Origin of the sequence: Brevibacillus sp. FSL L8-0520, from assembly GCF_037963895.1 — a bacterium.
Classification (GTDB): Bacteria; Bacillota; Bacilli; order Brevibacillales; family Brevibacillaceae; genus Brevibacillus; species Brevibacillus borstelensis.
In genome coordinates this window covers 3,722,501-3,779,222 of the sequence record NZ_CP150171.1, presented here as the reverse complement: position 1 = coordinate 3,779,222, position 56,722 = coordinate 3,722,501, and the positions used below count along the sequence as shown (strand labels likewise).

Annotated in this window: 55 protein-coding genes and 1 riboswitch (2 of these 56 cut by a window edge); of the genes, 33 read left to right on the top strand and 22 right to left on the bottom strand. The window is 53.0% G+C overall.

The window, feature by feature from the left end; all coding sequences use genetic code 11:
* Positions 1 to 938: the 5' portion of an aminopeptidase gene (locus NSQ24_RS18935; RefSeq protein ID WP_003389162.1), read on the bottom strand. Its footprint begins 175 nt before the window's first position; only the first 938 of its 1,113 coding nucleotides appear in the window; the start codon lies at positions 936 to 938; its stop codon lies off the left edge, out of view.
* Between the two features lie 224 nt (positions 939 to 1,162).
* Positions 1,163 to 1,258, bottom strand: coding sequence for a YjcZ family sporulation protein (locus tag NSQ24_RS18930; RefSeq protein WP_024982869.1), 96 nt, complete (start codon positions 1,256 to 1,258; stop codon positions 1,163 to 1,165).
* Between the two features lie 173 nt (positions 1,259 to 1,431).
* On the opposite strand from NSQ24_RS18930, the gene NSQ24_RS18925 reads away from it, so the two are divergent.
* The 3 genes from NSQ24_RS18925 to ytxJ all read left to right on the top strand — a co-directional run bounded on the left by NSQ24_RS18925 (position 1,432) and on the right by ytxJ (position 2,874).
* Positions 1,432 to 1,668 (top strand): hypothetical protein, encoded by a 237-nt coding sequence (locus NSQ24_RS18925; RefSeq protein ID WP_003389164.1) that lies wholly within the window; start codon positions 1,432 to 1,434, stop codon positions 1,666 to 1,668.
* 289 nt (positions 1,669 to 1,957) lie between these two features.
* On the top strand, positions 1,958 to 2,356 hold the full coding sequence (locus tag NSQ24_RS18920) for a hypothetical protein (protein WP_024982868.1): 399 nt from the start codon (positions 1,958 to 1,960) through the stop codon (positions 2,354 to 2,356).
* Positions 2,357 to 2,547: 191 nt separating this feature from the next.
* The gene (gene ytxJ / locus NSQ24_RS18915) at positions 2,548 to 2,874 is read left to right on the top strand and encodes a bacillithiol system redox-active protein YtxJ (protein WP_003389166.1); all 327 of its coding nucleotides are present in this window, start codon (positions 2,548 to 2,550) and stop codon (positions 2,872 to 2,874) included.
* A gap of 66 nt (positions 2,875 to 2,940) precedes the next feature.
* On the opposite strand, the gene NSQ24_RS18910 is transcribed toward ytxJ, so the two are convergent.
* Positions 2,941 to 5,121, bottom strand: a complete 2,181-nt coding sequence (locus NSQ24_RS18910) for a cell division protein FtsA (RefSeq protein WP_024982867.1) — start codon at positions 5,119 to 5,121, stop codon at positions 2,941 to 2,943.
* Positions 5,122 to 5,382: 261 nt separating this feature from the next.
* On the opposite strand from NSQ24_RS18910, the gene NSQ24_RS18905 reads away from it, so the two are divergent.
* From NSQ24_RS18905 to NSQ24_RS18885, 5 genes are all read left to right on the top strand, one after another.
* The gene (locus tag NSQ24_RS18905) at positions 5,383 to 6,480 is read left to right on the top strand and encodes a bifunctional 3-deoxy-7-phosphoheptulonate synthase/chorismate mutase (RefSeq protein WP_003389168.1); all 1,098 of its coding nucleotides are present in this window, start codon (positions 5,383 to 5,385) and stop codon (positions 6,478 to 6,480) included.
* A 154-nt stretch (positions 6,481 to 6,634) separates the two neighbouring features.
* Positions 6,635 to 6,874 (top strand): DUF3951 domain-containing protein, encoded by a 240-nt coding sequence (locus tag NSQ24_RS18900; protein ID WP_003389169.1) that lies wholly within the window; start codon positions 6,635 to 6,637, stop codon positions 6,872 to 6,874.
* A gap of 85 nt (positions 6,875 to 6,959) precedes the next feature.
* Positions 6,960 to 7,268 (top strand): metal-sensitive transcriptional regulator, encoded by a 309-nt coding sequence (locus tag NSQ24_RS18895; protein ID WP_003389170.1) that lies wholly within the window; start codon positions 6,960 to 6,962, stop codon positions 7,266 to 7,268.
* 114 nt (positions 7,269 to 7,382) lie between these two features.
* The gene (ccpA, locus tag NSQ24_RS18890) at positions 7,383 to 8,402 is read left to right on the top strand and encodes a catabolite control protein A (RefSeq protein WP_024982866.1); all 1,020 of its coding nucleotides are present in this window, start codon (positions 7,383 to 7,385) and stop codon (positions 8,400 to 8,402) included.
* A 32-nt stretch (positions 8,403 to 8,434) separates the two neighbouring features.
* Positions 8,435 to 9,364 carry a 5'-methylthioadenosine/adenosylhomocysteine nucleosidase gene (locus NSQ24_RS18885; protein WP_003389172.1) on the top strand — a complete coding sequence of 310 codons (930 nt, stop codon included), beginning with the start codon at positions 8,435 to 8,437 and terminating at the stop codon, positions 9,362 to 9,364.
* Between the two features lie 93 nt (positions 9,365 to 9,457).
* Here the strand turns inward: NSQ24_RS18885 and NSQ24_RS18880 are convergent, their stop codons facing one another.
* The 4 genes from NSQ24_RS18880 to NSQ24_RS18865 form a co-directional block, all read right to left on the bottom strand.
* Positions 9,458 to 10,615: an acetoin utilization protein AcuC gene (locus NSQ24_RS18880; RefSeq protein ID WP_003389174.1), complete on the bottom strand. Its 1,158-nt coding sequence runs from the start codon at positions 10,613 to 10,615 to the stop codon at positions 9,458 to 9,460.
* Positions 10,612 to 11,256 carry a CBS and ACT domain-containing protein gene (locus NSQ24_RS18875; protein ID WP_003389175.1) on the bottom strand — a complete coding sequence of 215 codons (645 nt, stop codon included), beginning with the start codon at positions 11,254 to 11,256 and terminating at the stop codon, positions 10,612 to 10,614. The genes NSQ24_RS18880 and NSQ24_RS18875 overlap by 4 nt, the downstream gene beginning before the upstream one ends.
* Positions 11,257 to 11,326: 70 nt before the next feature.
* Positions 11,327 to 11,959: a hypothetical protein gene (locus NSQ24_RS18870; protein ID WP_003389176.1), complete on the bottom strand. Its 633-nt coding sequence runs from the start codon at positions 11,957 to 11,959 to the stop codon at positions 11,327 to 11,329.
* Positions 11,960 to 12,045: 86 nt separating this feature from the next.
* Positions 12,046 to 15,159 carry a penicillin-binding protein 1A gene (locus NSQ24_RS18865; protein ID WP_003389177.1) on the bottom strand — a complete coding sequence of 1,038 codons (3,114 nt, stop codon included), beginning with the start codon at positions 15,157 to 15,159 and terminating at the stop codon, positions 12,046 to 12,048.
* Positions 15,160 to 15,614: 455 nt separating this feature from the next.
* Here NSQ24_RS18865 and tyrS point away from each other — a divergent pair, with 455 nt between their 5' ends.
* A complete protein-coding gene (tyrS, locus tag NSQ24_RS18860; protein WP_003389179.1) occupies positions 15,615 to 16,895 on the top strand; it encodes a tyrosine--tRNA ligase in 1,281 nt (426 codons plus the stop codon).
* A 161-nt stretch (positions 16,896 to 17,056) separates the two neighbouring features.
* Positions 17,057 to 17,524, top strand: coding sequence for a DinB family protein (locus NSQ24_RS18855; protein WP_003389180.1), 468 nt, complete (start codon positions 17,057 to 17,059; stop codon positions 17,522 to 17,524).
* A 91-nt stretch (positions 17,525 to 17,615) separates the two neighbouring features.
* Here NSQ24_RS18855 and rpsD read toward each other — a convergent pair whose 3' ends face one another.
* Both rpsD and NSQ24_RS18845 read right to left on the bottom strand, forming a co-directional pair.
* Complete coding sequence (gene rpsD, locus NSQ24_RS18850) at positions 17,616 to 18,215, bottom strand: 30S ribosomal protein S4 (protein WP_003389184.1); 600 nt, start codon at positions 18,213 to 18,215, stop codon at positions 17,616 to 17,618.
* A gap of 325 nt (positions 18,216 to 18,540) precedes the next feature.
* A complete protein-coding gene (locus NSQ24_RS18845; protein WP_031933112.1) occupies positions 18,541 to 20,847 on the bottom strand; it encodes an S-layer homology domain-containing protein in 2,307 nt (768 codons plus the stop codon).
* 222 nt (positions 20,848 to 21,069) lie between these two features.
* On the opposite strand from NSQ24_RS18845, the gene NSQ24_RS18840 reads away from it, so the two are divergent.
* From NSQ24_RS18840 to NSQ24_RS18810, 7 genes are all read left to right on the top strand, one after another.
* Entirely contained in the window at positions 21,070 to 21,651 is a 582-nt protein-coding gene (locus NSQ24_RS18840) for a histidine phosphatase family protein (protein ID WP_003389186.1), read from the top strand.
* A gap of 26 nt (positions 21,652 to 21,677) precedes the next feature.
* Positions 21,678 to 23,948, top strand: coding sequence for a diguanylate cyclase (locus NSQ24_RS18835; RefSeq protein ID WP_227277971.1), 2,271 nt, complete (start codon positions 21,678 to 21,680; stop codon positions 23,946 to 23,948).
* Positions 23,949 to 24,002: 54 nt separating this feature from the next.
* On the top strand, positions 24,003 to 24,998 hold the full coding sequence (locus tag NSQ24_RS18830) for an MBL fold metallo-hydrolase (protein ID WP_031933111.1): 996 nt from the start codon (positions 24,003 to 24,005) through the stop codon (positions 24,996 to 24,998).
* Between the two features lie 115 nt (positions 24,999 to 25,113).
* Positions 25,114 to 26,025 carry a hypothetical protein gene (locus NSQ24_RS18825; RefSeq protein WP_031933110.1) on the top strand — a complete coding sequence of 304 codons (912 nt, stop codon included), beginning with the start codon at positions 25,114 to 25,116 and terminating at the stop codon, positions 26,023 to 26,025.
* Between the two features lie 512 nt (positions 26,026 to 26,537).
* Positions 26,538 to 27,155, top strand: a complete 618-nt coding sequence (refZ, locus tag NSQ24_RS18820; protein ID WP_024982858.1) for a forespore capture DNA-binding protein RefZ — start codon at positions 26,538 to 26,540, stop codon at positions 27,153 to 27,155.
* 49 nt (positions 27,156 to 27,204) lie between these two features.
* Positions 27,205 to 29,700 (top strand): septation ring formation regulator EzrA, encoded by a 2,496-nt coding sequence (locus tag NSQ24_RS18815; RefSeq protein WP_339166365.1) that lies wholly within the window; start codon positions 27,205 to 27,207, stop codon positions 29,698 to 29,700.
* Between the two features lie 6 nt (positions 29,701 to 29,706).
* Entirely contained in the window at positions 29,707 to 29,904 is a 198-nt protein-coding gene (locus tag NSQ24_RS18810) for a hypothetical protein (protein ID WP_003389193.1), read from the top strand.
* Between the two features lie 290 nt (positions 29,905 to 30,194).
* On the opposite strand, the gene NSQ24_RS18805 is transcribed toward NSQ24_RS18810, so the two are convergent.
* Positions 30,195 to 31,481 (bottom strand): NAD(P)/FAD-dependent oxidoreductase, encoded by a 1,287-nt coding sequence (locus tag NSQ24_RS18805; RefSeq protein WP_003389195.1) that lies wholly within the window; start codon positions 31,479 to 31,481, stop codon positions 30,195 to 30,197.
* Positions 31,482 to 31,547: 66 nt separating this feature from the next.
* Positions 31,548 to 32,393 carry a GNAT family N-acetyltransferase gene (locus tag NSQ24_RS18800; protein ID WP_003389196.1) on the bottom strand — a complete coding sequence of 282 codons (846 nt, stop codon included), beginning with the start codon at positions 32,391 to 32,393 and terminating at the stop codon, positions 31,548 to 31,550.
* Between the two features lie 168 nt (positions 32,394 to 32,561).
* Between NSQ24_RS18800 and NSQ24_RS18795 the strand changes: the two genes are divergently transcribed.
* Complete coding sequence (locus NSQ24_RS18795; protein ID WP_003389197.1) at positions 32,562 to 33,641, top strand: M42 family metallopeptidase; 1,080 nt, start codon at positions 32,562 to 32,564, stop codon at positions 33,639 to 33,641.
* 18 nt (positions 33,642 to 33,659) lie between these two features.
* Positions 33,660 to 34,166 carry a hypothetical protein gene (locus NSQ24_RS18790; RefSeq protein ID WP_003389198.1) on the top strand — a complete coding sequence of 169 codons (507 nt, stop codon included), beginning with the start codon at positions 33,660 to 33,662 and terminating at the stop codon, positions 34,164 to 34,166.
* 116 nt (positions 34,167 to 34,282) lie between these two features.
* On the opposite strand, the gene NSQ24_RS18785 is transcribed toward NSQ24_RS18790, so the two are convergent.
* The 3 genes from NSQ24_RS18785 to NSQ24_RS18775 form a co-directional block, all read right to left on the bottom strand.
* On the bottom strand, positions 34,283 to 35,695 hold the full coding sequence (locus tag NSQ24_RS18785) for an HD domain-containing phosphohydrolase (protein ID WP_003389199.1): 1,413 nt from the start codon (positions 35,693 to 35,695) through the stop codon (positions 34,283 to 34,285).
* Positions 35,696 to 35,805: 110 nt separating this feature from the next.
* On the bottom strand, positions 35,806 to 35,943 hold the full coding sequence (locus NSQ24_RS18780; protein WP_170208328.1) for a hypothetical protein: 138 nt from the start codon (positions 35,941 to 35,943) through the stop codon (positions 35,806 to 35,808).
* Between the two features lie 176 nt (positions 35,944 to 36,119).
* On the bottom strand, positions 36,120 to 37,379 hold the full coding sequence (locus tag NSQ24_RS18775; protein WP_339166362.1) for an MFS transporter: 1,260 nt from the start codon (positions 37,377 to 37,379) through the stop codon (positions 36,120 to 36,122).
* 311 nt (positions 37,380 to 37,690) lie between these two features.
* Between NSQ24_RS18775 and NSQ24_RS18770 the strand changes: the two genes are divergently transcribed.
* From NSQ24_RS18770 to NSQ24_RS18755, 4 genes are all read left to right on the top strand, one after another.
* On the top strand, positions 37,691 to 37,921 hold the full coding sequence (locus tag NSQ24_RS18770; RefSeq protein ID WP_035979042.1) for a hypothetical protein: 231 nt from the start codon (positions 37,691 to 37,693) through the stop codon (positions 37,919 to 37,921).
* Positions 37,922 to 38,095: 174 nt separating this feature from the next.
* Positions 38,096 to 38,407, top strand: a complete 312-nt coding sequence (locus NSQ24_RS18765; protein WP_003389202.1) for a YtrH family sporulation protein — start codon at positions 38,096 to 38,098, stop codon at positions 38,405 to 38,407.
* Complete coding sequence (locus NSQ24_RS18760; protein WP_031933106.1) at positions 38,404 to 38,883, top strand: hypothetical protein; 480 nt, start codon at positions 38,404 to 38,406, stop codon at positions 38,881 to 38,883. The genes NSQ24_RS18765 and NSQ24_RS18760 overlap by 4 nt, the downstream gene beginning before the upstream one ends.
* Positions 38,884 to 39,007: 124 nt before the next feature.
* Complete coding sequence (locus NSQ24_RS18755) at positions 39,008 to 39,784, top strand: sporulation protein (RefSeq protein WP_003389205.1); 777 nt, start codon at positions 39,008 to 39,010, stop codon at positions 39,782 to 39,784.
* Positions 39,785 to 39,984: 200 nt separating this feature from the next.
* Here NSQ24_RS18755 and yjcZ read toward each other — a convergent pair whose 3' ends face one another.
* Entirely contained in the window at positions 39,985 to 40,083 is a 99-nt protein-coding gene (gene yjcZ / locus NSQ24_RS18750; protein ID WP_141334129.1) for a sporulation protein YjcZ, read from the bottom strand.
* A 197-nt stretch (positions 40,084 to 40,280) separates the two neighbouring features.
* Positions 40,281 to 40,386, top strand: a riboswitch (glycine riboswitch).
* A 160-nt stretch (positions 40,387 to 40,546) separates the two neighbouring features.
* Here yjcZ and glyA point away from each other — a divergent pair.
* Both glyA and codY read left to right on the top strand, forming a co-directional pair.
* Positions 40,547 to 41,788: a serine hydroxymethyltransferase gene (gene glyA, locus NSQ24_RS18745; protein ID WP_031933104.1), complete on the top strand. Its 1,242-nt coding sequence runs from the start codon at positions 40,547 to 40,549 to the stop codon at positions 41,786 to 41,788.
* A gap of 255 nt (positions 41,789 to 42,043) precedes the next feature.
* On the top strand, positions 42,044 to 42,826 hold the full coding sequence (codY, locus tag NSQ24_RS18740) for a GTP-sensing pleiotropic transcriptional regulator CodY (protein WP_031933103.1): 783 nt from the start codon (positions 42,044 to 42,046) through the stop codon (positions 42,824 to 42,826).
* Positions 42,827 to 43,034: 208 nt separating this feature from the next.
* Here the strand turns inward: codY and NSQ24_RS18735 are convergent, their stop codons facing one another.
* Both NSQ24_RS18735 and NSQ24_RS18730 read right to left on the bottom strand, forming a co-directional pair.
* The gene (locus NSQ24_RS18735; protein WP_003389210.1) at positions 43,035 to 44,360 is read right to left on the bottom strand and encodes an MFS transporter; all 1,326 of its coding nucleotides are present in this window, start codon (positions 44,358 to 44,360) and stop codon (positions 43,035 to 43,037) included.
* Positions 44,332 to 45,051 (bottom strand): helix-turn-helix domain-containing protein, encoded by a 720-nt coding sequence (locus NSQ24_RS18730; protein WP_035989775.1) that lies wholly within the window; start codon positions 45,049 to 45,051, stop codon positions 44,332 to 44,334. Before NSQ24_RS18730 ends, NSQ24_RS18735 begins: the two co-directional genes overlap by 29 nt.
* A gap of 168 nt (positions 45,052 to 45,219) precedes the next feature.
* Between NSQ24_RS18730 and NSQ24_RS18725 the strand changes: the two genes are divergently transcribed.
* Positions 45,220 to 46,431: an MFS transporter gene (locus NSQ24_RS18725; protein ID WP_024982845.1), complete on the top strand. Its 1,212-nt coding sequence runs from the start codon at positions 45,220 to 45,222 to the stop codon at positions 46,429 to 46,431.
* Positions 46,432 to 46,547: 116 nt separating this feature from the next.
* Positions 46,548 to 47,909 (top strand): MFS transporter, encoded by a 1,362-nt coding sequence (locus NSQ24_RS18720; protein WP_327925900.1) that lies wholly within the window; start codon positions 46,548 to 46,550, stop codon positions 47,907 to 47,909.
* On the opposite strand, the gene NSQ24_RS18715 is transcribed toward NSQ24_RS18720, so the two are convergent.
* Positions 47,829 to 48,608 carry an SDR family NAD(P)-dependent oxidoreductase gene (locus NSQ24_RS18715; protein WP_003389217.1) on the bottom strand — a complete coding sequence of 260 codons (780 nt, stop codon included), beginning with the start codon at positions 48,606 to 48,608 and terminating at the stop codon, positions 47,829 to 47,831. The two genes, NSQ24_RS18720 and NSQ24_RS18715, sit on opposite strands and share 81 nt — an antisense overlap.
* A 107-nt stretch (positions 48,609 to 48,715) precedes the next feature.
* Here NSQ24_RS18715 and NSQ24_RS18710 point away from each other — a divergent pair, with 107 nt between their 5' ends.
* The gene (locus NSQ24_RS18710) at positions 48,716 to 48,940 is read left to right on the top strand and encodes a DUF1540 domain-containing protein (protein WP_003389218.1); all 225 of its coding nucleotides are present in this window, start codon (positions 48,716 to 48,718) and stop codon (positions 48,938 to 48,940) included.
* Positions 48,941 to 49,054: 114 nt separating this feature from the next.
* On the opposite strand, the gene NSQ24_RS18705 is transcribed toward NSQ24_RS18710, so the two are convergent.
* On the bottom strand, positions 49,055 to 49,654 hold the full coding sequence (locus NSQ24_RS18705; protein WP_024982842.1) for a nucleotidase: 600 nt from the start codon (positions 49,652 to 49,654) through the stop codon (positions 49,055 to 49,057).
* Between the two features lie 91 nt (positions 49,655 to 49,745).
* Here NSQ24_RS18705 and NSQ24_RS18700 point away from each other — a divergent pair, with 91 nt between their 5' ends.
* Entirely contained in the window at positions 49,746 to 50,324 is a 579-nt protein-coding gene (locus NSQ24_RS18700; protein WP_024982841.1) for a DUF456 domain-containing protein, read from the top strand.
* A gap of 79 nt (positions 50,325 to 50,403) precedes the next feature.
* Here NSQ24_RS18700 and NSQ24_RS18695 read toward each other — a convergent pair whose 3' ends face one another.
* Positions 50,404 to 50,934 (bottom strand): inosine/xanthosine triphosphatase, encoded by a 531-nt coding sequence (locus NSQ24_RS18695; protein ID WP_122957933.1) that lies wholly within the window; start codon positions 50,932 to 50,934, stop codon positions 50,404 to 50,406.
* Between the two features lie 111 nt (positions 50,935 to 51,045).
* Here NSQ24_RS18695 and dapF point away from each other — a divergent pair, with 111 nt between their 5' ends.
* Complete coding sequence (gene dapF, locus NSQ24_RS18690) at positions 51,046 to 51,918, top strand: diaminopimelate epimerase (RefSeq protein WP_003389222.1); 873 nt, start codon at positions 51,046 to 51,048, stop codon at positions 51,916 to 51,918.
* A 148-nt stretch (positions 51,919 to 52,066) separates the two neighbouring features.
* Here dapF and NSQ24_RS18685 read toward each other — a convergent pair whose 3' ends face one another.
* Together NSQ24_RS18685 and NSQ24_RS18680 are read right to left on the bottom strand one after the other, a co-directional pair.
* Entirely contained in the window at positions 52,067 to 53,296 is a 1,230-nt protein-coding gene (locus NSQ24_RS18685) for a LysM peptidoglycan-binding domain-containing protein (protein ID WP_081924427.1), read from the bottom strand.
* A 198-nt stretch (positions 53,297 to 53,494) separates the two neighbouring features.
* Positions 53,495 to 53,635, bottom strand: coding sequence for a hypothetical protein (locus NSQ24_RS18680; RefSeq protein WP_003389224.1), 141 nt, complete (start codon positions 53,633 to 53,635; stop codon positions 53,495 to 53,497).
* A 345-nt stretch (positions 53,636 to 53,980) separates the two neighbouring features.
* Between NSQ24_RS18680 and NSQ24_RS18675 the strand changes: the two genes are divergently transcribed.
* The 3 genes in view from NSQ24_RS18675 to NSQ24_RS18665 are tightly spaced (at most 57 nt apart) and all read left to right on the top strand, a layout consistent with a single transcriptional unit that may run on beyond the window.
* Positions 53,981 to 55,129, top strand: a complete 1,149-nt coding sequence (locus NSQ24_RS18675) for a cysteine desulfurase family protein (RefSeq protein ID WP_003389225.1) — start codon at positions 53,981 to 53,983, stop codon at positions 55,127 to 55,129.
* A gap of 19 nt (positions 55,130 to 55,148) precedes the next feature.
* Positions 55,149 to 56,348, top strand: a complete 1,200-nt coding sequence (gene thiI / locus NSQ24_RS18670; protein WP_327925902.1) for a tRNA uracil 4-sulfurtransferase ThiI — start codon at positions 55,149 to 55,151, stop codon at positions 56,346 to 56,348.
* A 57-nt stretch (positions 56,349 to 56,405) separates the two neighbouring features.
* Positions 56,406 to 56,722, top strand: the 5' end (the start) of a protein-coding gene (locus NSQ24_RS18665) for a fumarylacetoacetate hydrolase family protein (RefSeq protein ID WP_003389228.1). Its footprint extends 460 nt past the window's final position; only the first 317 of its 777 coding nucleotides appear in the window; it begins with the start codon at positions 56,406 to 56,408; its stop codon lies beyond the right edge, outside the window.

Here is a 56,722-nt window from a genome sequence, read left to right as displayed (position 1 = left end):
TGACCCGGCGTAAAGTGGAAGCTGCCGTCGATTTTTTCGTCAAACAGGATGTCCTTCATCGGATTTTGGATATAAGGATTGACGCCAATGGCAAATTCCCCGATGAAACGGGCGCCCTCGTCTGTGTCGAATACTTCGTTGATCTTTTTCGTATCGTTGGCGGTCGCTTCGACGATTTTGCCATCCTTGAAGGTCAGCTTGATATTGTCGTATGTAAAGCCTTGGTAAGGAGACGGCGTATTGTAGGAGATGACGCCGTTGACAGAGTCGCGAACAGGTGCGGTAAACACTTCCCCGTCCGGAATATTGGCTTCCCCGGCGCATTTGATCGCAGGAATGCCTTTGATGGAAAAGCTCAGATCGGTGCCAGGACCTACGATGCGGACCTTGTCGGTTTTCTCCATCAGTTCGACGAGGCTGTCCATCGCCTTATCCATTTTTCCGTAATCCAGCGTGCAGACATCGAAATAGAAATCTTCAAAGGCTGCCGTGCTCATGTTGGCCAACTGGGCCATCGAAGCGTTCGGGTAGCGGAGGACGACCCATTTTGTTTCAGGAACACGCACATCCAGTACCGGGCGCGTGTGCAGTCTGGAACTCAACTGGATCTTGTCGCCGGGAACATCAGCGTATTCATTGATGTTGTCGCCGCCGCGAATGCCGATGTAGACGTCCATCTTCTTCATGAAGGACACGTCAGCCTCGCGCATGATTTCCAGTTGCTTTTCATTGGTGTGAAGAAGCAGTTCACGCTGAATCGTAGGATCGATCAGCTGTACGAAAGGATTGCCTCCTGCTGCATACACTTCCCTGATGACGGCGCGAGTCAGTTCGGAAACAGAACCGACGGCATAGATGAGAACGTTTTCACCGCTTTGTACGCGGGTCGAGTAATTGACCAGAACATTGGCCAGCTTTTCCAAACGGGGATCTTTCATGGGTGAGTGTACCTCGCTTTCAGTAGCGTTCATACAGTATTGTAACATGAGAAAATCTGGCTTTGCCAGAAACCGCTATGCAAGCGATAAAAAATTTTTTTCTAACTCGTGAAGAAAAGAAAAAAGCTACCCGTCGACAGGGCAGCATGCGTATGAAACGCGCTATTCAGGATCCGGTCCTAATATATATGCAATCATTGGCCCTTATGTTCCACTAGTGCTGATTAATTGTCACAAGAGCAGCCGACAATTACCAACAGGATAAACAGGATCAACACCAGAGTGAAGTCGTCAAGGTTGCCGTTAAAGATGCTACTCATTAAACATCCTCCTTTGTTTGTTAAGCGTCAGTGCTTACATCCATAACATATGGGTTTTCGCACAATGCCGTAACAAGGGCAAACGCCCATTTTTCCGAAGTATATTATTCTGAAAACATGGAAAAGCTAGAGGATACGAAAGTACGACGCGAAACGAAAGGATGGCATTTGTCATGCGCAAAGCCTTGTCCGGCATGGACCATTATTTTTTGGAACCCGTTTTGATCAACGTGGGAGAAGACTTCAAATCGATTGTGTGGAAAGCGCAATACGATATGGATTTTAATACGGAGTGTCTGTTCTGTTTTTCCGAAAAGATTACCGGGTACCGGGTCGAAGATGAAGCAGGACGCTCCGGAAAAGTCGCAGTCTGTCCCCATTGCGAAAAAGTGAACGCCATTTACGCTTGAGTAATCCAGGTAACTTTTCCCGCTGCCGCTAAGAAAAAAGGGGGAAAGGTTTAGCCGGGGGGACCATGCTCGCAGAAGGGCATGGCGAAATGGCGGCAACAACAGGTTTCATCGAAGATCCGGGAGCATCAGCCCCTGATCGGGCAAAAGCGATGTCTCTTACAGGGGCATCGCTTTTGCTTGTGTCTGCCACTCTATCCACCATGTACCACCCCTGTTTTAGCAGGATTGAACCCTGTTAAATCGAATACGTAAGGGAGCATACATAAGGCAGGATAGAGGTGAACACATGCACAAGAAATGCAGCCGCTGTGGGAGAGACATGGAGATCATGCTGCGAAATGTCGTGTACCGGAAAAGGGTCAAAATCTTGAATGTACCGGTGCAAGTCTGTCAGAATGATCACTGCTCCCATTCCCAGGTCGTCGACGTAGTCAAGGAAGACCTGAAAGAATTGATGGAGAACCTGGGCCAGTATCCGGAGCGGCAGAACATCGAATTTGAAGACGTGTCAGAACTCTCTCATTTGCTGGTATTGATTGCGAACCAAGAAGAGGATGCTACGGTTCGGCAGGCTTTGGAAGAGCGGGTAAATGAACTGTTGGACCTGTTTTTGCTTGCGCAATCGCTTGGGGATCAGGAGTGGATGCGAGAGCTCCGGCAGCGTTTGACCAAAATCATGATTTGACTGTGGAGAGTTGTCCTGTTTGCTAGGACGGCTCTTTTTGTTATCGCTTCAAAATGCGGAAAGAATGCTTTTCGATACGGAAAGAATGCATCGCGATTGTGGGCTGGCGGGTGCACCGGAAGCATGGACTTCCGCATTTCTTTTCCGTATACTATGAACCACATAGGAGTGATGAGAGGAGCGATACGCCAATGTCAGTAAATCAGCTTCATTCCCTGGAGGAATTGGACCAGTTTGTGTCGGAAACAGGCAAGCGCCTGCTGTTCAAGCATAGTACGGTCTGCCCGATCAGCACGACTGCCTACGAGGAATTTCAAGCATTTTTGCGTGAACAGGACGTGCCGTCAGCGGTTATTCTCGTGCGGGAGGATCGTCCCGTATCCAATGCCGTTGCCGAGCGTTTCGCGATTACGCACGAGTCCCCGCAGATTTTTCTGCTGGAGGACGGCCAGGTCAAATGGCACACATCGCACTGGAAAATCACCAAAGCTGCGATAGCCGAAGCGATTAACGGGTAAACCAAAAACGGGTTGGCATATGGCGCCAGCCCGTTTTTCTATTCGGTCAAACGTTTCTCTCAAAAGCTATTCCCAGTACAATTCCAGTTTGTCGCCCGCCTGCAGCTCGCTATGAAAAGAAGCGGGCTCTCCGTTTATCAGCATGACGAGCCTGGTGAGGCCATCCGTCGCCGGTTTTTCCAGCGAGACGTCAACATAGCGGAAGACATCGCTGAATACGGGCGCGGCAGGCTGTGTCGCCTTTACGGTAATGATCGCACCGTCCTCTACCCGTTCGTGCTGCTCGGCAGGGCGGCCATTCATCGTAATCGACAGGGAAGAAAGCGCGATCGATACGGGAGTGCCGTTGAAGTGGACGGTCATCGACTCCTGCACCCATTCCTCCGGCGGAATGACGTCGCGGATCGCCGGCAGCTCGAGCGGCTCCTCCCGGAAGATCAGCTCATCTCCAGGTCTGACAAAGTCGCTGAGAGAAGCTGCCTTGCCGTTTATCTCCACGACTGTCTGTCGGGATGACAAGGAATACTCACGGCCGTTTACGCTGAATTGAACGGTTTCGGCGGCCGCGTCGGCAGATGCCGCAGAAAGCATGCCGGATTCGCGCAAAACCTCTTCTACCGTTCGCGGCAAACGGATGACAACCTCGCTCCGGTCAGCCAGCTCGGCGTCTAGCGGATGGGGCTGGCCATTCACCAGCGCGATTGGGCCCAAGGAAAGCGGCTGGCTGTTTACGGTCAGCTCCAGCGTATCCAGCTTGTCCATCAAATCGATCACTTGAGCCTTGGCGTCTTCTCCGTCTGATCCCGCCTCTGCCACGATCCGGTCGCCTTCCATGATCGGTGCGTCCAGACCGCTAGCCTCTCCGTTTTTCATGATGACAGGAGCGGTTCCATGCCCGCCGGGGATCATCTTCATCCGGCCGTTGACGGTCAGGGTGATCGCCATTCCCGGACGGCCATGCAGACGGCGAATATCCAGACCGGCAGCGATCAAAGCGTCACCGACGGTCATTTTCCGCAGATCGAAGATGCGGATGGGACTGTCGTTGACGGTGACGGTTACGTACTTCACCGGATGCCGCTGTGCAGCGACCGCAATCCCTACTGGCGTTACGAATTCCGGTCCGTTCAGCAGCGGATGCTCGCCGACAAATTGGCGGATGGCATCCGCTCCTCTGACCGCGACTCGCGCTGCCGGCAGCCCGAGTGCCTCTGCGACCCGTTCCGTCAGCTTGGGTGTCAGGCTGCCGCCGCCGATCAGCATCACGGCTTGCGGAGGCTTGCCGTTGAGCTCGAGGATCTTCATCGCGATTTTTCCGGCGAGATGGTTGATCTCCTTGTCGATTGCTTTTACGATCTCTTCGCTCGGCAGCGTCTGTTCAAGTCCGAGAATATCCGTGAACGTAATCATCTCGGAGCCGGTGAGGGCGCGCTTTACTTCCTCGGCCATCGGGAAGTCGAGCAGGAATGCGTTCATGAGAGCATCGGTAATTTCGTCACCGGCGACGGGCACCATCCCGTACGCGGTAATCGCTCCCTCCTCGGTCAAGGCGACGTCAGATGTGCCGGCGCCGATGTCGACAAGCGCGATGTTCAGCCTGCGCATCGTGACCGGGATGAGGACGTTGATGGCAGCGATCGGCTCCAGCGTGAGCGCCTGCATGTCCAGTCCGCAGCGGTTCAAGGCAGCCAGCAGAGAATCCACGACGACACGTGGCAAAAACGTCGCAATCACGTCTGCACTGGCTGTTTCACCGCGCTGGTCGATCAGGTTGCCGATCAATTCTCCATCCAGAAAGTAATTGACCACGCTGTACCCGACACAGTAATAGCGAGTCACGTCCTGTTCATTCAGCTCCTGGGCCAACTGTGCCTGTGCCTCCTGTACGGCGGAAAACTCCAATGTCAGGACATCGTCACGGGCAATGGCTGCGTGACGCGACAGATGAATGTCCATCCTCACGCGCTTTGTCCGAAGCGAGCGGCCCGCCGCAGCGACAGCTACCCGCTTGAGCGGCCCGTGCTTTATTTCCAACTCTTCTTTTATTTTTCCGATGACTTTGGAAACGGCGATCACATCGTGTATTTGACCGTCCAGCATCGAGCGTTCGTCGTGCTCGCGGACGGTGCAGTCAATCACGCGAAATTGTTCTCCACAGGGTTCCACGATCAGCCCTACTACGCTGCGGGTTCCGATATCCAAAGCAAAAATCAGCTCTTCTGACGATGATTGTTCATGGTCTGACAATGGGATGTCACTCCTCTTACCGGTGGAAATTCCGGGAAATGAATGTGTATGTTATTCGACTCGAAACGGGGAGAATCCTGTCGAATCAAGGAATCTTCTTATTCCTACAAGAAAATTTTGAAAACGCTATAAAATACTTTACAATTTACTTTCGCGCTTTTTGGCGCTAAACTGCTGACAAAGGGGTTTCGATCCATTATAATAAGCCTAATTTATTTCAAAAAGCCTACAAACTAGAAGAGAAAAGGAGAGTGGAGACGAATGGCACATGATCCAATCGAAACCATGCGCAAACAGATAGACGAGATCAACCTGGAGATTCTCGCCTTAATCAACAAACGGGCAGCTCTTGTCCAAGACTTGGGGAAGGAAAAGCTGAAGCAGGGGATCAATCGTTTTGATCCGGAGCGCGAGCGCGAAATGTTGAACCTGCTGGTGGAAAACAACAACGGACCTTTTACCGACAATACCATCCGTCACCTCTTCAAACAGATTTTCCAGGCTTCCCTCGACTTGCAAAAGGACGACAACAAGAAAGTCCTGCTTGTGAGCCGCAAGAAGCAGCCGGAGGACACCGTACTTACCATCAAAGGAGTAGAGTTTGGCGGAGGCGAACCGCTTCTGATCGCCGGACCGTGTTCGGTCGAAAGCTATGAGCAAGTCCGGGCAGTGGCGGAAAACCACGTCAAACGGGGACTTCGCGTATTGCGCGGCGGCGCGTTCAAGCCTCGCACATCGCCTTACGACTTCCAAGGCCTGGGTGAAGAAGGCCTGCAGATTCTCAAACGCATCGGCGACGAATTCAACCTCGTCACCATCAGCGAGATCGTGACGCCTGCCGACCTGGAGATGGCAACCAAATACATCGACGTGATCCAGATCGGCGCCCGCAACATGCAAAACTTCGAGCTGCTGAAAGCTGTGGGACGCCTCAATCATCCGGTTTTGCTGAAGCGCGGCTTGTCTGCGACGATCGAGGAATTTATCTACGCTGCCGAGTACATCTTGTCCGAAGGCAATACCCAAGTCATGCTCTGCGAACGCGGTATTCGCACGTACGAAAAAGCGACCCGCAACACGCTGGACATCTCCGCAGTGCCGCTTTTGAAGCAGGAGACGCATCTTCCTGTTTTCGTAGACGTCACTCACTCTACCGGCCGCCGCGATCTGCTCCTCCCTACGGCCAAGGCAGGTCTCGCTGTGGGAGCAGACGGTGTCATGCTGGAAGTCCATCCTGACCCGGATGTGGCCCTCTCCGACGCCAAGCAGCAGGTCAACATTCCGCAGTTCAACGAAATCGTGGATCAATTGCTTGCTTCGGGATTATATAAGGAAGCAAAGATTGCCGTAGAAAGATAAACCGCAAGCGGATAACTGAAACTGGATGCACCAAAAGAGCTTTCCCGATTGCGGGAAAGCTCTTTTTGAAAGCCGACACGCTCGAAAGCAGCTATAATGGAAACCTCCCCGCTAAAAAAGCGTATAACTAAGAGAAACAAAGGGGGGACGAGAAATGCTTGCAATGAATGCAGCCATGATTGTTTTTACGCTTTTGATTCTCGCATCTCTCGCTATAGCCGGCTACAAGGCATTTGTCCGCAAGCAAAGCATTTCTCACAGCTACACCCCGTTTGATTATATTGCCGGCCAGACGAACGTGGAGTTTCATGAGGAAAAGGAAGAGCAGGAAGAACACGCCGGTCAGGGAGACGGCTTCGATAAAAATGAACGTTCCAGGCGGTTCCGGGTGTAGCTGGGACATCCTTTCATTTGACGAAAAACCTCGCAACCAGTAAGCTAAAACATAACAGATGGACTTCGGGGGAAGGAGCATGTTTATGAGTGAGCAGGGCCATTGCTGTTCGTCAGAGCGGTCGACGCCGCGGGCAGACAAGATCAAGGCAAATATGATCTCCCGTCTGAACAGAGTTGAGGGACAGGTTCGCGGCATTCGCGGCATGGTGGAAAAGGATGTCTACTGCGACGATATCCTCAACCAGATCGCCGCCGTTCAATCTGCGCTGAATGCCGTCGGAAAAATACTGCTGGAAGGGCACATGAAAAGCTGTGTCATGGAGCGGATCCAACAAGGCGACAACGAAGTGATCGACGAGCTTTTGAAAACGATGAATAAATTGATGAAATGACGGGGAGCCGTGTCCGGAAAACAATTGCAACCGGACACTGCTTGTCGTATCATAGGTGCATACATTTATGAAAACACTATGAAAACCATAAAATGGGGAAAGTGAGGGTGTGTGATGCCGGTAACTATCTATGACGTGGCTCGGGAAGCAGGGGTCTCCATGGCGACAGTGTCCCGAGTCGTTAACGGAAATCCGAACGTAAAACCGCTGACAAGGAAAAAGGTCTTGGCTGCCATTGAGCGCCTCGGATACCGTCCCAATGCAGTCGCACGCGGTTTGGCGAGCAAGAAGACAACTACGGTCGGTGTCATCATTCCGGATATCTCCAGTTTGTTCTTTTCCGAATTGGCACGCGGGATCGAAGACATCGCGACGATGTACAAATACAATATTATTTTGTGCAACTCTGACCAGCGCCTGGAGAAAGAGCTTCAATTGATCAACACCCTGTTGGAAAAGCAGGTGGACGGGTTGTTGTTCATGGGAGCGGAGATTAAAGAGGATCACCTGCAAGCTCTGACTTCTTCCTCCGTCCCTACGGTGCTGGCAGCTACGAGAGACGCCGACAACACGCTGCCTTCGGTCACGATCGATCACTTCCAGGCTGCTTACGATGCCACCAAGGAATTGATCGACCACGGACATGAGCGGATCGCCATGATTACCGGGCCGATGAACGACCCGCTTGGCGGCTTGATGCGCTATCAGGGCTACAAGCGTGCGCTCGAAGATGCGGGTCTGCCGGTTGATGACGCATTGGTCACGCAAGGCAATCTGTTTTATGAGTCCGGCTTGCAGGCAACAGGCCAATTCCTCACACTGGAGAAACGGCCTACGGCTGTGTTTGCGGCCAACGATGAGATGGCCATCGGGGCAATTCACGCGGCGCAGGATGCCGGCCTGAACGTTCCCGAAGACCTCGAGGTGATCGGTCACGACAACATTCGATTGGTCGAAATGGTGCGTCCTCGCCTGACCTCGGTCGTACAGCCGATGTATGATATCGGTGCCGTTGCGATGCGACTGCTCACCAAATACATGAACAACGAACAAGTCGACGAGCATGTCGTTTTGCTGCCGCACCGGATTGAGTATCGGGAAAGCACCAGGCCGCGAGTGACAGCTACGAGCTAAGGCTGCATCACTGCAGCAAGAGGAGGACAGCAATGAGAATCGGAATAATCGGCGCCATGGATGAAGAAATCGCCTTGTACATGGAGAACATGACAGGGACGACTGCTTCTGAAAAGGCGGGGATCACATATTACGAAGGCGAATGGGAAGGCAGTACAATCGTCCTGTGCAAATCAGGCGTGGGAAAAGTAAACGCTGCTGTTACCACGCAAATCCTGATCGACCAGTACAAGGTGGACAGCGTCATTTTTACCGGGGTAGCGGGCGCGCTGCATCCGGAGCTGAACATCGGCGACATTGTCGTTTCGACAGACTGTATCCAGCATGATATCGATGTGACGCCGCTCGGGTTTGCGCCAGGGCAAATTCCGTTTACGGAGAAATCCGTCTGGGAGGCAGACCCGGGCTTGATCCATCTGGCAGTCAAAGCGGGCAAGGAGCTCGAAGCCGGTGTTCAAGTCACGACCGGCCGTATCCTCTCCGGCGACCAGTTCGTGGCCGACCGCGAAAAGGTACAGCAGCTCCATCAGCAGTTTGGTGCCCATTGCACCGAGATGGAGGGGGCTGCGGTCGGACAAGTATGCTCGATGAACGGCATTCCCTTTGTCGTCGTTCGGTCGATGTCGGATAAGGCAGATGGCTCTGCACACGTCAATTTTCCGGAGTTTACCAAGCTAGCATCCGAGCGCTCCTACTCTATGGTCCAGCGTATGCTGAGAGCGATGACACCCGCAGTCATCGTGTACTCGACGAAAAACTGCATCGACTGCGATATGGTGAAAAATTGGCTGACCGCGAAGGGACTTGCCTTTGAGGTGCGCGATGTCATGACCAGCCGGACGTTCCAGGAGGAAGTAGAACGTTTTGGCTTCATGGGAGTGCCGGTCACCGTGGTCGGGGACAAGGCAGTAAAAGGCTTCCAGCCAGCAGAGCTGGAAAAATTGGTGGACGGACGTTCATAATCGTTTCGACAGTGAAAAAACCGGTCTCTGAGAGGCCGGTTTTTTGTATATGCGAAGGTGAAATTCCTCATTATTCTTGCGATTTGGTCAAATTCAGTCTCCATCTGTGATCGGCGCGTACATTTTGGCTCTCTCCAGCGTCACCCGATTTTTCTCGGTGATTTCGGCTCGGCGGGGGATCGGCGGAAACGGGGTGTCGAACAGCCTGTCCGGAAGCTTTTCTTCACTCAGAGGCTGCCAGCGGGCAAGCCAATTAACCGGCAAAGGCCCGTCTGCAAGTGGTTGATCGCTCATCTCGCTCCACAACAAGGTCCAGGCCCTGGGAACGACCCGCCAGATATCATAGCCGCCGCCGCCGACTGCGATCCATTTTCCGTCGCAATACTCATGGGCGAGTTGATGGGCCAGACGCGGGATTTCCTGATAAATCCTCATGGAGCAGGAAAGGTGCGTAAGCGGATCGTAAGCATGGGCGTCACAGCCGTTTTGTGTCAGAATGACATCCGGTTGAAAGCCTCTGGCCAGCTTCGGAAGCAAATCCCGATAAACATCGAGGAACGAATCGTCCTCTGTAAACGCATCCAAAGGGACGTTTACCGAATAGCCGTATCCGCTTCCATCTCCGCGTTCCGTCAGGTTGCCGGTACCGGGAAACAAGTACTTTCCCGTTTCGTGAATCGAGACGGTCAGGACGTTGGGATCGTCGTAAAAAGCCCATTGCACCCCGTCGCCATGATGGGCGTCCGTGTCGATATAGAGGACGCGCGCATTCCAATGCTTGCGCATATAAGCGATTGCCACGGAGCAGTCGTTGTAGATGCAAAACCCGGAAGCCCGGCCGCGGAAAGCGTGGTGCAGACCGCCAGCGGGATTGAACGCATGCTCGGCACGGCCGGTCATGACAGCGTCTACCGCTTGCAGCGTACCGCCGACGATCCGGGCGGAAGCTTCATGCATTTGCGGAAAACAGGGAACATCCTCCGTCCCCAGACCATAGCTGGCTGCTGCAGGCAGTTCTTTGTCGCTATGTCCCTGTTCGCGAACAAAATCGATGTAGCGCCGGTCGTGCACCAGCGCCAGTTCATCATCCGTGGCCATCCGCGGAGGCAGGATATCGGCGTCAGTCAGTAAGCCATAAGCGCTCATCAGATCATGGGTCAACAGAAGACGGCGCTGGTTGAAAGGGTGTTCATCATTGAAGTAATACTGGGTGTAGTCCGGAGAGTAGATCAGACGAGCGTTGCGGCTCAATGGCTGGTCCCTCCTTCCCCGGGCGCGATGACGGTGAAGCCATGGTCGCGCAGCTTTTGGACGATCGGGCGGGGGTCAATGGTTTGAGCGCGAAAGACGAGACTTTTCTTCGCCGGCTTGGACCCGGGGAAAACGACGATGCTGGATACATTGACCTGGGCTTCCCGGAACACCTGGCTTACTTCCGCAAGCATTCCCACGCGGTCGTCCACCTCCACCTCGATGTGCGAGCTCGGCTTGTTTACGCCAAAAAGCTCGATCAAGCTGTTGAACAAATCCGATTCCGTGATGATGCCAACCAAGCGGTTTCCTTCCACGACGGGAAGCGACCCAACTTTGGATTCGTAGATCTGCACGGCCGCATCCTCGATGAAATCCAGCGGATGGGCAGTGAGGACCTGGCGCTTCATAATCTCGGAAACGGGCTTGCCAAAAATGGTCTCGTCGTCTTTTTTCGGCAACAGAATGGAAGGGAGGGCTTCCCGCAGGTCGCGGTCGGAAAGAATGCCGACGAGACGTTCCTGTTCTACTACGGGCAGGTGTCGAATCTTATTTTCACGGAGCAGCTGCAAGGCTTCGCCGATCGTGGTCGTCGGACTTGCGGTGATGACCTGTCTACGCATAATGCTTTCGATACGCATGAAAGATTATCTCTCCATTCGTAATTGAGATCAAAGCTGACAGAATCTCGTAAAGCAGTGATGCCAGGAGCTAAAATAAGAAACGATTCTGAAACCGCATGGCGTCAAAGGCAGCCACGCTCTCCGGCGGGACGCGCTTGCCGATGCGGGCCATCAAACAGTTTGCCGGATGCGAGCAGATTTCCGGATCATCCGTAGCCATCCAGACCATTCCGGCGCTGCCCATCACTTTCTCCATCACTTTACGGTACTGCCACACATCTAGGCCGGTTCCTTTCAAATCCCAATGCCAGTAGTACTCCGTCGTAATGACGATATAATCCTCCAACGCGTCATCCGAGAAAGCCACCTCCAGCAGGGCTTTGGCCACGCCTCCCGCACGGATGCTCTGGCTCACTTCAATCGCTCCGAGCTCCAGCAGATCAGGGAGCCTGGCCTGGGACCACCTCTCCATCGGGTCCGGATAGAGAAAGGTAGCATAACCGAGCACGAGATCCCCGTCCCGGACGAGTACGATGCGACCTTCAGGCAGTGCCGCGATCTCCACCAGCGCTTTGTGCTGTTCTTCCGGTATCCGAAACGCCTTCAGGCCATCGTCAAATCGCATAGCCGCCAAACGATCCGCTGGAACGGGGCCCTCCACCAGCAGGCTTTTGCCGTTTATTGCGACATGCTTGGAGTAGTATCTCTTGATGTGTTCCATTCGGTCACCTCCCGTAGTAGGAAAACAGAGATGGCAAGCAAGCTACCATCTCTGTTGTGTGTTTCTCATCTCTAGCTGTATTCAGTTTAGTTCGCTGTTACGCTGTTGGATTGTGACGATTCTCCGTAACTATTTACGGCTGTGACATAGTATGAGCCGGCCACATCTCCGGATTTGTTGATATAGCTGGTACCCGTCACCGTGTCGATCAAAAGGAATCCGCTCGCAGGATCGGGACTGTAGTACACGTTGTAGGCAATGACCTGTTCACTGCTGCGGTTTGCCTTCCATTGCAGCTTCCAACCATCGGACGAGGTGGACATCGTCAAGGATTGGGGAGCAGAGGGCGGAGCATTGGAAGGCTGCTGGCCACCATTGCCTTCGTTCGTCTCGCCGGTTGGCGGTACCTGTACATCCGGCGGAATAGCATCAGGCTGTCCGATACCGTTTGGCGGCACGGGAACCTCCCATGTACCGGCAGAGGAGTCGGCAGAAGCGATCGCAGAAGGCGATGATTCTTGTCCGCTGATATCCACAGATGTGATGTAGTACCCGTTCAAGCCGCTGCCGCCTGCGTCTGTATAGGTAACGATTGCAGGATCCTTGACGGTAGCGATCTGCACGAAGCCCACTTGCGGATCGGCCCGATAGACCCGATAGCCGAGGAGATCAGCTTCTCCGCCGGATTGCCAGCTGAGAACCGTCTGATTGCCCGATTTGGAAGCCTTGACGTTGCTCGGCGGAGCGGGCGGACCACCCGTTTCCGTCCGGGGGTCTTCTTTCTCAGGCAGCCGCTGATCCCAATCCGGCGGCTTGGCTGAAGTCTTCCTGTTCTTGTCCGTGACCTCGAGCACTTGCTTGCCGTCTGGTGCCGGGTCTGGTGAACGGAAGAAAATTCCTTCTGTCACGAAATCGTCCGGCGTCCCTTCCTTGGCCAGATAGCGGACATTGTTGTATTCAACGATTCGTGCCCGTTGATGGGCATCGTCCACTTTTGTCGGGACAAACTGGCGATTAAACAGATCGGTTATCAGATGCCCGGCTTCTTTCGACAGCTCGCTCGGCAAAAGGCCCGACTTGCTGTCTATCGTAGCGCTGACGATCCCGGCCGGTTTTTTGAAAGTGGCATCCGGCGGCGACAGCTCGGGATACTTTTCGCCGATTTCTTTAATGATTTTGCCCCAGACGACCATCGGCACGTACTTGTCCTTGTCAGGCATCGGATACGGCTCATCGTAGCCGACCCATACGCCCAAGGAGACCTCAGGGGTATACCCGACAAACCAGAGGTCATTGGAATTGTTGGTCGTTCCCGTCTTGCCTGCTACATCTACCTTGCGCGGCACGTATTTGCGAATGTGGTTGCCCGTCCCGGCATTGACGACGGTGCGGAGCATATCAGTGATCAGGTATGCTGTTTGTTCACTGTACACCTGCACGGGCTGGCTTTCGTGACGATAGACGATTTTGCCCTGGCTGTCCTCGATCCGGTCGATGAGGTAGGCATCGACAAACGAACCGTGATTCGCAAAGGTAGCATAAGCATTGGTAATTTCTTCGACAGTCAAACCGTAGCTCAGACCGCCGATAACCCCAGTGGCTGCGTAATTGTCATTTTCCACCAGTGTGGTTACGCCCATTTTTTTTACGTACTCCAGAGCGGTCGGGATTCCGACTTTCAGGTAAGTCTTGATCGCCGGGATATTCCACGATTGGCGCAGCGCTTCTCTGGCGCTTACCACGCCCTGGTATTTGTTGTTCCAGTTCATGGGCATGTGCGATCCGTTGCGCCCGTCAGCGAGGACGAGCGGCGAGTCGTCGATCGGTGATCCAGGCTGCAGGATTCCCAGCTCAAAGGCGGGGGCATAGGCAGCCAAAGGCTTCATCGCCGACCCCGGTTGACGCGGAGCAGTCGCGTGATTGGTCTGCTCTACCTTGAAGTCGCGCCCCCCGATCATCCCCAGAATGGCGCCGGTTTTGTTGTGGATGAGCATTGCACCCACTTCTTCCAGCGCGTTTTCAATCTTTTCTGTCTTCCCGTTGGAACGGCGGATGGTGTAGGTCCGGTTTTGGCCGAAATTTTTCGGATCGGCTGCGATTTGCTGCATGAACTTGTATACATCCTTGTGAATCGTGGTATATACCTTGTAGCCCCGTGTCAGGATGTCGCGCCGTTTTTCTTCGACCAACTGGCGGTATTCATTGCGGCCGACTGTTTCCTTGTCGCGCCCTTTTTCTTTCAGATCGGCATCCACCAGTGCCCGTGCTGCGCGTTCCTCGATGTCCATCATCAGGAACGGGACCTCCCTGTAGGCCTGCTTTGTGGGCGCGGCCAGGCGGGGAGTGAGATCAGTCTTGAGGGCCTCGTCGAACTGTGCCTGTGTTATGTAGCCGTTCTCCTGCATGCGCTCGAGCACCATTTTCTGGCGGTCCTTGCCGCGCTGGTATCCTTCGCTCGTAAACGGTGTATACATCCCGGGGTTTTGAATCATTCCCGCCAGGTAAGAGGCCTCTGCCAAATCGAGGTCCTTCACATCCTTGTTGAAAATCCCTTTGGCAGCTGCCTGAACGCCGTAAACAACAGAGCCGTTCACGTTTTTGCCGAGATAGATTTCATTCAGGTAGGCTTCCAGAATCTGATCCTTGGAAAACATGCGCTCGATGCGGATCGCGGTGAAGATTTCGCGAACCTTCCGGGAATGGCTTACTTCCTGGGAGAGGATCGTGTTTTTGACCAGCTGTTGGGTGAGCGTGCTGCCTCCGGTTACGACCGGCTGGTTGGTAAAGTCCTGATAGGCTCCCCGCAGCGTGGATTGCAAGACCACTCCTTTGTGGTGAAAGAAATTTTTGTCTTCCGTCGCAATGACCGCATTGATCAGATGAGGCGATACTTCCGACTTTTTCACCAAACGCCGGTCGCCCTCGGCTGCACGGAGCGGACCGATCAGCGTACCGTCATTGTAGTAGGCAAAGCCGGTCAAATAGTTGGTGAAAATTTTCTCGGCCAACTCTGCTTTGCTGCGTACAGGCTCGTCCTTCACAAGGGCGGCAACGTAGCCTGCCAGAATTCCTCCTGCCAAAACGCCACCCATGAGTCCTAAGAGAAACAGGCCCGAGACGATCAGCGTCACCATTCGTCTGCGGCCTCGTCGGCGTTTTTTCTTTGTCGATTCAGAGGAAGAAGTGTGGTTGTTCGACATGATCTACGACCCCCTAGCATCCTGATTATACCATAGGAGGAACCGCGAGGATAGCGGGTCTGAGTTGACACCGTCGGGGCGTTATGCCAAAATAGCCTTATAATTTTTTGCGAGTAAAATGCAAAACAGCGTCGAACGGCGACAGTAGCAAGTGACAAGCGGATGAAAGGGAAAGTGGCATGGATCAGCCGGACGAAAGTGGCGGAGGATTCGGGCCGATTCCTGCAGAGAGCTGGTGGTCGGTGAAAATCAGCCCCTTGCACGTTGCGAATTACACGTCGGGAGCTTGCCGGTTATGCCGGACGGTGCAGGCCGTTATCCTGTATTCGAGCGGAAAAAATGAGCATTCTTCATTTTTTCAACTAGGGTGGTACCGCGGGTTCAATCTCGTCCCTATTTTGGGGCGGGATTTTTTTGTTTTTCACAAACTTATTTGAATAGGAGCTGTAACAGTGATGAGCAGTGAGCAAATCAATCAAACCAACGAAAAATTCACGCTGACGGAAGCGCAAAAGCAAGAGGTGGAGCGTCAGCTGGCGATCATTCGCCGCGGCGCGATGGAGATCATCCCGGAGGAGGACCTGCGCCGCAAGCTGGAGCGTTTCGTCGTTACGGGCCAGCCGCTGAAGGTGAAGCTCGGGCTCGATCCGTCCGCCCCTGACATTCACGTGGGCCATACGGTTGTCCTGCAAAAAATGCGCCAGTTCCAGGAGCTGGGCCATACGATCCAGCTCGTGATCGGCGACTTTACCGGCCGGATTGGCGACCCCACCGGAAAATCCGAGACCCGCAAACCGCTCACCGAGGAACAAGTAAAGGAAAACGCGAGAAGCTATGTGGAGCAATTCGGAAAGGTGCTCGATGCCAGCCGTGTCGAGGTCAACTACAATTCCAGCTGGCTGGCTCCGCTGACATTCTCCGAGGTTGTGGAACTGGCAGCCAAGACGACGGTTGCCCGCATGCTGGAGCGGGATGATTTTGAAAAACGGTACAAAAGTGAACAGCCGATTTCCCTGCATGAATTTTTTTACCCGCTGATGCAGGGATACGATTCCGTAGCGCTTCAAAGCGACGTCGAGCTGGGCGGTACGGACCAGAAGTTCAACCTTTTGATGGGACGCAACCTGCAAAAGGAATACGGTCAGGAACAGCAAGTGATTCTGACGATGCCGCTCCTTGAGGGCCTGGACGGCGTGCAAAAAATGTCCAAAAGCTTGGGGAACTACATCGGCGTCAACGAACCGGCCAACGAAATATACGGGAAAGCGATGTCTGTGCCGGATGAGCTCATGCTTCGCTACTACGAGCTGGCTACGGACATGAGCAATGAGGATCTGGAGGCGCTCCGGGCAGGGCTGGCAGACGGCAGCGTTCACCCGCGCGATGCGAAAATGAATCTCGCCAAGACCTTTGTCCGGATGTACCACGGAGAGGAAGCGGCGGAAGCGGCGGAGAACTACTTCAAAACCGTATTCCAGCAGCGGGCGCTGCCGACGGACATTCCGGAAGTAAAACTGGACGCAGCCGCGTATGAAAATGGCGAAGCGGGTATCGTCAACCTCGTCTTTGATCTCGGACTGGCAGACTCCAAAGGGGAGGCACGCCGGATGGTTCAGCAAGGAGCTGTCAAAATCAACGAGGAAAAAGTGGCGGACATCAACGCCAGTGTGAAGCTTGCAGACGAGATGGTCGTTCAGGTCGGCAAGCGGAAGTTTGCCAAAGTGAAGCTGGGGTAGTTGAAGCGTATCATAGAATGGTTAGAGAGCTCCTGCGTTGTATTCCAAAGCACAGCGCCGGGGCTTTTTTCTTCGGGTCAGCTAAAACGAGGAATCGGCAAGGTCGCCGTGGAAGAGAAAAAGGGGAGTCCGAAGACTGTCGGAAATGGGAGTGGAAACGCATGGTGAAACGGCTGATCGAAGACTACGCAAATGGAAGTGAAAAGCTCCGCAGGTCCATCCACGGACTGACTACAGAGGAAATGAGCTTCAAGCCGGGGCCGGAAAAATGGAGCATCCACGAGATCATCGTACATATTTGCGATGCGGAGATCGTAGGCGTGCAGCGGATGAAGAAGGTATTGGCAGAAGACCGGCCGCTCCTGACCGGGTATGATCAGGATGCCTGGGCGCGTTCTTTGGGTTATTCGCAGCAGAATGCCGAGCGGGCCTTGCAGTTGTTCCAGTTGCTGCGTGAGGAAATGGCGTCTGTACTGCAGCGGGTGAAGGATGAAGAGTGGGGGAGAGAAGGCATTCACACCGAAGCGGGTCCGCTTTCGCTGCTGCAGTTGTTGGAGCGCTATGTCAACCATGTCCATGACCATCTGGCACAAATTGAGCGGGTAAAAGCGGCATATGCCGCCCGTTAGCCCTTAAATTCGGAAAGCACTTCTGTAAAGGCTGCGGAGAAAACAAAAAGAGCAGGCCAGTAATGGCACTGCTCTTTTTTTATCCGAAAGATTAACGGCTGTAGAACTCAACGATCAGAACTTCGTTGATTTCAGCAGGCATTTCTTCGCGGTCTGGCAGGCGGTTGAACGTACCTTCCAGTTTGTTGTCGTCGAACGTGATGTAGTTCGGCAGGAAGTTGCGTGCTTCCACAGCATCCTTGATGATTTGCAGGTTGCTGGATTTCTCGCGAACGGAGATCACGTCGCCTGGTTGTACGCGGTAAGAAGGAATGTTAACTTTTTTACCGTTTACCAGGAAGTGGCCGTGGTTAACGAGCTGACGAGCAGCAGGGCGAGTTGGAGCCAGGCCCATGCGGTATACCACGTTATCCAAACGGGATTCCAGCAGTTTCATGAAGTTTTCGCCCAATACGCCAGCCATTTTACCGGCTTGCTCGAATGTGCGGCGGAATTGCTTCTCGCTAACACCAAACATGTGGCGCAGCTTTTGCTTTTCTTGCAGCTGGATACCGTATTCGCTCAGTTTACGACGGTTGTTGTGACCGTGTTGACCTGGAGGAAAGTTGCGTTTAATGTCTTTGCCTGTACCATCCAGGGAAATGCCCAGACGACGAGCCAGTTTGTGACGAGGACCTGTGTAACGTGCCATGTTTTCATTCTCCTTTAAGTTGGATTCGCAGGTGTTTACTTCCGCGAGGCTAGTTTCGTCTTTAGCTACACGAACTTCGGACGGTAGCATTTCCGCATCGTGCTCCTTGGCAGGAGTTCAGCCGCAGCCTGCAAGGGACGAAACTAAGAGGGTCTACCTCCCGTTTTTACCTACAATCAATGCCACCCTGTACACATACAATCAATATTATCTTTTCTTTTAGGAGAATGTCAAGAAAAAATGGGGAGTTGCCTTGTTTGCAGCACGCGGCTGTCTGTCTCTTTTGCCTCTATTTTCTTCTCGCCATGTCCTCTTTCAGTGGCTCTCAGAATCGGGGATTCTCGTCCAGCTTGCTGCGCACCTCCAGGAATCGCGAAAAGGCGATGGCTGCATCGGCCCGGGAAACGGTGTCCTCCGGATGGAATTCCTGGCCGCTTTTCATGATGCCCAGCGAAGTGACAATCACGATGGCCCCACGATTTTTTGACTTGGCGATATCGGTTAGGTCGGACTGGAACATGTCCGAGTAATCCGCCAGCTTGCGATATCCAAGCGCCCGTACCAGCATGTCGGCCAGCTCTTCACGGGTGATTTTCTCGTCCGGCCGCAGCGAGCTTACATTTCTGTCCAGAAGCCCGCGGTCAACCGCAGCCTCTACGGCAGCAAAATACCTGGATGTATTGGCCACATCGGCAAAGCTTGCCTTGCGTTCCAGTGAGATGCCAAACATCCGTCCCTGGTTCAGGCTGATCATCAGCATTTCGATCATTTCACCGCGCGTAATCTCTTTTTCCGGCATAATCTTTCCGTCAACAAGGGAGAGCGCATCGTACTCGTACATCAACAGCAGTTCCTTCTCGGCCTTGTGTCCATCCAGATCGGAAGGCGGAGTGCGATGCAGTTCAATCGTTTTCCCCGTCGCCGTGCTGCGCCATTCCCCGGATAAGGCATCGAGGAAGTACCCTTGCTCAAGCGGAGTGGTCGTCATGCGGTAGACCAGTTTGGCCTTTCGCTCCGGCAGAGGGGCGATTTCGACACCACCCTTTTGTTCCAGCGGTTTTACCGGGAGCTGCTCCAGCATGTAAACAGCTTCCGGCTTCGCTTCTTTCAGCCAGGCTTCTGCTGCTTTGTCGGCTGAGATGTGATCGCCGAGCCGGGATGGATAGCTTTCCCGTCCAAAGTCGAGGTTGAATGACATCAGCTCGCCGCTTTTTTTGTCGTAGATAAGATGGGCCGATCCCGAAGCTGCCGCTATGCCGTTTACCAAGCGGAGGAAGCGTACGGTGTAGGACGTGTCCGGCTGCTGTTCGCCCGTTTCTTCTTGCGGCGGATCGAGATAAAGCCGGTTGGCCCAGGTGGGCGCGAATTTTTTCAAGTCCTCAATCGCTCTCTTTTCGATTGCTTTTGGATTCGTCTCTTGTTTTGTAGCGGCCGCCTTCAGGGTATCAGGCAAATTGGTGTAAAAGCTGTACACATCGCCGGTGATGGCATCGACCGCAGCCGAAGCAAAAACCTGCTTCTCTTTATTTTCAAAATCGAGATTCCAGACTGGCCTGTTGCTGCGGTGGTCGCTTTCGCTGTAATTGGCAGAGCGAAGTGCATAGCCTTTCAGCCCAAATACCTGATCGACCAGAGAGACGGCTGCATCCTGACTGAGCGGTTTTCCGGCATTGCGAGGCGACAACGGCTTGCTGCTGGCCGGAACAGGCTCTTCTTCTGGCTTTGCCGGTTTCAGCTGGGGCGTCAAGAGAGTGCCGTCCGATCCGTCCAGAAACAGTTTGAAGGGATTGTCGTAGGCCAGGATCGGCTTATCCCTGTTTTCCCCTTGGGCTTCCCAAGGCACTACGTAGGACAGTGTGGGCTTCAGCGCTTTTTGGAAAAGCTCGGCCGCCTCTTCGGAAGATATCATTTTGCCAGGGCTTTCAAAGGTGACGTCATCGTTCCAGGAAACCGAGTAATTGGTCACCTTTCCAGAGGAGTCAACGGTAATATCCACAGAGTTGTCCGGGAACGGAATATCGTCCACGAGACGGACAAAGCGAAACGCATAGGAAGCGTCTGCATTCAGCGGAGTTTTTTGCACCGGCTGATCGTCATGGTACAGTCTCGTCTCCTTCCATTTCGACGGAACGTTGGCGGAGAAAAACTCCTCTGCTTTTTTCCGGGCGTCGTCATACGAAATGCGGTTGGCGTAATCAGGCTTGGATGCGTTCCTGTTGTACGATGAAAAGGACGTCAATTCTCCCGTGTCGGCGTTGATGCCCACACTGTAGGAGTGTTCGATTTCCGCATCGTTCTTTGATTTTTTTACCCAGTAAAACGTCCATTCCGGAAATGCCCGCCAGGGATCGGCAGAGCGGAAGGAGACGTTGTTGAGCTCCAGGCCGGCGGTCGAGACAAATTTGCCGGCAATTTTCATAGCCGCGTCTTTCGAGATTTTTGCCTTGCCTGATTGCGCCGAAGCAGGCTGGCCAGCCGACCCTTTGGAAGCAGGCATGGCAGGAGAGGCTGCGCTGGCCGCGTTTGCGTCTGCGGGCAAAGCTGCTCTCGTCTCCCCGTAAGCAAGCGACCCGGGAGCCAGCAGGCTGGCGGTCAAGAGAATCGATCCGGAACGGACCAACAGTGTTTTCATAATTTATCCCCCCAAGTTGTATCTGACATCTTGCCACTACAACATCTGACGCAGGGAAGAGAAGCGGCGTTTCAATAGATTGGAAGAAAAACAAACGGAGGAGGGGAAAAATGGGAATTTTGTCCTGGTGCAAAAGCGAATCGTTATGGAATTGCAAACATTCATCTTATATAATAAATAAAGAGTTGTGAATACAAGCAGTACGGCTGAGGAGGAAACGCATTGCATACTGTCATCTACCTCGTTCGCCACGGAGAAACAGATTGGAATCTGGCTCGCCGAATTCAAGGCCACAGTGATATTGCCCTTAATGAATCAGGGAGGAGCCAGGCTCAGAAGGTAGGTGTCCGCTTTCGCGGTGAGACGATTCACGCCGTTTACGCCAGTGATTTGGCCCGCGCACGGGAAACAGCCCAGTGCATCGCCGAGAATGTCGGCTGCACCGTTTCCACTCTGACTACCTTGCGCGAGCGTTGCTATGGAGAGTGGGAAGGGCTGACCTATGAAGAAATCAAGGTCCGTTTTGCAAATATGGACGAGACAGCGTGTGGAATAGAGACGTTTGAGGATATGCAGCAGCGCGCGGCTGCCGCGTTGACCGAACTGGCCGACCGCCATGCGGGAAAAGCGATTGTCGTCGTTTCTCACGGCGGGCTGATTAACAGCTTCCTGCACGGTGTGACAGGCGGCCAGCAGGGAACAGGAATCACCCGAATCGACAATACGGGGATCAACGTGTTTCATTACGTTGACCGGCGATGGGAAGTAGTTACAGTAAATGATACGGACCATTTGGAAGACTGACAAAAAGTGGAGAGAGGGAGTATTGCGTGTCAAGTAAAATGTTGGGGAAGTTGGAAACGGTCTTTTCCTACATGGCCCACTTCATGCTGCTATCCTGGCCGGAAAAGCGCCCGGGCATTCTATTCTTGACAGATTCAGCCGGAATCCTGGTATCGTTCATGGAAATGCAGGTCGGCCAATCCTGGAATCCCAACAAACTCTGCCTCCAGGCGGGCAATAAGCTCATCGACGAACCCCACTCTCCTGTCTCCCAAGCGTTGCGTACAGGAGAGATTTCCGTACAGAAATCCGGAGACGGCGATTTGGTTTGGGGAGCGTTTCCGTTAAAGGAGCATGACGGCCGTATCAGAGCGGTGATTGGCATGGTCGCGCCTCAACAGGAGATCGAGTTCGAGCTGGCTTCGTACATGAGGGGGCTGGAAGCGTTGATTCGGATGGGCTATGACGCATATATTCAGCATGCGACGAGCGACATCATCATGAAGCTGAACCGCCATGAGAGTACGAAGGACCTGCTGGAATGCTTGATTCATCAAATTGCCGAAATCATCCAAAAAGGCAGCGTATCCGCTGTAAAGCTGACCGAGGTCGGCACCCTGATCGTGCCGGAGTATTTTACGACGCAGGCAGTGGATGGAAAGGGATGCCACATTACGCAGTTGGCTGCGCGTTTTGCGGGAGTGCCGCTGACCCCCTCGGTGGAGGATGGCTATCGCACCGTCATCCTGCCGATTACTTGTGAAGGAAGACCGCTGTACGCCCTGTTTTTACATCTATCTCCCGAAGAACGAGAAACGTATGACGAGCGGGACGTAGCATTTCTGCAAGAGGTAGGCGAAAAGGCGAGCTACGCCCTCAAAAGAACGATGGTAGCCGACGACTTGCGAAGGGATGCGAGCAAAAAAGATCTGCTCTATCAATTGATGACCAAGATCCAGGCGTCAATCGATGTAAATGACGTACTGAACGAAATCATCAGCAGCATCCGATCCTTGTATCCGCACGCCGTTGTTGACCTGTTCCTCACCGTCGAAACGAATGCGACGACACCGGTTAAGCCGCTCTCCTTCCAAGACGAGGATTGTTCCACAAGCACACGCGCCTATCTGGAAGGAAGCCTGGTCATGGACTACGAGGAGCGGGATGGAGTCACGGTAGCCGTGCTTGCCGCACCACTGCTAGGCAAACAGGGCATTTACGGGGTATTGCAGTTGACTACGGACAGGACCGTTTTCTTAAGTCCACATGAGACGGAGTATATCTCGATTTTGGCTGAGACGGCGGGAAAAGCTTTTGAAAACGCCCAGTTGTATCAGCAATCCCGCAATCTTATCAGAGAATTGCGTTTGATTAATGAGATGGCCAGACAGCTGAATCGAAGTCTGAATTTGCAGGAAATCCTCGACTTTGTAACCAAGATGCTGCTGGAGACCTTTTCTACCGAATTTTGCGCCATTTTACGCAAGGAGCAGGGAAAGGAAACCTTTGAAGTGATTTCTTCTTCCCATCCCGAGTGTCAGGGGCGGATTATCCAAGCCGGAGAAAAGCCGATTTCCGAAATACTATCAAGCAAGCAGGCCCTGCTGCTCGTACAACCTGGCTCCGGGCCGCTGTCCTTCTCCTTGCTGCCTTGTTCATCCGTGACGCCGATTGCGTCCCTGATGGGTGTTCCGCTGGTCGTTGAAGGCGAACTGGGAGGCGTCCTGATCGTTGCTGATTCTCGCCATCATTTCTTTAGTTTTGACGATTATAAGCTTTTGGAAATTTTCGGACAGCACGCCAGTTTAGCCATGACCAATGCCATGCTGCATAACGAAGTGGAGCGGATGGTCATCACAGACAATTTGACCGGGCTGTACACGCGGCGCTATCTGAATGAACGCGTCCGGGCCTCTCTCGAAAAGGATGGCTTTGGCTCGTTGATTCTGATGGATATTGACTATTTTAAAGTCGTCAATGATACATACGGCCATCAGGTAGGGGATGAGGTTTTGATCCAGGTCGCCAATCAGATCAAAAGCCATATCAGGGAAAGCGACATCCCCGCGCGCTGGGGAGGAGAAGAGCTGGCGGTCTATCTGCCCCGGGTAGACAAGCTCACTGCACAAGCGATCGCAGAGAGGATTCGCTCTTTTGTTGAAAAAGAGACTTCTCCAAAAGTTACGATCTCTTGCGGTCTGGCCAAGTGGAGCAAGGAACGAAACAGCGATATCAGTGTGGAGTCCCTGTTTTATCAGGCGGATATCGCTTTATACGAGGCAAAAAACAAAGGGAGAAACCAGGTTATATTAGCGTAGGAGCCGTCTGGGCTCTTTTCTTTTGGAGAGACGACGGGAAACAGGAGGGCTACAATGACGACAGAACGTCCAAACAGACAAGCGGCGGAGGTGGCAAAGGGGGTCTATTTATTGGAAATCCCCACCCCGTTTTCCGTTGGTCCGGTGAATCTATACGTGATCAAGGGAGAGCGTCTGACTTTGGTTGACACAGGTCCGCTGACGGATGAGGCGTGGGAGACTTTCGTAGCGGGTCTGAAGTCAATCGGCATCCGACCGGAAGAGATCGAGCAAATCGTCCTGACGCATCATCACGTGGATCATTGCGGACAACTGGAGCGGATTCGCCGGGTATCGGGCGCATCTACTCTCGCTCATCCGCTGGCCATTCCGTATGTAGAGATGGACGAGGACTTTTTATCCTTTCACGACCGCTTTTTTTATGATCTGTACAAAGAGAGCGGCGTACCGAACGACAAGCTGATCATCATTCAAAAGTACCAAAAGCTGATGATGACCTTCTCGGAGCGAAGCCGCATTGATGTACCGCTCAAGCACGAACAAACCGTTCCCGGCCTTCCCGGGTGGCGCGTTTTATACACGCCGGGCCACTCCCAAAGCCATCTTTCCCTGTACAGGGCGGAAGATCGGGTCATGATCGCAGGCGATCACATCATCAAGCGAATCTCGTCCAATGCGTTTATCGAACCGCCCCGCGATCAGTCGGCGGCGCGTCCGCTGACCCTCGTCCAGTATCGGACTGCTCTGCAGATGTGCGCGGATATGGAGATTGATTTGGCATTGTCCGGACACGGGGAGCCGGTTGTGGGCCACCGCGAGCTGATCTTGCAGCGCCTGCAGAGAAATTGGGAGCGGACCGATATGCTGCGGCACTTGCTCGCTGAAGGGGAAAAGACCGCGTATGAGCTGACCGCCATGCTATTCCCCATCCTGTATGAAAAGGAACTCCCTTTGACGCTATCCGAGACGTTGGGACATATTGATTTGCTGACGATCCTGCATCAAGTGGAATGCAGAAAAAAAGAGGGGGTTCTCTATTACTCGTTGTGAGTGAATGAAGGTAAAGGGACGCTCTCCGGCTGCCGGATCTCTCAAGCAGAATATCAAGCAGAATAAGCCTTTTCTTCCTCGGAAACCCTAATGGCGACGAAGAGGAGGGACGAAGATGCGCAAAGGATGGAGCATCGTGATGCTTGCCCTGCTTTGTGGAGGCCTGACCGGCTGCAATCAGATGGGGGTCAAGCAAAATGCGGATTCCGCTTTTGAACAGGTCCGTGACCGTTTTTCAGAGCAGCAGGCTTTTGCTTTTCACGGCACGACCAAGCTCGTGACAGGCGATACCGCCAACGGCAACGTAGTCAGTTTTTCCGGACGCAAAACAGGCGATGACATGCTGATGAGAGTCGATTTTGCCGTTCCCGAGCAAAAACAGGCGAAAAGCGTGTCGCTGCTGAGCAAAAATGAACAGATTTACGTTCGGACAGAAGGAAGCGCCGGTTGGAAAAATACAAGCGGCCAAGACACGGTCTTTCGCCAGGAAATGAACAACTGGGATCCAGTGTTCGCTATGGAGCAGATCAATCAAATGAAGAAAAGCGTACTGCCCCTGCAGGATCGCGCCCCAGAGGATGACATCGAAGCAGTGCGGATTTTGATGGACTCGACGAAACTGAAAAGCTGGCTGGCGGAGCAGATGAAAAGTCAGGCGAGCGCCCGGACCCAGTCTCATGCCGGCGGCGCTGCTGTCTTGCAGACAGAGGCAATTCACCAGCCTCGTTTGAAATACGCGTTGACGCTCTCGGACGGAACATGGAACCGGCCGCGGACGGGAGCCACGATACAGGCGACCGAACCGCCAGTGGACGAGATCATTGACCAGATGGAGCTGGAAGCGGAATACACCATTTACTACAACAAAAATACGAAGCTCCCGACCAACATGACGATGTCCATACGCTCGGAATACGATATGAATGACCAGCGAGTCCGCGAGTATACGCAGGTGGAGACATACCTCCAAAACTACGGACAGGCCATTCCGGTACCAGACCCGACTGCGGCGGGGGCCACAGGGTAATTGGCTTTATGCGGGCAGCTTTCCGTATACGTTCACTCTTGTGCAAGAAGGGAGAGTGGACGTTTTTTTATGCGGACAAAAAGATATTCAGCCGGTAGTGTCATACGATCGCAGCTGTTGCAATAGGGATGGCATAGTTTAGCTCGCCACCGCCTTCGGGAATATCGTATGTAACGATTGACGGGACTTCAGCGTATTTCTTCATGGAAAAGCTTTTGGTCCTTTCCTTCGAGGTTGAAAATCTTGTGCCCTCTGCTCTATAAGGACTGCGAAAAGAAGGGCGGCAGGGAAAGTGTGACCAACCAGAACTGTCGGATAAATCGTTGTAGTGCATGCAGGTTTCCTCTGTCATACTTTTATCATACTTGAAATTTCTGCAGGAGGAATCCTGGAAAACTTTGTCGAACTACTAACAAGACTATCTTTTTATGGCGAATGGTCTGTAAAATGAAGTAAGATACCTCCTCTGCGACCTTCATCGGAATGGCGGAGCGAGGAAAGGGGCAGGCAGAATGGACCAGACCAAATTGCGCATTTTGTCTGCAGCAGCAACCCTTTTTGACCAAAAGGGGTACCATGGAACCAGTGTCAGACAAATTGCTGAAGCAGCCGAAGTGAATGCCGCCCTGATTTCGTATCACTTCAAAGGGAAACAGGGTGTTCTCGAAAGGCTGATTTCTTACTACTTTGAAACCTTGTTTCAACAGCTGGAACAGCTCGAGGAGAGCGAGAAAGACCTTCTCCCGATGGAAAGACTGGAAGGGGTCATCCGGCTTTATGTCACATTTCAAAGCGAGCACGCGGCAACGACAAGGCTGATCCAGCGAGAGCTGAGCGTGGAGTCGATGTTGGCCCGTGAAGTGATGACGCTGTATATTAGCCGCTGGAAACACGGAATCGCAAAACCGATCGAAGAAGGGATTGCGGCCGGCGTTTTTATGCCTGTGTCTGTGGAACACGTCCTCTTGATGACAGCAAGCCAATTGATATATCCTTTTCTCCATCCCCAAACAGTGCGGGAGGTTTACTATCTGGAGCCTGCTTCGGCAGAATTTGCAGAGTGGCTGCTTGCCGAAATCATGCGTTCTTTGCATGGATGGCTCTGTTTGCCTTACAATCAGCAAAAGTAAAAACAGCTTTGCCTACAGGGAATTTTGACGCTAAGGGGTTGTCCTAACCGTGAAGAAGAAATGGATCCTGCTCTGCCTTGCAGGAATGATGTTATATAGCCAAGCGGCATTGGCCGCGCCTTTCCCGGATAAAACGGATGCAGTCGTACAGGACGCAGGAAAATATACGAAACCAGAGGATCAGAAGAAACTTACAGAGGCAATCAAGCAGCTGCCGGGTACATACAAGGTCGTCGTCGTCGAAAGCACGCAGCCAGAGGCGCAAAGCCCAGACGAGTATGCACAGAAGCTGTACGACAACTACAATTTGCCGGAAGATGCGATGATGATTGTGCTGGATATCAATACCGAACAGCTCGGTGTTTATGCCGGTCCTGCGCTCCAGGCGAAGGGTGCCAGCATGACGATGCTGCATGACAAGGTGACGGCTTACTATGAGCCCTTTCGGAATCAAAAGGATTACTTGTCCGGCATCCAGACGTTTCTCGATGAGGTTGCCGCTGAACTAGACAGACAGCAAAATCAAACGCAGCCTGCCAATAACCCTGCTGCAGATGAAAGCACGCAGGAGGAAAAAGCCGAAAAGCCTGCTTGGGCCAAGCTTCCTTGGTGGTTGTACGCCATTGGGGCCGTCTTTGCAGCTTTGTCTGTCGGTCTGATCTACGCGATGATCAGACGCCGGGCCATTTTTGCCCAAGTGGATGATGTAGAGGATTGGAAAGACGAGCTTGTCGAGAAAATCAACGTAATGGAGATGGACAAGCCGCTTCGCCGGGCTTCCGGAAAGACGGAAGAGAAGTACATGTTCCTGGCAGACCGCAAAGAAAATCTGCTGCGAAATCGCATACCGGATGTCGATATGATGATACTTGACGCGGAGGAAGCATGCGACCGCTTCCGCTTCAAGCTGGCCTTGGGACTGCTGGACGAGGCGAGAGAGACGTTGACCTCCATCGAGCAGGAGCTCAATGACTTAAAACAAGACACCGTCAAAGTGGTAACGACAAAAAAAGAAAGCAAGCTCGCTATCCCGGAAATCGGCAAACAACTGGAGCAGGTGGAGCGCCGCCTGTCCGATCTGCGTCTGGAGTACGGATTGTCGTTCCATGAGCTCAAGGCCGGACTGGATGAGGCCTACGCCATTCGCACCCGAATTAAAGAAGTGCGGGCAGACGGCGACGATGTCGCTGCGTACGATCTTACCTTGAAAGCGCAAAAGATTTTGGGCAGGATCACAGATGCGATCGATAGCATTCCGAAATGGAACGAGCGTATCCGCAAAGAGCTTCCCGAAGAGTACCGCCAGTTGGAGGAAGGAATTGCACAAGCGGCAAGGGACGGATACGATTTGAACCGAAGTGTGCTGGACAACTCTCTCCTGCAGGCAAAGCAGCTCATGATGGCTGCCAAGGCTGCTTTGGAGGAAGGGAATCTGGAGATGCTGGAGACCCACGTGAAGGCATTTGAGGTTCTGCTTGACTCGACCTGTCAAAGTATCGAAGAGGCCATCCTGACCGAGCGAAATGGAGCCGCCTCCGCTCAAGTGGCAGCGGCTGCTTCCCCGACTGCTTACCCGGCTGAAGCAGAGTCGATGGAACCGGAGATTATCGGTTTTGACATAGAGAGATCTGCTGTCTCTACTGGTCACCAAGAGAAGGCCGGCCAAGAGAATACGATCGAAGAACATTCAGAGAGGGAAGGCAGTACACAAGCGGCTCCTCCAATCAGCCAGGAAGCACTTGAGACGATGGCTGCAGCAGCACCTTCTGTCGAACCGGATGTGGCCCGTTTGCAAACGGAGCCGGAGATCATCGGTCAGGTTTTGCCTCCGGTACAAGAGATGCGGGAAGAACGGCCTTTTGCAGGGGCTGCCAATGAAATAAGCGGCGCGGAGCGGGCAGAGCTGTTGAACAGTGCCGTTGACAGGAAAAAGGACAACGCCGCAGCTCCCAAGCGTCAAGAACCGGACTATGACGAGGACGACGAGGAATACGAGCTCGTGATCCCGAAAATGGCTTCGGATTGGCAGGAAGAAGAAGCGGAAGAAGAGGCGGAGCGCCTGGTGATCGAGACCGAAGACGAGGCGTTGGATGAGCTGGAACGCATCTCCAATGCATTGGTCCGGATTCGCCAGCAGATTAAGCGAAGCTATTTGCCGGGTGTACCGGAGCATTTGAAGTACTTGTTTGAAGACATTGTGCAAATTTTGGCCCGCATCCAGGCAGTTATGGAAACGTATCGCTATGACATCGAGGAAGTCGCGATGCTGATCAACGATGCCAATGAGTTGCTGCTGGAAACGGAGCGTTTGGCCGAGCGGACGATTTCCGACTGCCAGCAGGCGGAGGGGGCCATCCAGTACACCAATCGCTACAGAAGGCAAAATCGGCAGGTAAACGAACTTTTGACAAAGGCCGAACAGGCATTTCGCCAGCTGTTGTTTGCCGAAGCGTTCCAATTGGCTGAAGAAGCCCGCCTGATCGTGGAAGGCGATCCGGAAGAGACGGAAACGCGCTGGCTGCTGCGGCGCAAGAAGAAGGGGTGAAGCAGCTTGCTCCTGCCCATTTTCCTCCTCGCCGGCGGGATCTTGCTGATGATCCAGCCGCGAACCAAGCGGTGGCAAGCGCGTTTGCTCGCCCACTTCAACGGAAATGAACAAAAGGTCAAACAGAGAGCAAACACCTTCTTTTTGTTAGGGTTCGCGTTTATCATGGCAGGACTCGCCTTATTGTATCGTGTGACAACATGATAATCGCAAGAAACACGGCTTCGCCTTTCAGTGGCGAAGCTTTTTTTGCGCGGTGCCCATATTCTCAATGCGTACAAGCGGAAAAGAGCGGTTTGCACACAAAAAAAAGAACGTCGACTGTTGGATCGACGCCCATCTAGAAAGATAAAGGGAGTAGAGGTGTGAGAATCGGAATCCTACTGCTAGGGGGAGTAGAAATCCATTCACTCTTCTTCGAAAAAGAGTACCCACAAGCTAGTTTCCCCGTATAGAAAAAGCCTAAACCTCTTCGAGAAAAAATTGTAGAAATTTTATCCGCGTTTCTCCAGCGCAGCTTGGGCACTATGCGTACCAGCGACATATCCCGAGGAAAAAGCGATGGTAATGTTGTATCCGCCCGTATGAGCATGGACGTCCATCACCTCTCCCGCGAAGAAGAGTCCCGGCATCAGCTTGGATTGCATCGTCCGTGGATCGATTTCCTTGACGCTGACACCTCCACCGGTAATAAACGCTTCCTGCAAAGAAAGCGTGCCGGTGATCGTCAACGGAAACGCTTTGATCAACTGGGCGAACTCTCTCCACTGCTGTTTGCGCATGTGGCTCAGCGTCGTTTCTTCGGAAATGCCCGCCATGGACAAAAGAATCGGGATCAGTCTGTCCGGCAGATAGCCTTTGCAGACGTTTTTCACAGCCTTTTTGGGCTGCTCCTCCAACAAGCGCCAGCTCTCTTCGGCAACTTCGTCAAGATGCTTGTGAGGCATCAGGTCAATCGTCAGAGGGAGCGGGACCTGGCCGTGTTTCTTCTGGGTGACGGAGACATAGTGTCCCAGACGCAGGGCAGCAGGGCCGGAAATGCCAAAATGGGTAAAAATCATGTCGCCTTCCTGCGTACTGACCTTCTTTTTCTTTTTCGGATCATACAAAGTCAATTCCACTTCGCGAAGCGACAAGCCCTGCAGCGATTTGTCCCGGATAAAGGAATCGGCAGCAATCAGCGGCACTTCGGTAGGATACAGGTCGGTAATGGTGTGACCGGCATCCCGCGCCCATTCGTAGCCATCTCCAGTAGAACCTGTCTGCGGAACGGAGCATCCGCCTACCGCGATTACCACACAGGGTGCTTTCAGATGCTCGCCGCTTTTCAATAGCACGCCGTCCGTATGGCCGTTCTCGTACAGCACTTTCTCCACGGGACTGTTTAAGCGAAGCTCGACACCCTGGTTTTTGATCCGCTCGATCAGAGCGTTCGCCACCGTCACAGCTTTATCGGTGACGGGAAACATGCGCCCGCGGTCCTCTTCTTTTAAGGCAACGCCCAGCTCTTCAAAGTACCGGATAATGTCCTGATTGTTAAATTGAGAGAGTGCGCTGAACAGAAAGCGTCCGTTTCCGGGCATTTGCTTGATCAGCTCGTCCAGCTCCTTGGCATTCGTAACATTGCAGCGGCCGCCTCCGGAAATGATCAATTTGCGTCCGAGCTTGTTGCCCTTCTCCACCAGACAGACACGGGCCCCCTGGGAAGAAGCGGCAATGGAAGTCATCAGTCCGGCGGGACCGCCGCCAATGACGATGACATCGTAGTGACTAGCCTTCATCAGTTCTCGTCCTTTTTTCTTAGGGTATGATTGTACGTCTATTGTAGCACAGGAAAAGGAGCGAGCCTATTTTGCCCCGGCAAGCCTCTCACCTTGCAGCACGTCTTCAAGGGAACGCTTTTCCAGAATGTAAGAGGCGGTCGACTGCTGCCGGCAAATCCCGGTTACGATGTACCCTTTGGAAAAGTAGTGAGTGAACAGCTCGCGCGTGGCTTCCCGCCAGGCAGCGGCTGCTCCCATATCCGCCTGTTTGACGGCCTGGAAGTGCGCAGGAACAGGAAGCGACAAGCGCTCCTCCGATTGATCCAGATGTATTCCTGCTGGCTGCACGACACCGTTTTTCTCCTGATAGAAAAGGACGGCCGGAAGCCCGCTGGCGTCAGGTCGAACGCTTTTGCCGGCGTGGTGCTGCATGACGCGGTCGCTTGCGATATGCCAATCCAGTAAAAAACGGTCGGTCGGCAGACCCCGGTTCATATCATCTGCCAGTTCTCCGTAGCAGTTTGGAATATAGCGATGAACCACGCCGCCCAACTTGACCAGATTCAGGTAGGCATTGACCGTCTCAAGCGGGTCGTAGGTCCAGGTAATCCTTCGGTAGCCCTCCGCCAGTGCTTCGCTGCGCTGCATCCATTTCATCTGCACCCCCAGGCCTTGCTTCCGGTATTCAGGCAAAAAGCCGAGCATATGCGAGCAGAGATGCAGCTCCTGATCCGTGTAGCCGGGAAAGCTGTAGAGAAAGCCGATCATGCGGTCGCCGTCGAAGGCGCCAAGAAACAATCCGCCGAATTTGGCCAGTGTCAAGGTCATATGGCTAGGAACGACAGATGATTCGCTCCAGACTGCACTCTCCAGTTCCTCCAGCTTTTCCAGATCCGTTTTCTCTGCCAATTTTCGAAAGGTAATATTCATCGGCGTGCCTTCCTTTCCATTCCGTATCCATAGCATGTGACAGTTAACCATTCGCTCCGGGAATTCGGGATTCCTGCACATCGGGTGTTGCAGTACGGGATGGCAGGTTGCATCCCGGCAGTCCCTGATCAATAATAAAAGGGATGTACGAGAGAAGGGGGTACTGGTATGGAAAACCAGTTTCAATGGAACCTATGGAAGCGACTGACGGAAGCACCGGGCGTATCCGGCTTTGAAGGGCCTGTGCGCGCGATTATGCGGGAATACATAGGAGCATATACGGATGAGATTGTTCATGATCGTCTGGGAAGCATGTTTGGAGTCATGCGCGGCAACGAAAATGGACCGAAAATTATGGTCGCCGGACATATGGATGAGGTCGGGTTTATGGTCACCCGCATTTCGGAAAAAGGATTTCTGTCGTTCCAGACCGTTGGCGGCTGGTGGGGACAGGTTCTGCTTGCTCAGCGGGTACAGGTGATTACGCCGCAGGGAGCGATCGAAGGGGTCATCAGCTCGATCCCGCCGCATGTACTGAGCGACGACCAGCGCAATCGCCCGATGGATGTCCGCAACATGTACATTGACATCGGGGCCGATTCCCGCGAGGAGGCGGAAAAAGCGGGAGTTCGTCCGGGGCAGCAGATCGTTCCGGTATGCCCGCTCACCCAGATGGCCAACCCGCGACGGATCATGGCAAAGGCGTGGGACAATCGCTACGGCTGCAGCCTCGCTGTCGAGCTGGCCAAAGAGCTTCACGAGCATCGCGATCATCCCAATGTAGTCTATGTCGGAGCGACCGTGCAAGAGGAAGTCGCGGGTACACGGGGGGCCAAGACCGCGGCCGGCATGATTGACCCGGACCTGTTCCTGGCGGTGGACGCCAGTCCGGCGGGCGACATTCCCGGAGTAAGAGAAGGCGGAGGAAAACTAGGCGGCGGCGTTCTGATGCGGCTGTATGATCCGATGTACATCATGTCGCCCAACCTGCGCGATTTCCTCATCTCTGTCTGTGAAGAAGAAAACATCCCTTACCAGATCTACATCGCCAAAGGGGGCACCGATGCGGGCGTCGTCCAATATCATGGCACAGGGGTACCGTCTGCGGTGATCGGCATTCCGTCCCGCTACATTCACAGTCATGCGGCAATCATCGACCGGGATGACTATGAGGCAGCGAGGAAGCTTCTCTTTGCCGCTGTAAAGAGGCTTGATAAAGCGACATATGAAAGCATCCTGCCGCGATAGGGAAGGAGGAACAGGACGATGCAGGCCATAACCCTTTATGTAAAACAGCAGGGTGAACAGACCTCGTACGAGTACAACATTTACGATAACAAGTTTTCGCCGAGCAATCTGGCTGTGCGGAAAGTGTTGATGGCCATGCTGGAAAGCGTCCGTCAACGCCTGACCCATCTGGAAATCGAGTACAATGATCAGATGCTCGCTGACAATTGGGGGGCAAAGCGTTCTGCGGAGTGGCTGGTTTTTTTGGGGGCGACGCGAGACAGCATACGCGAAAACCGGAGCGGCGATGTGATTGTCAGCAGACAATTTCGGGCTCCGATGACGGCTGAGCGGTATGATTTCTTTTATACGCTGACCGATATTTCCACGTTTCCGCATTATCGGCTGCAGGAGAACGAGACAGACCGGATTGTGTTCTACTTCTCCCGCTATCTGCAGCTCATCGCGCCGCAGGAGGAAGCCGAAGCTTTTCTCGCAAAGTTGGAGGAGCTTCATCTTCCTTATAAATTAGTTCGTTTGGATTAAAAATTCCCGATTGCCAGCCCGGCGTCGAAAAACAAAAGCCATTTAGCCGTTTCCTTTGGCCAAATGGCTTTCTTTATGCTCAAAGCAGCAAAAGAGTATGGATTTCGCACATCCATTCAACTGCTGACGCGATGGATATAGGGCATTCCGTTTTTATCATGAATCCGGTCAATCATTTCAGTGACTCGCGAGATGTGGTGAGCATGGAAGAAGGTTTCTTCTGTCATGCACCGAAAAAAGGCAGCCACTACTTCCGGGCAAAATTGTGTACCGGCATTGCGAATAATCTCGTCGCAAGCTTTGGAATAGGAGAGCCCTTTTCGGTATGCGCGGGAGGATGTCATGGCATCAAACGAGTCTGCGACTGCGGCCACCCTTGCCAGCAGCGGAATTTCCTCGCCCGCGAGCTGATCAGGATACCCTTTTCCATCGTAGCGCTCATGATGATGGCGTGTTATGCATAAAATGGCGTCAATTTCAGCGGAGTTTTGCCTGCCTGCATCGGCGTACAGCCTTTTCAACAAAGCCTCGCCGCGTATCGGATGAGATCTGATAATTTCATACTCTTCATCTGTCAGGCGGCCCGGTTTTAGCAGTATGCTGTCCTCAATGCCGATTTTGCCAATATCGTGAAGAAGTCCGCCTGTGTACATCGTATCCAACGTTTTTTCATCCAGGTTCATGCTTTGGCCGATGACCCGCATGTAAAAAGCGACTCGCTGGGAGTGGCCCGATGTATACGAATCCCTTTCCTCCAAGGCGACGGCCAATGTTTTCAAAATGCCTTGATTGGTCTCCGCGAGCTGTTGGCCGCGCAGAGTGGAGCTGAGCAGCGCCTTGTCCTTCCGCTTCGTGTTATAAAAAAGAAATGCGGTGATCAGATAGCTGCCAAGAACCAATAAAACCAGTAAAGATTTCAACAAGGAAAGCTGATGGTAGAAGTCCGACTCGGCTGTGGTCAGGCTTACATGCCAGTCCCACTCGGGAAAATACCGTGCTACGGCGATTTTCGTGTCGCGCGTCTCGGTAGTCGGGTCCAATGACGGGTATGTAATAACGGTTTTTCCTTTATGCAGCACTTCACGAACAAGTGTCCGCCCATCAGCATCGGACAATTGAAACATGTTTTGCCCTTCCAGATGCGGGTGCACGAGCAAGTTGCCTTGCGAATTAAAGACGATAAAGGCATCTCCCGAACTCAAGGTCAGCTCCACATCGTTGGTATTGCGGGTTCCGTCCGGGAGCCTGGTTCCGGCCAACAATTTCTTGGCACTCTCTTGAGCCTCTGTGCGAGTTATCGAGTTGTCTTTGACCCGTTTGTCAAACAAGCTCAGTATCTGGAAGACGGAGTTCAACTGTCGGTCCATCGCTTGTACTTCGTTCTGGTAGTAGAGAAGCTTTGTCTGGGAGTAACCGAAGAACACGATTACGGAAAAGATGATAGGAAGCAACATAAGGAACAATGGATAAAGGCGCGTTATGGTCGTTTGCGTCGTTTTCGAAGGCAAGGCGCTACGTCCTTTCCGCAATTTGGTATTCTTCCTCCTCATAATAGGCGAAATCGCTTTAACCTTCAATAAATTCACGAATAATGTCGAAAAAAATAGAGGAAGGGATGGTGATCGCCATCCCTTTCAAGTCATGTAGAAGGGCGGTTTGGTCCCTCCAGTTTTTTATTCCCGTACCCCGGCTGATCATTTTGCACGGAACGAGGCTGTCTGTTGTCTTCGCTTCGTACCTCTTGGTTATTGGAGAAGCGCTTTTTCGATTCGTCCATCATGACCTCCTAGAAAATCCACTGCTGGCGGTTAGATGCCCGCCAGCGTGCAAACTGTCGATCCTGGATGTTGTCCTCAGCCTGTATGAGCAGAGAAGACAGGGGGATGCGCTGAAGCAGTTGCACCTTTTCCTCCTGAATGGGGGGACCATCTTGTTGTGTCCGTTCATCCATCTTTATTTGACACGCTCCTTTTTAGGCATAAAACGGGACTGGATCGGCCCTGCGGCCTCGCTTCCCTGCTTGTGACGCGGCATGGCGTAGAGAGCGAACAATCCCATAACGACAGCGAGAATGATTGTCGTAATGGCGTACACCACCCACGGATAGGGGCTCTTGACCCCGCCCAATCGCTCTACGAGTGTGCCGCCAACAGTTGTGCCGATGGCGGTGCCGATACCCGATACAAAGTTGGCAATCCCGAAATACGCCCCCAGCCATTCCTCTTTGGCAAAGTGACCGACGAGGCTGTCCTGCACAGGCATCAGAAGCATTTCCCCGATGATGAACAGGACGGCAGCAGCGCTCAGCGTGGCAAAGCGGTCCGCGAACCCGATGCCGAACAAACCGGCGCCTATCATCAGGATTCCCGCAACGAGCGATAAATACGGATTGATTTTCAGAAGCACAAAACGGGAAATCAGCCCCTGAAGCAGCACCACACTTACGGAATTGATCGTCCAGATCAGCCCGATCAAATGAGCGGAATGCAGCACGTACTCGCCGCGCAATGGCAGCACCAGCGTGAACTGGGCATAAAAGGCCCAGATCAATAGAGAGAGTCCGGAAAAGAGCAAAAAGCTCCGATGCCGGAAAATATGCCGGTACTCCGATAAGGGCGTGCGTTTGCAATCAGGTCCGACGCAGCGGTCGTTCGGCAGGGTAAACAGGATGCCGGCAGCAAGCAGCAAAAAAACAATCGAGGCCAAGACAAACGGATACAGATCCTTGGTGGTCATCCAGGTGATCGTCAGGCCCGCGATGATAATGCCGAGGTGAGCGAAAGTCCCTCTCCAGGAAAAAGCTGCGGTCCGCTGGGTGTTGTCTACGGTGTCAGCGAGCAATGCTTTGATTGTCGGTGCCAGAAATCCAACTCCCAGTCCGTTCACACCTGAGAAAAACAGCAAGGCGGCGTAGCTGTCGCTGTAGTGGTAGCCGAGCATCGCAACAGCCTGGAGCAGTGCTCCCGCCAGCATGATCGAGCGCCGGCCGAGACGGTCGGACAGAGGACCTCCCAAAAGGCTGCCCGCCTGATACGCGATACTGCCGACACCGAGAATGATGCCGACCTGTCCGAGAGAGAGGGCACGGGCTTTTTTTAGGAAAATGGGAAAGATCGGCACGATCAGAAAGGAGGCCAGGTGCATGAAAAAAACCAGGACGAGCAGCAGTGCAAATATTTTGTTCCGCCATAGCTTTCCTGCCGCAACGGTCATAGAGCCGCCTCCTCTTTCGTTTCGGCAATCTTCCCCTAGTATGCATGTTCCCGTAGCCAGTCTATGCACCCGAAAATAGGCGAGAGCGGAATTGAAGGGATAACAGGCTTTCGTCCAATCCAACGGGTGCCTCTCGACATATACCTATACTGTAAAAAAACTGTGGGCATACATGGTGCAAGGTTGCGTCAACAAGGAGGGACAAACGTGAGAGGCTTTTTTGCAAATCACGAAGGGTTTGAAGTAGTGATTTGGATTCTGGTGATCATCTTTCTCCTCTCCATTTTCTTCGACGAAGGGATCGATTAAAGGTGAGTGCATACCGTCCGATTCGCCGGTTAAACCGCTATTACAAAAGAAATGACGGGTTTCGATCCTGGGTTAAGGCTAATGAACAGTGGTTTCGGGAAAATCCGGAAGTATTCCAGCAGGTTCTGCACAATCCCAATATGGTCAATCTGTTCATGGATCTGATGATGATGAACTCCGCGCAAATTCAAAAGAGACTTCGGCGAATGAGGGGACGAGGGAGAAGAGGCTGAGGGCTGCATACAAAAACGGCGTGTCGCTGGCGGCATGCCGTTTTTGCGTGTGTGAGAGCCGTTTGGCTGGGAGCCATATAGCTAGGGACATATAGCTAGGGACATATAGCCTTTCATATTTGTCCAGCCTCCGGCGTAGGGATAGACTAACGCTGTCAAGCCGGAGGGATGGAGATGGGGCAGGTCATTTTAACCTTTTTTGTGGCGTACGGCATTGTGGTCGGCGGTTCCCTGTGCGGTGGATTGGGCGCTTTTTTAAATGAAAAGCCGCCGCTCTGGTCCATTCATGATTTGGCTGACCAATTGAAAATATGGGGCCTTGTAGGTGCCTTGGGCGGAACGTTTGACTCCTTTTTGCAGATCGAAAAAATCCTCGCGGGCAATTTTTCGCCTGTGTTCAAACAGCTTGTCATGATCGTTGTCGCCTTCCTCGGGGCACATATGGGGACGATTTCGATTCAATGGCTGGTCCAGGTGCGTTCATGAAGGTTATGTTGTGGAAGCGTTACGTAGCTCTCCTGCTCATAGGCGCCATTCTCGGCGGGTCGGGAATGCTGTTTATTTACGGCAGGGAAATGGAGCAGATGATGCTTGTCAAGCGCAGTCTGGAACTGCTGAACGAAAAGCTGATGGAGGAAAATCAGAGCTTGAAGCAGTCGGAAAAAGTGGCCCGGAGAAAACAAGAGGTGGTCATCGATGAGATTCGGGTCACCGTCCTGGATTCAAAGCTGCATGAAACGATTCAACTGCAAATGACAAGGCAGTTGGAAAAAGACTTGGCTTCCCTGAAAGGAAAAAAAGTCGAGCAGGTGGCAGAAGTCCAGGAGATGCTCCATGAAATGCTGCGGAGAAGAGAGTACATCATCGAAGGAACGATGGTCGAGGTGCGCGTCAAAACGGTGGCGATCAGCCGGATTCTCCACTTGTTCGTGACTGCTGAAGTAAAACGCGAGGATATATGAAGATCGGGAAATCTATTTTCGGCAGCGAAACTTTTATTGCGACCCGCCGTATAAAAGGTACAGAAGCTTCTCACTGCATGAAAAAGCAAGGCAATCGATGCGTTGGTAAGGGGAGAATGAGTCCATGTCAATGTTTAAAAAGCTGTTGGCAAGCGTAGGTATCGGGGCTGCCCAAGTAGATGCCCGCCTGGAGAACGATTCGTTGATCCCGGGAGAATGGGTAAGAGGTGAGGTCCACATCACAGGTGGCGATGTTGCACAGGATGTGGACGAAATTTATATGTACGTCGTCACGCATTATGAGCGCGAGGCAAATGATCGCAAGGTAAAGGAAGAATGCACGCTCGGCAAGTACCGTCTTTCTGAACGGTTCGTGCTGAACCCGAAGGAAAAGAAGGTCATTCCGTTTTCCTTCCAGCTTCCGTACGAGACTCCGCTTACGATGGGACGGCAGCCTGTGTACCTGCGTACCGGACTGGACATTAAAAATGCCATCGATCCGGGAGATTCAGACTTCATCGAGGTTCGGCCGCATCCGCTGATGGAAAAAGTGCTGGACGCGATTCAGTCTCTCGGCTTTCAATTATTCAAAGTGGATTGCGAATACAATCGTCATCTCGGGCGCTCTTACCCATTTGTGCAGGAGTTTGAGTTCCGTCCGACAGGCCCCTACCGCAGCCGACTGGAGGAGCTGGAGGCCGTCTTTTATTTGAAGGAGGGAGAACTGGAGGTTCTTCTGGAAATGGACAAACGAGCTCGCGGTTTTCTGGGAGCCTTTCAGGAAGCCTTCAATCTGGACGAACGCTACGCCCGTTTCCGGCTGACCCAGGCTGATTTGCATCGACCGGTCTCGGCGATTGCCGAAGGGATCGAAGAAATCATCCGTCGGAATATTCACTAGCAAAAGGCCAAGCCACGCTCTGAAAAAACCAATACGCATTTGACAAAAACACGCGGGAGTGTGAACGGCACCCCATTTGTTAGGCACAGCTAACATTTGGAGGTGCAGTTCAATTCCCGCGTTTTTATAACGATATGGGAGCTCGCCCACGGTCTGCCCAATCAATCATCCATGAAGAAGCGAACGGTTTGCAATCTTTGCTAACAATCTTCCGAACATCCGACAATCGAGAGCAGAATAAACAGCACCAGAATAAGACCGATACCGTTAAACCCGCCGCTCTTGAACAGACTACTCATGCAAGCATCCTCCTTTGTTTGAATGGGTTCCCTGCTATCGTATTTACGGGCGGGCCTTTCGGTGTTAGGGCGACTACCCATTTTGGGCGACAGGCCGCAGACTGGATCATTCTCAAGAACAATTGCTATTCTATTCGAAATATTATTGACAATGTTGAATCCCTTGACGTATGATTCGAAGTAATTGCATAGAGCGGATGACGATTGTGGGAGAGACCGGACCGAAGCGCCCGGCACCGAAGGAGCAAGTCCCAAAAATCCTTGGGAAAGAATCTCTCAGGTACAAGGTACCACAATTGGACGCACCTCTGGAGAGAGCGAACAGCCACCCAAGGGGAAGACTCCCGTGTCAGGAGTTAAACTCTCAGGTAAAAGGACAGAGGAGAGGTAGATTACGTGCTATCTATCTTTCCCCTGTCCTTTTTTGCGTTCGGGAAAGATGGGAGCCAAGGGAGGAATATCGATGAGCTTGCAGGATCACGACAAGGAAATTTTTGAAGCGATCGAAGCGGAACGCCAGCGCCAGCTCGGGACGCTGGAGTTGATCGCATCGGAAAACTTTGTGAGTCAGGACGTTTTGGACGCCATGGGATCGGTTCTGACCAACAAGTATGCGGAAGGCTATCCCGGAAAGCGGTATTACGGCGGCTGCGAGCACGTGGATGTAGTCGAACGCTTGGCGATCGAGCGGGTATCAAAGCTGTTTGGAGCAGCCTACGCCAATGTCCAGCCTCACTCCGGCGCACAGGCGAACACGGCCGTGTTCTTTTCGCTGCTGCAGCCGGGAGATACCTTCATGGGAATGAATCTGTCGCACGGTGGCCATCTGACGCATGGAAGTCCGGTCAGCCTCTCGGGAAAGTGGTTTAATGTCGTGGCATACGGGGTCCGCGAAGAGGATCACCTGATCGATTATGACGAAGTGGAAGCGATTGCCCGCCGGGAAAAGCCGAAGATCATCATCGCAGGCGGCAGCGCCTATTCGCGGACGCTTGATTTCGCCCGCTTTCGCGAGATCGCCGAGCAGGCAGGAGCAAAGCTGATGGTAGACATGGCTCATATCGCCGGCTTGGTGGCGGCGGGCGTGCATCCTTCGCCCGTTCCCCATGCTGACGTCGTGACAAGTACCACGCATAAGACGCTGAGAGGACCGCGCGGCGGCATTGTGTTAACGAATGACGAGGAGATCGCAAAGGGCGTAAACAAAGCGATATTCCCAGGTATTCAGGGCGGGCCGCTGATGCATATCATAGCGGCAAAGGCAGTCTCTTTTAAAGAAGCGCTGCAGCCCGAGTTCAAGAGCTACGCGGAGCAAGTGGTGAAAAACGCAAAGGCTCTCGCCGAGACCTTGCTCGAAGAAGGAGCGAGACTGGTTTCGGGGGGCACGGACAATCACCTGCTGCTTCTCGACGTTCGCGTCTTCGGACTGACAGGAAAGGAAGCGGAGCGGCTGTTGGAAGAAGCGGGCATCACTGTCAACAAAAACACGATTCCGTTTGATCCGGAAAGCCCGTTTGTCACCAGCGGGATTCGCATCGGCACTGCCGCTGCCACCACAAGGGGCATGAAAGAAGCGGAAATGAAGACCATCGGACGATCGATTGCTGCTGTTCTGAAAGGAAAAGGAGATCCGTCCGTTCGAGATACGATCAGTCAGTTATGTGCTGCCTATCCGCTTTACAGTCGCGCTTCAGTTTTGCGCTGACGGAGGCTGGCGATGATTTACAAATTGAGCAACCCGGCGGAAGTAAGCGAATTGCTTTCTGCAGAACAGTACATGGCGTTTGTTTCAGAAGAGTAGGAAGCGGCTCCTGCGGGAATGGTGGAACGGACAGGTCCTTTATGGCATAAACCATAAGGGGCCTGTTCTTTTATTGTCTATTTTTTGATTTGCATGTATAAGCCGGGATTTTTCTGACAATACTGCGACTATACATAACCGCAAGGAGGAAAAAATGGAATGAATTTACTGGAGAAAACTAGAAGGATTAACGTCATGCTGCAAAAGACGATGGGAGGAAGCGGGGTAGGGTATCATGATCTGGCTCGGCTGCTGGCCGATGTGATTGGCGCGAACGTCTACATCGTGACGGCAGACGGGACGATTCTCGGAAACGGGGTTCGGGAGGATTTTGGCATCGGACAGGGGCAGGACGGCCGGTCAGGCGCAATGCTGCCATACGGCTACAATCAAAAGCTTTTGGAAGTCAATCAGTCTCTGGCCAATGAGGGGGTACAAAGCCCGTACAGCATGGTACCAGAGGAGCTGTTGCCGCTCTTCCCGCAAATGATGACGACCATCGTTCCGATCAACGCAGGCGGAAGCCGTTTGGGTACCCTCGTATTGCTGCGGGCTTACGGCACTTTTGAAACAGAGGATCTGATCCTGGCCGAAATCGGGGCAACCGTAATCGGCATGAAAATTGTCCGTCAGCGCACGGAACAAATTGAAAATGAAGTTCGCGACAAGACCTTTGCCAAAATCGCGCTTTCCTCCCTTTCCTACAGTGAGCAAATCGCCATCGAAAAAATCATGGAACAGCTCGATGCCAAAGAAGGCCTGCTCGTCGCAAGCCAGTTGGCCGATCAGGCCGGACTGACCCGTTCCGTCATCGTCAACGCGCTCAGAAAGCTTGCCAGTGCAGGTGTGCTGGAATCCCGTTCTCTCGGGATGAAAGGGACCTACATCAAAGTATTGAACGACAAATTCCCGTCCGAATTGGCGAAGTGGAAGACGTCCTAAAGCGAAAATGCCCAATCCAATGCGGATCGGGCGTTTTTCTTTTTGCAGGTGATGGAAAGAGGCAGGAGGGGAGCGTGTGTGCCGGGCGCGCAGAACGCTCTGAACGCCCCGAACGCTTTGAACGCTCTGAACGCTCTGAACGTTCCAAAGGCTCCAAACGCCCCAAACGCCCCAAACGCCCCGAACGCGCCTGCCTCCCTTGCCCCGGTCAAACAGACAGCGTGGTTTGCGGTTTTTCTTGCTCCTGCTGCTTTTTGGCACCTTGCTGAGCCCATAGCGGATGCTGCTCCGCCTCCCTAAAGTGGCGAAACAGGATCAGACTCATCCCGAGCAAGCCGACAGCAATTCCGCCGACGAGAAGCAGCGTACCGGCTTCCAACATCTTTGTTTCAAGCAGGAATGAGCAAAGGGCATAGCTGACCGGACCGAGTCCGATGGACATCGTTGTCAGCAAAGACATGACTCTGCCCAACATGTGGGCGGGGACGATGGTCTGAATGTAGGTAATCAAAGGGATGTTGGTCATCGCCATCGTTATTCCCACAAGCAGCATCATCGACAGACCGAACGGCAGAACATGCATAAAGGAAACGGCAAGGATGCCTGCCCCCATCAGACCGAGGAAGAACGGAAGCAGCAGAAAGCGTCCGCGAAAGCCATTGCAGGCGCCGGTAATGACTCCGCCAATGATCGTGCCGACTCCGAGAGAAGTGCTCAGAGAGCTGTAAGCATTGCTGTCCCAGCCCAATTGCTTGACGAGGAGCGGCAGCCCCATGTTGACAGGACCTGAGAACATCATGTTTACGACCAGCGAGGTTCCGAAGATGATCATCAGCACCGGGATGGTTTTGGCAAAGAGGATTCCTTCAAAAATCTGCCGGAAAAAGGAGGGTTCTTTTGTTTGGCGTGAGGTGTCAATTTCCTCTGCCGGCTCCAGACGAAGGGTAGAAATGATCAGTGTACCGATGAAAAAGGCGGCTGCCATGACAAGAAAGGTCGCGGGATAGCTGGTCAACCGCATCAAGAGCGCTGCCGTGAGCGGACCGCCGACAAGGCTGATCTGCTGTGCGATTTCCATAAGGCTGTTGGCGGGAGCAAGCTGCTCGCGGGAGACGACAAAAGGCAGGACGCTGCTTCTCGCAGGCCAGAAGAAAGCGTCGACGGTACCGAACAGGAAGGCTGTGAGATACGCGGCATAAGGCAGCCAATGACCGGTTTCCTGCAGCAGCAGCAAGCCGAAGGCACCCAGGACAACTCCGCGGGCCAGGATGGAGCCAAACATGATCCACTTTCGGTTGTACTTGTCAGCCGCGACGCCCCCCACCAGCATAAAGAGCAGGCGCGGGATGGACATGCACATCAGTGTCGTCCCGAGAACCGCTTCTGATCCGGTCTTGTCGACGATAAACCAGGACAAGGCGATAAAAAAAGCGCCGTCAGCCAACGCTGAGATCAGATTGCCGATCCAGAGGCGGAGAAACTGGCTGTTGCGCCAGAGAACCGGATTAGGTGACGGAGTTGCCGTCATCGTCATTGGCGTCAGCCCTCCTGCTAATTTTTCCGACTGTCGTATCGTTGATAAATTCATAGCCGTCCGGCAGCGACTCGTCTTCCGCTACGTAAACGCGTTCATTCGTCATGAATCCGACGTGGACGAAATAAAATACTTCATTCGTATCTTCGATTTCCCCCGCGGCAATCCGGCGCAGGTGTCTTTCCTCAATATCGCCCAATTCCTTCAGGAGCTCGCGGTATTTGTCCAGCCATGCGTTGATTTCATCCCGCGGGCCTTTTATCTCGCCATTGCAGCCAAAAAGCGGCGGCCGTTTGGATTCCTCGGCAAAGTACAGGAAGCTCTCTTCCGGAGCATTGTACAGACGGGTTATGCTGCTGCGAAGATGGTTCAGCATCGTTTCCTGCATCAGCACGGTATCGTTTTTGAGGGACGGCAAGAGGGCGTCGCTTACTTTGAAGTCGTATGCTTTGGAGCGATAAAACTTTTGCACGATCCCGTTTTTTTCTTCCGTTCGAACGACTTCGATGAAGCCGTGATGCTCCAGCTCTTTCAGATGATAGTGCACCTTGGAGGGAGAGAGGGAAAGCTGGGTAGCCAGTTGCTTGCCGGTCTGTTCTTCCCGGACCAGCAGGTTGATGATCTCCATCCGAAGGGCGTCGCTGATTGCTTTCAGTTGCTCCGGGTTTTCGATGACCATGTAACGTTTCAAACGTAATCCACCTTTCAATGTGAAGTGAACGTATGTTATTTTTCAAACGTTCAAATTTTATTGAACGTATTGTAACAACAGAATGACTGGTAGCGCAAGAGGATTCTGCTTTTTTTCACAAATAGTGTTACAATACGGAAAAAAACGGTGAAAGGACAAGAGTAGAGCATGTCATCGATTCTTAAACACCCCGTCTTTCGCCGTCTATACGCGGCACACATCATTCACATCGTCGGAAATGAATTCACCTTTATCGCGGTTGTGGGTCTGCTGCAGGATCTCAGCGGCTCTGGCCTGTCGTTTGCGGCCGGTACGGTTTTTCGGATGCTGCCCTATGTAATCACGAGCTTGTTTTCAGGGGCACTGCTGGAAAACTGGGACAAGCGAAGAGTGATGATCATCGTGAATTTTTTGCGGGGGGTCCTGGTCAGCCTCTTTTTCTGGATCACGACACCCGCGTACCTATGGGCCGTTTTTTTGCTGTTAATTCTGGTCAACGTCTGCAGCGCCTTTTTTCAACCGGCCATGCAGGTAGCCATCGTCCAGTCGGTAAAGCAGGAGGACAGACTGCAAGCCAATTCGCTGTTGCAAGGAACGACGTCCTTTCTGATTATTGTCTGTCAGGGAGTAGCTGCGTTTTTGGTCTATTATTTTTCCTACCGATTTAATTTTCTCCTCGACGCCGCCTGTTATTTCGTCTCGCTGTTGATCCTGTTAAAGCTGCCGTCTCTCAGCGGCACGGAGATGAAAACGAGCATCGGCTTTTTCACGAGACTGCGGGAAGGAATTGACTATATCCGCACGGTTCCGAAAATCAAGTCTGTGCTGCTGTATCAAATGGCGGAACGAATGCTCGGCGCGTATTACATCATGCTGATGTTCCATATCTTGCAGGAGCGCAAAGAAGGCTTGTACGTCTTCGGTCTGCTTGATATACCGCTGGGACTGGGGGGAGTATTGGCCGGTGTTGTCGTGAGCAGGTGGGCAGACCGGGCCGGAGAAAAGGGAGTCAATACTGCGCTTGGCTGGGCCTTGGTAGCCATGAGCCTTTCCGTCTACGGGATGTTCCATTCAGGGCCTATCCTGGTGCTTGCGGTGGCCACCCTGTTTTGCGCTTTTGCTTCCTTCAGCTCTTCGATCATGGCGGTGACTCGTCTGCAGCGCTTGACGGATGCGGAATTTCTGGCCAGGGTCTTTTCGATCAGGGAGATGCTCACGATGGGGAGCTTTGCGGTGGGCTGTCTGATCGTAGGCTACGGCGCGGAAAAAGCAGGGAGCTCGCTCGTTTCCACAGGTTTGGCCATTTTTGGAGTGATCGCCGGGCTGATTTGGCTTCTGGCAGCGCGGAGCCTTAAAGAACAGAAAAAAGAAGCAGTATAGCAGTTGCACATTCTCCTATCAGGAACACCTTTTTTGCATGATCGGCGCAAAAGAGGTGTTTTTTGTTCCCAATTAATCAATTTATATATTTTAATAAACATACTAGTTGAAAATGTATGTATTATAAATTAAAATGGTTGAAAAAGTGGAAAAAAGAGGAGATGCATGTGAAGGAACTTTGGAATCATTCCGGTTTTCGCTGGTACTGGACGGGATTGTTTTTGTCCTCGCTGGGAAATTCGTTTGGCTGGATGGCCCTCTCCTGGTTTGTGATGAAAAAGACGGGCTCGCCTGTGGCGATGGGGGGCGTCGTTCTTGCGTTCATGCTTTCATCGGTCGCGGCAGGTCTCGTCGTCGGGGTGCTGCTGGATCGCTTTAACCGGCGCAGACTCATTATTTGGGACAACATTTTGCGCGGCTTGATTTACATAGCGCTTGTCCTGGTGCTTCAGTCGGATTCGCTGCCGCTGTGGACAGTTTATGCCTTGATTATCATGGCGGGGCTGCTCTCGCCGCTCAGCAGCTCGGGAGCACAGGCGCTTCTGCCCCGACTGGTTCCGGACAAAAATCTGTTGGTAAGAGCAAACGGCTTGATGGAAAGCCAGTGGCAGATGACCGGTTTGTTCGGACCGGCCCTGGCAGGAATGTTGATCGCCTTGATCGGAGAGAGCATGGTCCTTTTGGTAGATGCATGTGCCATGTTCCTATGCGCGTTTTGTTTTTACCGCATTTCTGCTGAGTCGCTGGATGATGCTTCTCAGCAAAGCGCTGCGGGCAAGCCGGGGGAATTTTTTCGCTCGCTTGCAGCCGATATTTTGACCGGGTACCGCTTTCTTTTTAAACGGTCACAGCTCGTTTGGCTCATTCTGTTTACGTTTTTCTTCAACATGGCGTACGGCCCTGTCGAGGTTGCCCTGCCGCTTTATGCCGATCAGCTTCTGAAGGGAGGATCGCTTTCGCTCGGTCTGCTGTGGTCGGCGCTGGCAGGAGGAGCGCTGCTCGGTTCCGTCCTGTTCTCAGCGGTCACCTGGAGGATCTCTACCGGCGTCACGCTCTCCTCGATCATTGTCCTGTGGGGAATCACCACGCTACCGCTGGCTTTCTTTTCGCGAACAGATGTGGCCATTATCGCCATGGGGTTGGCAGGGCTGAGCTTTACCCCCTACAACATCATGTATCGCAGCTATTTGCAAAAAAACATTCCTTCTGAAATGCTGGGTCGTGTCTTGACGAGTGTGAGGACCATTACCGGAACGGGGATGCCGGCGGGGGCCGGCATCTCCGGTGTGCTGATTCCGCTGCTCGGATTGCAGGGGCTTCTCGGAGCTGCGTCTGCTGCTTGTATCGTAATTGGACTTTTCGCCTTCCCGCTTCTGCGGGGGCTTGATTCTTCCGGGCTACTTGCGGTTCAGGAGGGGAGCGGCCAAACGCTTCAGCCCGCTCGGCAGGAGGAGATAAAAAAGGGAGAGCAGGTGTAGGCGGCGGGGCATGGCTGCTTCATCCCGCTTGCGTTTGACAGCGCGGAGAATAAGCTTCGCCGTTTCCTCCGGAGTGAGCAGATAACGGGCGACCTTTCCCCGATAAGCGCCTGACTGATCGGCCCGATTTAAAAATGGAGTGTCGATTGGGCCGGGCAGGACGCTGGTGACGAATATACCGGTGTCAGCCAGCTCGTGGCGAAGCCCTTCGCTAAACCGATTGACGGCTGCCTTGCTGCCGGCGTAAACGGCCGCTTTGGCTGTTGCGACTTGTCCCGCCAATGAGCCGATATTGACGATGTGTCCGGAGTTTGCCGCCAGCATCAGAGGCAAGAGGGCGTGGGTCATGTAAAGCAGGCCCGATATATTGGTGTCTACAATCTGTTTGATTTGCTGCAGGTCCATATCTGCAAAAGGTGCAAACAAGGCTGTGCCGGCATTGTTGTACAAAAGATCGCACGTTCCGTAGTTTTGTTTGATCCAGTCGGCGAGCTTGGCACAACCGTCGGCGTCGGTGACATCGAGCAAATAGCAGCGGAGGTTGTCCGGGTTCCCCAACTGTTCGCGCAGGGCTGTCAGTCCTGCCTCCGATCGCCCGGTGGCAATGACCTGATCGCCTTGTTCGAGATGCAGACGAGCCAGCGCCCCGCCCAGTCCTCCCGTAGCGCCGGTGATGACGACAACTTGCCGTTTATCCATGAATACTCACCCTTCGATGGTTCTTTTTAGCAAACAGGTCAATCTATATATGGAAAGTATAAGTGGTTGGCATGTGGTGAAGGATAGCCCCTAGGGGGTGAATATACATGCCAGTAGTAAAGTGCAGTGTAGCCAACTGTGAGTATTGGAGCGAGGGCAACAACTGTAATGCCGACATGATCATGGTGGAAATCGACGCGCACGCGGATGCGAACTTTAAAGAAGAGTTTGCAGGCGAGTACGGCCATGACAGCGAGCACAAGGACAAGGCAGATACTTCTTCCCAAACCTGTTGTCACACCTTCAAACCGAAAAAAACAGCAAAGAAGTAAATCCATCGTAGCAAGGAAAAAGACGTATCCCACGGCTGGTGATACGTCTTTTCCTATTCCTTTGCCTGTCGCCCTCGGGCAAGGGGGCGGCTCAGACGTCTACTTTCAGCTTAGCTATGATTGCGAGCCGAGGAGGCGTTTGATCGGCAGCGACTCCACCAAGGCATCGACCTGCTCCCAGGAATGAACGCGGTGGACAAGCTCAGGCAGAGTTCCCTGATTGTACGGGGTATCAAACAACAGGATAGGAATCTCCAGCGCTTCGGACAACTGGAGAGCATTTTCCAAACGGTCCTCAAGGAACAAGTCCACGTTCCATCTTTGGGCAGCGGCAAGCTTGTCGTGAGAACCGATCAAATCCAGCTCATGAAAAGGAATTCGGTACCGGGAGAACCAATTGAGCGTGACTTCCCGGTGGCGCGCCTCCCGGGCACTGATGTAGATCAGGCGATGGCGGTTGAACCAGCTACGCAAGATCAGATCAGCCGTTCCATGCACAGGGGCTTCATCGTACAAACGTTCACCATGCTTGTCCAGCCAGTCGGCAAACGCTTCATCACTAATGCCGTAGACCTCGGCCAGGTTGTAGACAAAACAGTCTTCGTACCGCAAATGTTTGCCAAAGCTCTCGTTCATCATAGGCACGATACTGCTAGGTTCCGTGACCGTTCCATCAATATCAATGCCAATTGTTAGGGTTCTCTCTGGTTTCATCCTCTCGCCTCCAGTTTAAATTGTACACCCAAGGCAGAGAATAAGGCTACTTCCTTCACCACAATCCTTGTAAAAAGGGGCTGAGCTTAACATGGCGTACGACGAAAACGAGCGTATGAATGCTGAGCGGAAGGAAGCAGACAACGGGCCCGCCGAAATGGTGGATCAGCGGGACACGGAGTTTGCTGTGGACAGCTGGATGGGTGCTGTGTTTAACCCTGACAGCAACAATGCCAAGCGGAACATCGATTACGACCCGCTGACACGCACCGAGCGGTACAATGGGGAACAGCAGAATGCCAACCTCGATGGCGACCTGACCCAAGCGAGGGAGGAAACTGAACACCCCCATTATACAGTCGAGCGTTCGGCAAAGGATTACCAGACTGAAACGGCGGCCGAAATTGCGGAGCCGATCCGTGGAACCCGCCGATCTGCCGAAACCAAGGCAGACCCTGAAAACGGCGCGAGCGGACTTGGAATGACGGGGCTTGGGCTATCCATCCTGTCACTCTTTTTGCTTCCGTACCTGATCGCGCCAGTCGGCTTTGTCCTGGGTTACCTTGCTTATCGCCGAGATGCCCGTACTCTCGGGACGTGGGCGATGATTATCGGGGTTGTAGCTGTTCTTGGCGCTTTGATCGTGTACCCCTATTACGTCGCCCGGTAGTCCTGTTTGACCGCCTCTCCCTTGGGAGGGGTGTTTCTTTTTTACAGGGGTGCAATGTACGCTCCCAGTATGAACGGAATTATTTATAGAAGGATGATAAAAATGGAGTCAGAGCCGCGAGTACGGCGTCACGAAAAACCTCGGCTCTTTGAATGCGGCCTTCGGTAAGCAAACCGTAAGCGCCCCCACGGTGGTTGCTTCCGGCAGTGCCGCTCCACTCGTCGATCACCGCAGACAGTTCGATTCCTTCCCGTTTTATACGATCCACGGCTGCACTTGGGATGGGAAAAGCAAGGCCCTTTCCGATCGAAAGCTGTTCTCCGTTCCAGGCGGCACATACGGAGATCAAATACCATTGGTTGGTATGGACACTGTCAAACGTAAGGCCTCCTTCTAATCCCAATCCGACAAATCCTTCACCTGCTTCGAGCCGGGCCGCTTTTGCCCGATTGATGGCGCCTTTGATCGTTTCTTCCTCGGATAGAGGCTGTCCGGATATGCCGGATGAAACGGATAGGCACACCGGTTCAGAGCCGGTAGCCATCCGAACCGCCTTTACCTTCGCTTCGTTTTTCGTGCCCAAAGCGTATTTCAGTGCGGAAAAATCCATTTGAACTACCCTCCACATGTATCGGTTACGGGTAGTATACCATGTCCCACGAAAGGATGTTCTGTGATAACATGAGGGGAGAAGAACGACGAAACGAGAGAGGAACCTGCGATGAAATTTACCAAGATGCATGGGCTGGGAAATGACTACGTCTATGTCAATTGTTTTGAGGAGCCCCTCCAGCAAGTCGATTTGCCGGAATTGGCCCGGAGGGTAAGTGATCGAAATTTCGGCATCGGCGGGGACGGATTGATTTTGATTATGCCTTCCGATGTGGCGGACTTTCGCATGAGAGTGTTCAACAATGATGGCAGTGAAGCCAAAAACTGCGGCAACGGGTTGCGCTGTGTCAGCAAATACGTCGTAGACCACGGTTTGACCAACAAGGAGTCGTTTACCGTGGAGACACTGGGGGGCATCGTCACTCCGCGTGTCCGGCTTGGTGCAAACGGCAGGGTGGAGCTGGTCACGATTGATATGGGAGAGCCGCGGTTTGCCCGTTCCGCGATTCCGATGACGGGGAATCCGGATGAACAGGTGGTGGAGTATCCGCTCACGGTAGAGGGACGGACGTTTCCCATGACTGCCGTTTCGATGGGCAATCCCCATGCCATCCTGTTTGTAGAAGAGCTCAAGGAAGAGGATGTAACCGCATATGGGCCGCATATTGAGCGGCATGAGTGGTTTCCGGAGCGGACCAATGTCGAGTTTATTCAGGTACTGAATCGGCAGGAGCTGTTGTTTCGCGTGTGGGAACGCGGTTCCGGCGTGACGCTTGCATGCGGGACCGGGGCATGTGCCGCTGCTGTTGCCGCGAGTCTCAGCGGAAAAACAGACCGGACGGTAACCGTTCACTTGGCTGGCGGAGATTTGCTGATCGAGTGGCGGGAGAGCGATAATCGCGTCTATATGACCGGCCCTGCTACGGAAGTGTATCAAGGTGTGTATGGAGAACCGCTTCCGATGGTGGGAAGCGCAGAATAATTTGCGAATGACATGATACATGCCAAGTAAAGAATCCCGCCTTCAGCGAAAAGCCGAGGGCGGGATTTTGAATGGAAGAACCTGTTGGTACGTACGACTTTTCTGCTGGAACGATGCTGGGACGACTTGTCAGTTCCGCATCAAAGTCCTACCTGCTCCGACCCGCCGCTACTTTTACCGCTGCCTGATGATCCGGGTCGACCTGATTGTCTTTATGGCGAAGGCTGTTTGGGAAGTGGATGTCAAAATGACCGTCGAAATCATTGTCCGCTATGTATTCCATGCTATGCGGCATAGAAGTCATGGAGGCGGCCAGCTTCCTTCCCTTTACTTCGACGAGTACCGGACGGACGCTCCAGGAATAGGTCCCGCCCCATACCTCTTTGATGATCGCCGCGTCTTTTGCCGTCAGCGGCTCGGTATCCGAGTGGAATGCGCCGATGGTCCGCTTCACCTGAAAGCTTTTGCCGGTGTAAAAATCGGTTACTGTGGCGACAGCATTGATCGGAAACAGGTATTGTGCGGCTTCAAACCAGTCCAGATATTCGCCGTAGGATGCGCTCGGAGCAGAAGTGACCGGGATATGGTGAACGGGGATTTTTACGACTTGCCCGACTTGCAGGAAATCGTTTTCCGACAGATTGTTCACCCGCAAAAACTCGTCCCGGGGAATCCCGTACGCAATCGAGACCGTCCACGGCGTATCCCCTTTGACAACCGTGTAGGAAGTCGTGGTTACCCAAGGCTTGTCCTCGGCGGCAGGCGACTCTGCACCAGGTGTCTTATCGGCGGGTGTGGCCGATGTACTCTCGCTGCCCGCCGAAGAGGGGGGCGTATCAGTATGTTTCTGTGGAATGACCAGCTTTTGCCCAATCCACAACTCGGTCGTCTTCAACTGATTGGCATCCACGATGGCTTGAATGGATACTTGAAAACGATCAGCAATCTTCCACAGCATGTCCCCCTTTACGACCGTGTAGACAGAACCGGTTTGGGGAGCAGATGGATTCCCGGATACAGGGATCAAAAGCCTTTGTCCGACGAGAAGGTCTGTGCTTTGCAGTTTGTTGGCCTCGACAATAGCGGAAATGGTTGTACCGAATTTTCCGGCAATTTTCCACAGGACATCGCCGGATTGAACCGTGTATACCGGGGAAACTGGCGGTATGTAAAGAGATTGGCCCACGAAGAGCATGTCCGACTGTAGTTGATTGACCTGTTTGACCCAGGCAACGGTAACACCGTACCTTGCTGCGATATTCCCCAAGGTATCCCCGGCTTTGACTGTGATCGTCTGAGCGGAAGCGCTGGCGGCAGGAAGAAGTGAGAGCGCCAGGAGCGAGCTGATGGTCATGCGTTTCCAAGCTGTGCTGAACATGGTGTCTTTCCTCCTTGATGTTGAGCTCTTGTTGTGAAAATAGTGTAACAACAGTGTATATGGAGGAAACAGCTTCTTGCATTGGATAAATGCTTCCCCGATTGGCAAACGTACCCAGATCGTGAAAACAAAAAATGCGTGAAAGTCAGCACAGACAGTGCGTCCTTTCACGCTAACGGAAATCAACGATACGGATTGTCACCCGTTGTACACCTCATTTAGATAGGCTGTTTCTGCTTTGTCGATCTTCGCATGGTTCATTTTTGTCAGCTCCGCTTGAAGTCTTTTCAATTCGGCTTCCATTTTGCGGATTTTCTCTTGCATTGCTTGTGCAGTCATGATGATTTCTCTCCTCTTCGTTGTCTTTTATCTAAATTTACTGACTATTTTAACGAAGGGGCAGCCGCCTGTAAAGAGCACTTTGGGAATGTAAGCGCTTGTAACTGTGACGGTTTCTTGACGATTAAAAAATAATTGATCGTAACAGGCAGGCCGTCCATCTTGCCATAAGTCATGAATGCTTTCCCTAACAGCCTCTCGCTAGCTTCCGAAAACAGGTACTGACCGCCCCCAAAACTGGGGAAAGTAAAGAAGTAGCGAGCTTCTCTCTATGTGGAAAGAAACAAGTCGTGTTATGATGAAAGGTAGACTTTGGGCAATCGCCAAACAGGAAGGTGTGGACTGGTGATTTATTTTGATAACAGCGCCACGACCCGACCGCATCCTCAAGTGATTGAGGTGGTCAAACGAGCGATGGAAACTTACTTTGGTAATCCCTCTTCGCTGCATCAAAAAGGGTTGGAGGCAGAAAACGTGCTGAAGCAGGCCCGTCTGGTAGCCGCTCAGTACCTCGGTTGCAAACCGTCGGAGATCCTGTTCACTTCTGGTGGAACGGAAAGCAACAACGCCGCAATCAAAGGAGTGGCGTTTCAATATCAGGGCAGGGGCAAGCATATTGTGACGACTAGCATCGAGCATCCTGCAGTGTACGATGTATGCAAGCAGCTTGAGAGCTTCGGTTTTTCCGTCACTTTCCTGCCTGTCGATCGCGATGGACGGGTGTCCGTCGAAGACGTCAAAAAAGCAGTTCGAGACGATACGATACTCGTGTCTGTCATGCATGTAAACAATGAGCTCGGGACGATTCAGCCAATCGCCGAAATTGGAGAATGGCTCAAACAATTCCCGAAAACCTTGTTTCATGTAGACGCTGTGCAAAGCTTTGGAAAGCTTCCGCTCCGTGTCAAAGAGTGGGGCATTGACCTTGCGAGCATTTCGGCTCACAAATTTCATGGTCCCCGTGGGACAGGGATTCTCTTTAAACGCGAGGGTCTGATCATCCAGCCGCTGCTGATGGGCGGGGGACAAGAGGGCGGTTTCCGGTCGGGAACCGAAAATCTTCCGGCGGTTGCCGGCATGGCCAAAGCGATCCGCATGTTGGCGGAGGAAGGAAAGCGCGATGCTGATCGATTGAGCGAGTTAACGCGATATTTGCGGGAAGGCCTTTCAAGCATATCTGGCTGCGTGATCAACACTCCCGCAGAGGGAAGTGCCCCGCATATCGTCAATGTCTCGTTTCCCGGAATGAAGGCAGAGGTTGTACTCCATGCCCTGGAGGAACGCGGTTTTCTCGTCTCTACGAAATCAGCCTGTTCGTCCAAAGCAGATGAACCGAGCAGGGTGCTGACAGCGACCGGAATGGACAGAGAGCAGGCTTTATCAGCGATCCGGATAAGCCTGGGAAGAGAGAATACGGCGGAAGAAGTCGAAAAGTTCATTGCTGCCGTGAGGGAAGTCGGCAGCATGCGCTCATATATGAAAGAAAAAGTGTAACGATGCAAAGGAGCGGACAATGAATTACGATGTTATTTTAATTCGATACGGCGAATTGGCCCTGAAAGGCAAAAATCGCGATTTGTTTGAAGAGGCGCTGGTGCGCAGCGTGAAAAGTGTATTGCGTTCCTTTTACAAGATTAAGGTTCGCCGCAATTACGGCCGTATGTATGTGGAGCTTCACGGAGAAGACTCCCAGGCTGTCATGGAACGCCTGAAGCGGGTATTTGGAATCTCTTCCTTCAGTCCGACGGTTCAGGTAGAGCCGGATGAAGAGCTGATTAAGGAAAAGTCGCTGGAGATGATCCGGCAAATCCAGCCGGAGCCAAGGACCTTTCGCGTGGAAACGCGGCGTGCCGACAAGCGGTTTCCGAAAACTTCGATGGAGGTCAGCCGGATGGTGGGCACGCATATCTTGCGCAATCTCCCTGCCATTAAAGTAGACGTTCATCAACCGGAGGCAGTCGTCAATATCGAAATCCGGGCTGAGGGGACGTACATTAGCTGCCAAACCATCCCGGGACCAGGCGGCTTGCCAGTAGGGTCCGGCGGCAAAGTGCTGCTGCTTCTGTCTGGCGGGATCGACAGTCCGGTCGCAGGCTGGATGATGATGAAGCGGGGAGTTACGCTGGAGGCGATCCATTTCCACAGCCCGCCGTTTACCAGTGAACGCTCGCTGGAAAAGGTGCGGGATCTGGCCCATAAGCTGACCAGATGGGGCGGAACTGTTCGGCTGCATGTGGTTCCTTTTACCGATATTCAGACGGCAATCCGGCAAAACTGCCCTGAAGACTACATGATTACGATTATGCGCCGCTTTATGATGAGGATTTCCGAGCGAATCGCGGATGACAACAACGCTTTGGCCTTGGCAACAGGGGAAAGCCTGGGGCAGGTTGCATCCCAAACACTCGAGAGCATGAATACGATCAACGATGTCGTATCCATTCCGATTCTGCGTCCTCTGATTGCCATGGATAAATCGGAGATCATGGACATTTCCAGAAGGATCGATACGTATGAGCTCTCCATTCTGCCTTTTGAGGACTGCTGCACGATCTTTACACCGAAAAAACCTGTCACGAGACCAAAACCGTATATGGCAGAGCGCTTCGAAGAAAAATTGGACGTGGATGCGATGGTCGAAGACGCAGTCAAGCGCACGGTGGTTGAAGAGATTACATCCAAACCTCGCGAAGTGATCAACGATTTGTTTTAGTTTTTTGCGTAAGCGGGTTTCATTAAATATGTGGAGACGAAAATCGGGGGGAGAACGATGATTGTCCGGTATGAACGCAATGGCAAGGTTAAGCACGGCTGGATGGTGGAAGAGGAGCAAAAGGTAAGGGTGATCGAGGGCGATATTTACAAAGTCCAGTCAGCCAAGCCCATTATGACCGGTTTGGAGCTGCCGCTAAGTGAGGTAACCCTGCTGGCCCCTTGTACGCCGAGCAAGGTCGTTTGCATTGGGGTAAATTATTTCGATCACGCTGAAGAGATGGGAATGGAAACACCCGAAGAGCCGTTGATGTTTCTAAAACCGTCGACGACGGTTGTAGGGCCGGGCGAACCGATTATTTATCCCCGGTTAAC

Coding starts and splice junctions, on each gene's coding strand:
- NSQ24_RS18905 (WP_003389168.1), top strand. CDS start 5,383: ATGGCACATGATCCAATCGAAACCATGCGCAAACAGATAGACGAGATC.
- codY (WP_031933103.1), top strand. CDS start 42,044: ATGAATTTACTGGAGAAAACTAGAAGGATTAACGTCATGCTGCAAAAG.
- NSQ24_RS18710 (WP_003389218.1), top strand. CDS start 48,716: ATGCCAGTAGTAAAGTGCAGTGTAGCCAACTGTGAGTATTGGAGCGAG.
- rpsD (WP_003389184.1), bottom strand. CDS start 18,215: ATGGCACGTTACACAGGTCCTCGTCACAAACTGGCTCGTCGTCTGGGC.
- NSQ24_RS18800 (WP_003389196.1), bottom strand. CDS start 32,393: ATGAATATTACCTTTCGAAAATTGGCAGAGAAAACGGATCTGGAAAAG.
- NSQ24_RS18760 (WP_031933106.1), top strand. CDS start 38,404: ATGAAGGTTATGTTGTGGAAGCGTTACGTAGCTCTCCTGCTCATAGGC.
- NSQ24_RS18795 (WP_003389197.1), top strand. CDS start 32,562: ATGGAAAACCAGTTTCAATGGAACCTATGGAAGCGACTGACGGAAGCA.
- NSQ24_RS18885 (WP_003389172.1), top strand. CDS start 8,435: ATGAGAATCGGAATAATCGGCGCCATGGATGAAGAAATCGCCTTGTAC.
- NSQ24_RS18870 (WP_003389176.1), bottom strand. CDS start 11,959: ATGGAACACATCAAGAGATACTACTCCAAGCATGTCGCAATAAACGGC.
- NSQ24_RS18715 (WP_003389217.1), bottom strand. CDS start 48,608: ATGGATAAACGGCAAGTTGTCGTCATCACCGGCGCTACGGGAGGACTG.
- NSQ24_RS18925 (WP_003389164.1), top strand. CDS start 1,432: ATGCGCAAAGCCTTGTCCGGCATGGACCATTATTTTTTGGAACCCGTT.
- NSQ24_RS18895 (WP_003389170.1), top strand. CDS start 6,960: ATGAGTGAGCAGGGCCATTGCTGTTCGTCAGAGCGGTCGACGCCGCGG.
- NSQ24_RS18825 (WP_031933110.1), top strand. CDS start 25,114: ATGCGCAAAGGATGGAGCATCGTGATGCTTGCCCTGCTTTGTGGAGGC.
- NSQ24_RS18790 (WP_003389198.1), top strand. CDS start 33,660: ATGCAGGCCATAACCCTTTATGTAAAACAGCAGGGTGAACAGACCTCG.
- dapF (WP_003389222.1), top strand. CDS start 51,046: ATGAAATTTACCAAGATGCATGGGCTGGGAAATGACTACGTCTATGTC.
- NSQ24_RS18920 (WP_024982868.1), top strand. CDS start 1,958: ATGCACAAGAAATGCAGCCGCTGTGGGAGAGACATGGAGATCATGCTG.
- glyA (WP_031933104.1), top strand. CDS start 40,547: ATGAGCTTGCAGGATCACGACAAGGAAATTTTTGAAGCGATCGAAGCG.
- NSQ24_RS18735 (WP_003389210.1), bottom strand. CDS start 44,360: ATGACGATGACGGCAACTCCGTCACCTAATCCGGTTCTCTGGCGCAAC.
- NSQ24_RS18830 (WP_031933111.1), top strand. CDS start 24,003: ATGACGACAGAACGTCCAAACAGACAAGCGGCGGAGGTGGCAAAGGGG.
- NSQ24_RS18900 (WP_003389169.1), top strand. CDS start 6,635: ATGCTTGCAATGAATGCAGCCATGATTGTTTTTACGCTTTTGATTCTC.
- NSQ24_RS18695 (WP_122957933.1), bottom strand. CDS start 50,934: ATGGATTTTTCCGCACTGAAATACGCTTTGGGCACGAAAAACGAAGCG.
- NSQ24_RS18775 (WP_339166362.1), bottom strand. CDS start 37,379: ATGACCGTTGCGGCAGGAAAGCTATGGCGGAACAAAATATTTGCACTG.
- ytxJ (WP_003389166.1), top strand. CDS start 2,548: ATGTCAGTAAATCAGCTTCATTCCCTGGAGGAATTGGACCAGTTTGTG.
- NSQ24_RS18845 (WP_031933112.1), bottom strand. CDS start 20,847: ATGAAAACACTGTTGGTCCGTTCCGGATCGATTCTCTTGACCGCCAGC.
- NSQ24_RS18780 (WP_170208328.1), bottom strand. CDS start 35,943: ATGGACGAATCGAAAAAGCGCTTCTCCAATAACCAAGAGGTACGAAGC.
- NSQ24_RS18875 (WP_003389175.1), bottom strand. CDS start 11,256: ATGCGTATCGAAAGCATTATGCGTAGACAGGTCATCACCGCAAGTCCG.
- NSQ24_RS18855 (WP_003389180.1), top strand. CDS start 17,057: ATGGTGAAACGGCTGATCGAAGACTACGCAAATGGAAGTGAAAAGCTC.
- NSQ24_RS18725 (WP_024982845.1), top strand. CDS start 45,220: ATGTCATCGATTCTTAAACACCCCGTCTTTCGCCGTCTATACGCGGCA.
- NSQ24_RS18765 (WP_003389202.1), top strand. CDS start 38,096: ATGGGGCAGGTCATTTTAACCTTTTTTGTGGCGTACGGCATTGTGGTC.
- NSQ24_RS18755 (WP_003389205.1), top strand. CDS start 39,008: ATGTCAATGTTTAAAAAGCTGTTGGCAAGCGTAGGTATCGGGGCTGCC.
- NSQ24_RS18680 (WP_003389224.1), bottom strand. CDS start 53,635: ATGACTGCACAAGCAATGCAAGAGAAAATCCGCAAAATGGAAGCCGAA.
- NSQ24_RS18930 (WP_024982869.1), bottom strand. CDS start 1,258: ATGAGTAGCATCTTTAACGGCAACCTTGACGACTTCACTCTGGTGTTG.
- tyrS (WP_003389179.1), top strand. CDS start 15,615: ATGAGCAGTGAGCAAATCAATCAAACCAACGAAAAATTCACGCTGACG.
- refZ (WP_024982858.1), top strand. CDS start 26,538: ATGGACCAGACCAAATTGCGCATTTTGTCTGCAGCAGCAACCCTTTTT.
- NSQ24_RS18700 (WP_024982841.1), top strand. CDS start 49,746: ATGGCGTACGACGAAAACGAGCGTATGAATGCTGAGCGGAAGGAAGCA.
- NSQ24_RS18685 (WP_081924427.1), bottom strand. CDS start 53,296: ATGTTCAGCACAGCTTGGAAACGCATGACCATCAGCTCGCTCCTGGCG.
- NSQ24_RS18865 (WP_003389177.1), bottom strand. CDS start 15,159: ATGTCGAACAACCACACTTCTTCCTCTGAATCGACAAAGAAAAAACGC.
- NSQ24_RS18705 (WP_024982842.1), bottom strand. CDS start 49,654: ATGAAACCAGAGAGAACCCTAACAATTGGCATTGATATTGATGGAACG.
- NSQ24_RS18720 (WP_327925900.1), top strand. CDS start 46,548: ATGTATTATAAATTAAAATGGTTGAAAAAGTGGAAAAAAGAGGAGATG.
- yjcZ (WP_141334129.1), bottom strand. CDS start 40,083: ATGAGTAGTCTGTTCAAGAGCGGCGGGTTTAACGGTATCGGTCTTATT.
- NSQ24_RS18805 (WP_003389195.1), bottom strand. CDS start 31,481: ATGAAGGCTAGTCACTACGATGTCATCGTCATTGGCGGCGGTCCCGCC.
- thiI (WP_327925902.1), top strand. CDS start 55,149: ATGAATTACGATGTTATTTTAATTCGATACGGCGAATTGGCCCTGAAA.
- ccpA (WP_024982866.1), top strand. CDS start 7,383: ATGCCGGTAACTATCTATGACGTGGCTCGGGAAGCAGGGGTCTCCATG.